The organism is Corallococcus macrosporus (genome assembly GCF_017302985.1).
Taxonomy (GTDB): domain Bacteria; phylum Myxococcota; class Myxococcia; order Myxococcales; family Myxococcaceae; genus Corallococcus; species Corallococcus macrosporus_A.
In genome coordinates this window covers 1-55,967 of record NZ_JAFIMU010000001.1, presented here as the reverse complement: position 1 = coordinate 55,967, position 55,967 = coordinate 1, and the positions used below count along the sequence as shown (strand labels likewise).

Genomic DNA, 55,967 nt, shown 5'->3' with positions numbered 1-55,967 from the left:
GCTTCATCCCCTTCACCGACCGCGAGTTCGACCACATGGCCAAGGAGATGAAGGCCATCGTGCGCCCGGAGCTGCTGCTCATCGCGGAGGTGAAGGGTGAGCCCGTCGCCTTCTCCATGACGCTGCCGGACGCCAACCCGGCGTTCCAGGCGGCCAAGGGGCGGCTCACGACGTTCGGCCTGCCCATTGGCCTGGTGAAGCTGGTGCTGGCGTCGCGCAAGCTCAAGCGGCTGCGCCTGCTCACGCTGGGCATCAAGGAGGGCTACCGGCGCCGCGGCCTGGACGCCATCCTCTACCTGGACACCCTGCGCACCGCGAAGGAGCTGGGGTACACGGGCGGCGAGATTTCGTGGACGCTGGAGGACAACCACCTGGTCAACCGCGCCATCGAGTCCATGGGCGGCCAGCGCTCCAAGACGTACCGCGTGTTCCAGCGGCCGGCGTGACGGCGTCGTCCTGAAACACTTCCGCCCGGGCGCTGTGGCACCCGGGCGGAAGGTAAAGCATGGTTTGTCGGACGCCCTGCCCTACTTGGCCTGCGGCGCCGCGCCCGTGCCGCCGGCGGCGGACTCGTTCACGGAGGCCGCGCTGGTGTTGGCGTTCTCCTTCTCCAGCTGGGCGCGCTTGGACTTCAGCGTCGACAGCAGGCCGTCGAAGCCCTTGGTGGAGAGGATCTTCTTGAACTGGCCGCTGTACGTATCCACGAGCGAGACCTCGTCGGTGACGACGTCGTAGATGCGCCAGTCGGCCTTGGCCGAGGCCTTGTAGAGCTTGTAGTCGACCGGCACCTGGTCCGTCTTCACGGTGAGCTGCGTGTCGACCTTGGCCTCGTCCCCCTGCACGCTCTCCTTGCCGTACTTCACGTCCGCCTTCGCCTGGCCGATGGCCTTCTGGGCGTACGAGGCGCGCAGCAGCCCCGTCATGGTGTCGGTGAACTCCTTCTGCTGGGCGGGGGTGAGGCCCTTCCAGGCCTTCTCACCCAGGGCGCGCCTGGCGAGCTCCTGGAAGTCGACGAAGGACTCCACGACGGTGGCCAGGGACTGCACGGTGGCGCCGGGGGCGTTGGCCGCCTTCTGCACGGCGGCGTTGCCGTTCTTCACCACGTTGAGCGGGCTCACGGGAGCGGCGGCGAGCAGCGTGGCGGCAAGCAGGGAAGCAATCATAGGGATGAAGCTCCGGGTTGAAGGTCAGGTGTGACGACACCTGTGAAGACTGGAAGCCTGAAAGGGTTATTCATCCCCGCCTGGGACGGCACCCGTGACGCGGGCCAGTGAGGCCAGCCCCACTCGCACGTCATGCCAGCTCTTGCCCCGCTCCGCGGAGGCCTGCGCCAGCGCGGTGAAGGCGTCCACCAGCTCGCGGGTGTCGCCGGTGCCCAGGTCGAAGGCGGCGTAGGCGGCGGTGGCCCAGCGCTTCGCGTTCCGCTCCGCCTCCGTGAAGGACTTCGCGCGCGCGTAGGCCGCGGCGAGCTGGCTCTGCACCTGCGTCACCTCCAGCCGGATGCCGGCCTTGAGCGTCAGCTCCTGCGCGTGCATCTTGTCCAGCTCCGCGCGGGCCTGCTCCAACTGCGCGTCCTTGATGGGGATGTCGAAGGTGCCGCGGATGACCAGGCCCAGGCCCGCGGTGCGGTCGTTGAACGGGTCGTACGCGAAGGGGCTGCGCTGGCGCGTGGCGCTGCTCGTCCAGCGCACGTCGTAGTAACCCGCGAGTCCCAGGTCCGGGTAGTAGCTGCGCTCGCGGATGATGACCTCCTGCTCGCGCGCGATGATGCCCGCGGCGATGGCCTTCAGCTCAGGACGGCGCTCGTTGGCCTGCTTCAGCGCGGTCTCCAGGTCGGGCACCGTCACGTCGCCCTGCAGCGGCAGGTCCTCCTCCGCCACCTCCACCTGCTCGTCCGGCGCCGCGTTGGCGAGCAGCCGGATGGCGGTGAGCGCGAACTGCTCGCCCTGCACGGCGGTGGCGCGCTGCGACTCCACCAGCTGACGGAAGTACCCGAGCTTGTACGTGTCCGTCTTGGACACCTGATCCGAGTCCTCCTTGAGGAGCGCGTCGATCTTGTCGCCCGCGTCCTTGAGGCGCTTGGACACGTCCTCCAGCTGCTTCAGGCCGGCCCGCGCCAGCTGGTAGCCGTAGTACGCCTGCGCGGCCTGGAAGCCGGCTTCCGCGCGCGCTCGCTCGCGCAGCGCCGCGCCCACGATGGGGCCCTGCTCGCCGGCCTTCTCCAGGGCGGACAGCTTGCCGAAGGTGTAGAGCGGCAGCACCGCGTTGCCGGTGGAGAACACCGTCACGCCCACCTTGCCGAAGTTCCAGTCGCCCTCCAGCGACGCCTCCGTGGTGGGCGGTCCGCCCAGGCCGTCGTTGCGCGCCTCGGGGACGGGGCCGCCCGCGCCCAGGGTGATCTCGAAGCGGGGGAACCAGGCCCAGCGGGCCTGATCATGGAGCGCCTGGAACTTGCGCAGCTCCGCGGTGGCCTCCGCCACGCGCGCGTCCTGCGTGCGCGCCCGCGCCACCAGCTGGGGCAAGGTGATGGGCCCCTTCAGGGGCTTCGTGGACTGGGCGGTCCCCGGGGCCTGGGCCTCTTCCGGAGCGCCCCGGGGGGTACCGGGGGTGAGGTCGCCCCGAGCGCCGTCCCCCGAGCCGGGGGCGATGGGTGACGTGCCCAGGTCCTGGGCGCCCGGGGTGGCGGACGCCGGCTTGGGCGTGCCGGTGGTGGCGCCCTGGGCGGCGTTGCCCGGCGCGGCGGCCGGACCGGGGTTCACGGCGCTGGGGCCCGGCAGCGGCGCGCGCGTGCCCGGGGTGGGGTTGGCGGCGGACGTCCCGGTGCCGGTCGGCCCGGGAGAAGGAGTGGAGCCGGGCGAGGGCGTGGGGACGGTGCCGGGCGACAGGGTGCCGGGCGTGACGGTCGAGGTTCCCGGAGCCCCCGTGCCTGGGGCGTTCGAAGGCCCCGGCGTGGGCGCGATCTGCGCGCCCGCGGCGCCACCGGTGAGCATCATTGCCACTGCGACGACCCTACCGACTTCTCTGCCCATGCTGTGGTCCGCCTCGTGTGCGAGCGGGCATATCCGGAAGCCCGCGACGGCGCAGCATTTCTGTGCGCCCATGGGCCCGGTCGGATGTCGGCTTCCGTCCAGTCGCTCACGCGGGAAGGCACGTGAGGGCGTGACAGTCGCGGACATTCGGTACAGACAGGGCTTGGTCGGCGCGAGCAAGGACCGCAGAATCCCGCGCCGGTTTCGACGCCTTTCCTTCAAGGAAAACCCCATGGCCTACACCGACCGCGTCAAGCAGATCCTCTCCTGGTACCCCTCCGACAACCCCGGCACGCTGACGAACCTGGCGCGCCTCATGAACCACGGCACGCTCGCCGGCACGGGCAAGCTGGTCATCCTCCCGGTGGATCAGGGCTTCGAGCACGGCCCCGCGCGCTCCTTCGGTCCGAACCCCGCCGGGTATGATCCGGACTACCACGCGCAGCTGGCCATCGAGTCCGGCTGCAACGCGTACGCGGCGCCGCTGGGCTTCCTGGAGGCCGTCGCGGGCAAGCTCGCCGGTGAGATTCCCCTCATCCTCAAGGTGAACAACTCCGACTCGCTGGCCAAGACGGCCGCGCCCATGTCCGCGGTGACGTCGTCCGTGAAGGACGCGGTGCGCCTGGGCTGCGCGGCGGTGGGCTACACCATCTACCCGGGCTCCGCGGCCCGCAACGAGCAGTACCAGGACCTGCGCGACATCATCGCGGAGGCCAAGTCCTACGGCCTGCCCACGGTGCTCTGGGCCTACCCGCGCGGTGCGCTGTCCAAGGAGGGCGAGACGGCCATCGACGTGGTGGCGTACGCCGCGCAGATCTCCGCGCAGATGGGCGCGCACATCATCAAGGTGAAGCCGCCCACGGACTTCCTGGAGCAGGCGGAGGCGAAGAAGGCCTTCGAGAAGGCGAACATCCCCACCAAGACGCTCGCGGACCGCGTGCGCGAGGTGGTGCGCTCCGCGTTCAACGGCAAGCGCATCGTCATCTTCTCCGGCGGCGAGGCGAAGGAGACGGGCGCCCTCATGGAGGACATCCGGCAGATCCACCAGGGTGGCGGCTTCGGCTCCATCATGGGCCGCAACGCCTTCCAGCGTCCGCACGCCGAGTCCATCAAGCTGCTCAAGGACGTGATGAACGTCTTCGCGGGCAAGTAGTCCCCGCACCGTCTCATCCGTGGCGTGGCGCCCTCCCCGGCCCGTCCCTTCGCCGGACGGGCGCCACGCGGCGCGAGCGTTCCGCCGTCAACGCTGGCGGGCGGACAAGCCCAGGGAGGGCCGCCGACCCGCAGTCCTACCCTGGCCTCCATGCCGGGCTTGGATTACGCAACAGGGATGATTCAGGGTTCCAGGACGCCTGGTACTGACGTCGCGGCCACCACCGCGCCCGAGCCGGACGCCACCGACCCCGCGGCCTTGGACTTCCTGGCGGGTGGCGGCGACATGGGCGCCCTGGTGCGGTCCATGGACTGGTCGAAGACGCCGCTGGGTCCGGTGTCCTCCTGGCCGCAGTCCCTGCGCACCATCGCCAGCACCTGCCTCACCTCCGGCTTCCCCATGATGGTGTTCTGGGGGCCGCAGTCGGTGAAGATCTACAACGACGCCTACAGCCGCATCCTGGGCGGCAAGCACCCGGCGGCGATGGGACGGCCGGGCCACGAGGTCTGGGCGGAGGTCTGGGATCAGATCGGCCCGTGGGTGGAGCAGGTCCGCCGCGAGGGCCGCCCCCTCATGACGGAGAACCAGCTCCTCTTCGTCGAGCGCAACGGCTTCCTGGAGGAGACCTACTTCACCTTCGCCTACAGCCCCGTCCGCGACGAGTCCGGGGCCGTCAACGGCGTGCTGGACACGGTGGTGGAGACCACCAGCCAGGTGCTCGACGCGCGCCGCCTGCGGACGCTGCAGGAGGTGGCCGCGCGCGCGGGCGGAAGCCTCCGGGTCCATGACGCGTGCACCCGGGCCATGGAGGCGCTCGCCACCAACCCCGCGGACCTTCCGTTCGCGCTGCTCTACCGCGTGGACGCGGACGGCAACCGGGCCCGCCTGGAGGCGCGCATGGGCCTGGAGGCGGACGGCCCCTTCAGCCCCGGACAGGTGGACCTGACGCCGGGCTCGGCCTCCCCCTGGCCGCTGGCCCAGGTGGTGAGCTCCGGGCAGGCCGAAGAGGTGCGGGAGCTCCAGGCGCGCTTCGGTCGCCTCCCCCTGCGGGACGGCGTGCCGCCTCCCACGACGGCGCTCGTGCTGCCCATGGCCCGCCCTGGCGAGCCGAGCCCCGCGGGCGTGCTGGTGCTGGGCCTGTCACCCCGCGTGCCCGTGGATGCGTCGTACCGCTCGTTCCTGGAGCTGGTCGCCGGGAGCATGGGCGCGGCCATCGCCGGAGCTCGCGCGTACGAGGACGCCCGGCGGCAGGCGGAGGTGCTCGCGGAGCTGGACCGGGCGAAGACGGCCTTCTTCTCCAACGTCAGCCACGAGTTCCGCACGCCGCTGACGCTGATGCTGGGGCCGCTGGGGGACGTGCTCGCGGATCCGGAGCTGCCCCTGCATCCGGGGCACCGGCAGCAGTTGATGCTGGTCCAGCGCAACAGCCAGCGGCTGCTCAAGCTGGTGAACAGCCTGCTCGACTTCAGCCGCCTGGAGGCGGGCCGCATGCGGGCCCACTTCGAGCCCACGGACCTGGGGCCGCTCACCGCGGGGCTCGCGGGCGCGTTCGATTCGCTGGTGACCAAGGCGGGGCTGCGGCTCCAGGTGGAGTGCCCCTCCCTGTCCACCCCCGTCTGGGTGGACCGCGAGCTCTGGGAGAAGGTCGTCCTCAACCTGCTCTCCAACGCCTTCAAGTTCACCTTCCAGGGCGCCATCACCGTCCGCCTGCGCCAGCACGGCGACCGGGTGGAGCTGTCCGTCAGCGACACGGGCATGGGCATCCCCGCGAACGAGCTGCCCCGCGTCTTCGATCGCTTCCACCGGGTGGAGGGCGTGCGGGGCCGCAGCCACGAAGGCAGCGGCATCGGGCTGGCGCTCGTGCGCGAGCTGGTGGACCTGCACGGGGGACGCGTCAGCGTGGAGAGCACGCCGGGCGAGGGCAGCACCTTCACGGTGTCCCTGCCCACCGGCACCGCGCACCTGCCCGCGGGACAGCCGGAGCCCGCCCGGGCGGAGTCCGTGCGCGCTCCAACCCCGGAGGCCTTCGTCCAGGAGGCGGCGCAGTGGGTGTCGGGCATCTGGGACGACGCGCCGGTTTCCTTGCCGGAAGCGCGGACGGGAATCGTGCGGGGCCACGTGCTGGTGGCGGACGACAACACGGACATGCGCGACTACGTGCGGCGGTCCCTGGAGGGGCGCTTCACGGTGACGGCGGTGGCGGACGGCCGGGCCGCGCTGGAAGCGGCGCGGGAGCAGCCACCGGACGTCGTGCTGTCGGACGTGATGATGCCGGGGATGGACGGCTTCGGGCTGCTGCGGGAGCTGAAGGCGGATCCGCGCACGGCCCACGTCCCCGTCATCCTCCTGTCCGCGCGCGCGGGCGAGGAGGCCAAGGTGGAGGGCCTCACCGCCGGCGCGGACGACTACCTGGTGAAGCCCTTCGGTGTGCGGGAGCTGGTGGCCCGCCTGGAGGGGACGGTCAACGCCGCGCGGGCCCGCGCCCAGCGCGAGGAGCTGCTCCAGGCGCTCAAGCTGTCGGAGACGCGCTACCGGCTGGCCACGCGCGCCACGAAGGACGCCGTCTGGGACCTGGACATCCGCACGCAGCAGCTGTCCTGGAGCGAGGGCATCCACACCCTCTTCGGCTACGGGCCGGACGCGGTGCGCCCCGGGCTGGACTGGTGGACGGACGCCGTCCATCCGGAGGACCGCGCGCAGGCCGCCGAAAGCCTCCACGCCATCGCGGAGGCGCCCGGGGGCAGCGACTGGCGCGCCGAGTACCGCTTCCGCCGCGCGGACGGCACCTACGCCCAGGTGGAGGACCGGGGCTGGGTGGTGCGCGACGCCGCCGGCAGGGCCATCCGCATGGTGGGCGCCATGCAGGACGTCACGGAGCGCAAGGCCGCGGAGGACGCCCTGCGCCGCAGCGAGGAGGAGTTCCGCACGCTCGCGGAAGCGCTGCCGGAGGCCGTCTTCGTCACCACCCCGGATGGCGCCATCTCCTACGTGAACGGCGTGCTCCCGGAGGAGACCGGCATGAGCGCGGAGGAGCTGCTGGACCGGGGCTACCGGTGCATCGTCCACCCCGACGACATGGCCTCCACCGGCAGGGCCTGGGCGGAGGGGCTGGCGCGCGGCGACCGCTTCCAGGCCGAGCACCGGGTGCGCTACCGGGACGGCCAGTACCGCTGGCACCTGGTGCGCGCCCTGTCCGTGCGGGACGCGGAGGGCCAGGTGATCAAGTGGGTGGGCACCTCCATGGACATCCATGAGCTGCGCCAGGCCCAGGCCCAGCAGCAGCAGCGCGCGGACTTCGAGCAGCAGCTCATTGGCATCGTAAGCCACGACCTGCGCAACCCCGTGAGCGCCATCCTCCTGGGCGCCGCCAGCCTGATGCGCCGCGAGGAACTGGACGAGCGCAGCACCAAGGCCGTCAGCCGGATCCAGTCCGCCGCGGAGCGGGCCCACCGGATGATCCGCGACCTGCTCGACTTCACCCAGGCGCGCCTGGGCGGCGGGCTGCACATCCAGCGGCGCCCGTCGGACCTGCACGAGATCATCGACGGCGTGCTGGAGGAGATTGAAGCCACGCACCCGGACCGGGAGATCCGCCGGCGCCGGGGCGGCAGCGGCCTGGGGGAGTGGGATCCGGACCGGCTGGGGCAGATGGCCCAGAACCTGGTGACCAACGCGCTGAGGTACAGCCCCCGGGACACCATCGTCCTGGTGGAGACCCACGGCACGGACGACGCCGTGACGCTGTCCATCCACAACGAGGGCGCCCCCATCCCCCCGGAGCGGCTGGACCGGCTCTTCCAGCCGCTGCAGCGCGCCAGCGGCGAGGTGGACCACAGCAGCCGGAGCATCGGGCTGGGGCTCTACATCGTGAAACAACTGGTGGAGGCCCACGGCGGCACCGTCACCGTGACGTCCACCGCCGAGGCGGGCACCACCTTCACCGTGCGGCTGCCCCGCCACGTCCCGGCGGCGCCCGAGCTCCCCGCGAGCCCGTAGCGCGTCGCCCCGGGCCTGGCCTGGCCGGGCGGACCGCGCGCCCCAAAAGCAAAAGGCCCGCGAGATTTCTCTCGCGGGCCTCTCTCACTTCAGTGTGGAGCTAACCGGGATCGAACCGGTGACCTCTTGAATGCCATTCAAGCGCTCTCCCAGCTGAGCTATAGCCCCGTCTTTTCGCTGCGTGCTGCCCGGGCCGCCGTGGGGGGCGGTCCGTGCCGTGAGGCGGCGCGACTTCTACGGCTTCTTCGTCCCAGACGCCACAACTTTTTGCGGCTTCGCGACGGTTTTTACCTTCAAACGGTCCGCCACCTCTTCTCCTTCCCGGAGCAGGTCGGTGAGGGACGCGGCGTGGTCCGCCGCCGCCTTCTCCGCCGCGGCGATGTTCTGCAGCAGCCGGGCGAAGTTCGCGGGCAGCTCCAGCCGGCCTGCCTGGACGGCCTGCCAGACGGCCTCGCCCAGCTCGCGGTGGGTCTGCTCCTTCTTGTCCTTGAGGAAGGCGGCCTTGCCGTTGGCCCGTGCCAGCTCCGTGTTGCGCTCAACGGCCTCCCGCAGCTTGGCCAGCTTGGCCTCGGCCGCCTGGAAGGCCTCGTTGATCTGCCGCATCACTTCGGTCTGCTTCGGATCTGCCGCCACGGCTGTCACCCTCGGGAGAGGAGAAGGTCGTTCGTGCGTAACGTGGCCGCTCGGCGACTGTCAACCCGCCTTGCGGACCAGCCGGGCGGCGAAGAAGCCCCCGCCGGGGACCCGGGGCGGCAGGGCGCGCAGGTACGGGCCGTCCACTCCCACCTGGAGCTCCGCGGGCCACCCCTCCCCCACCGGCTCCAGGGCGAAGCCCGGGTGCTTCTGGAGGAAGCCCTCCACCACCGCGTCGTTCTCCTCCGGCAGGACGGAGCACGTGGCGTAGACGATGCGCGCCCCGGGCTTCACCTGCGCGGCCACCTCCGCGAGCAGCGCGGACTGCGTGGCCTGGAACTCCGTGATGGCCTTGGCGGACAGCTTCCACTTCTGATCCGGCTCGCGCGCCAGGGACCCCGTGCCGCTGCACGGCGCGTCCACCAGCACCACGTCCACCGCGTCCAGCGGCACCGGATGCGGGAACGACACCTGCTTCAGGCCAAACTCGCGCACCCGGTCGCGCGCGTCCGCCAGCCGCCGCTTGGAGCGGTCCCCCGCGAGCACCTTCCCCTTCGCGCCCACGAGGTCCGCGAGCCCCAGCGTCTTGCCGCCGGCCCCCGCGCACACGTCCGCCACGGTGAGCCCCGCCAGGGTCGCCCCGGGCGGCAGGCACGCCAGGACGATGAGCTGGCTGCCCACGTCCTGCACCTGGAGCCGCCGGACCTTCATCGTCCTCGACTCGAAGATGCGGTGGCTGGAGTCCGCGACGCGCAGCGCGTCCGGAGCGCACGGCACGGCCTCCGCCGCCACGCCTTCTTGCGCCAGCGCCGCGAGCACCGCGTCCCGCGTCCCCGGAGGCCGCGCGCGGAAGTGCAGTGAGGGCTCCTCGTCCAGCGACGCCATCAGCCCCGCGAGCGTCCCTTCCGGGTACACCTGCGCCAGCCGCTGCGTGAGCCACCCCGGGAACGAGTACCGGGTGGCCAGCCGCTCGACGACGGCCTCCGCGGACTCCGAGCCCTGGGCCGGGGGAGGCTCCGCGAGGGGCTTCGTGACGAGCCCCTCCAGCACCGCGTCATGCAGCGTGCGCGGCCGCACCGGCCCCGGCAGCTTCACCTCCGGCCCGACGCGCGCCCAGCCCTCGCCGCAGAACAGGCGCCGCCAGAGCGCGTAGCGCACCAGGGCCTGATCCTCCGTGAGGACGTGCTTGCCGGGCGAGTGCCCCAGCGTCCGCGCCGCCAGGTCCAGCAGCCGCGTGTGCCGGGACAGCTCGCGCGCGGCCATGGCCACGAAGCGCCGCTCCTGTCCGCCCAGCCCCTCCGCCTCCCGTAGCGCGGTGGCGAGCGCGGCCTTCAGCGGCTCGCCCTTGAGGACGGCGATGTGCGTTTCAATCGCCGCGGTGGCCGCGCGCCGGGACGGACGCCCCAGGCGTGACGGCTCATGCGGCGTGGGCCAGAGGGGGATGTCCAAGGGTGACCTCGTCGCCTAACCGCGCAGCGGCACGCACACGGCCAGCGCACCGGCCCGCGTCTTCAACTGGGGCGACGCACCGAGAGACAGGAACAGGTAGCACGGAGCGGCGTAGCGCTCCCCGTCCAGCTCCAGGTCGCCCTCCACCAGGAGGACGCCGTGGGCGCACTGGGGGCGGCTCCAGGGGAAGGTGGCGTCCGGAGAGAGCCGCACCCACATCCGGGCGCTGTCCGGCGTGGACCCCGCGCACCGAACCCCGGGCGAGGGCTCCGTCCAGTCGGGCGCGTCCCCGGCGGGAGGGGTCGAGGCCTCGGCGACGGCCTGGCGCTTGAGCTCCAGGAAGCGCTCCACCAGCCCCAGGATGTCATCCACCTGGAAGGGCTTGATCAGCAGCGCGTCCGGCTCCGAGGGGTGCAGGACCTGGGCGACCTCGTCCGGACCGGCGGCGCTGACGATGGCCACCGGGTGGCGCTGGCGGCGCGCGGCCTCCAGGACGCCCCGGCCGTCCGCGTGGCCTCCGGCGATGCGCATGTCGGTCATCACCAGCTCGAAGCGGTCCGCGCGCAGGGCGCTCAGCGCTTCGTCGAGGGTGCCCACCGCCTGCACGTCCGCCATCTCGGAGACCAGCTCCCCCATTCCTTCGCGGAGGCTCGGATCATCCTCGACCAGCAGAACCTTCATCGCGTCTTCCAGCGCGGGGGACAGGGGAGCGCTTTCACGTTCGGGCGGCCCGGAAGGACGGCATGGTGGGCGCCGGGTCTGCGTTTGAAGATGGCCCTCCCCGGACTCGAACCGGGACGCGGGGTCAGCCGCAGCGGATTTTGAGTCCGCCTCGTCTACCAATTTCGACAGAGGGCCCCTTGGGTGTGAGCGAGGCGGCCGAACGTATATCGCGCCTTCGGTTCGTGTGCATCCGAAGATTGCGGCTGTCCACGCACACCGCTAAAGGGGCAGCGCATGTACAACCTCCTCATCTCCCTGGCCATCGGGCTGGCGGTCGGCGTGCTGGTGAAGCTCGCCGGCGGCTTCTCCTGGTGGGCCGGCATCGTGCCCGGCGTCATCGTCTTCTTCGCTGCCTACATCGTGCTCGCCCGCCGGGTCTCCACCCGGGTCCAGGCGCTGATGACGACGGTGCAGAATGATCTCCAGGGCCAGCCCGCCAACCAGAAGGAAGCCCAGGGGCGCGTGGACCGGGCCGTGAAGACGCTGGAGCAGGGCCTGGTCTGGGACAAGTGGCAGTTCCTCATCGGCCCGGAGATCCACGCGCAGATCGGCATGCTGAAGTACATGGTGAAGGACCTGGACGGCGCGAAGCCCCACCTGGAGAAGGCCAGCGGCCGCAACTACATGGCCAAGGCCATGGAGGGCGCCCTGCACTTCCGCCGCAACGACGCGGCCGCCATGAAGACCTCCTTCGAGGCCGCGGTGAAGAGCGGCAAGAAGGAGTCCATCGTCTGGGCGGTGTACGCGTGGTGCCTCCTGCAGCTCAAGGACAAGGACGGCGCCCAGCGCGTGCTCGCGCGCGGCGTGGAGCAGAACCCCTCCGACGAGAAGCTCAAGGGCAGCCTCGCCCAGCTGCAGAACGACAAGCGCCTGAAGATGAAGCCCTACGAGCCGCTCTGGTGGCAGTTCGGCCTGGAGGCGCCGCCGATGATGCCGCCCATGGGTGGCGGGCGCCGCGTGCAGTTCACGAACCGGCGCTGAGGTCCCGCTGGACGTGACGACCGGGCGCCACCGCCATGGCGCCCGGGTCCCGCTTCAAGATCCCGTCGATGGCGCCGCTTCGTGCGCGCGCTTCCGGGGAATTCTCAACGGATCAGCCGCTCCACCCCACCACCGGACAGCGCTCCGGTGCGGCCCTTCGTCCGGCAATTCCTACCGTGCGCGGCGCCCCCACGCTGCAACGTCTTCCGGCTGGCTTGTTGGCTGTCGCGCGGGCCCCCATGCAACCCCCTGAAAAGAGGCCGGCCGCGGCGTGAGTCGCGGGGCACAGGGCTTGCTCTCGGCAAGGGCACGCGGGCGACCGGGGCGGATGGTTCCCAAAGCCCCCGCGGAGGCGGACGGGCTTGGCAGCCGGAGGTCTCGGGTGAAGGTTGGATGGGTGGGTGGGTGCTTGCAAGACGGGGCGGCGGCGGGTGCGCGTGGGGCGCAAGGGCGTGGGGAGCACCTGGAAGGGCGTGGCGCCCGAGACTTTCGGCCTGCCATTTCGGGACAGGCGAGCGGAGCGAACCAGTTCATGGAACGGCACGGCCGCAGCAGTGAGCGCGCGCTCCTGCTCATCATCGAGGACGACACCGCCGTGCGCGAGGGTCTGATGGACCTGCTCGCCCCGCGCTTCGACGTGCTGGCCGCGCCGGACGCGGACGCGGGCGTGGAGCTGGCGCGCGAGCACCGGCCGGACCTGGTGCTGCTGGATCGCTTCCTGCCCTCCGGGGATGGGCTGGCGGTCCTGGAGACGCTCCAGAACGACGTGCGCACGGAGACGGTGCCGGTCATCTTCCTGACGGGGGACGCGGACGAGGCGACCCTGGAGCGATGCCTGGAGATGGGCGCCGTGGACTTCATCCACAAGCCGGCGAGCTCGCGCGAGCTGCTCGCCCGCATCGACCGCGCGGTGCGCCAGAGCGAGCAGCAGCGCAAGCTCCAGGTGCTGGCGCAGACGGACGCGCTCACCGGCCTGGCGAACTTCCGGGCGCTGTCGGTGCGGCTGGAGGACGAGTTCAAGCGCGCCCTGCGCTACGGCTACGCGCTGAGCGTGGTGGTCATCGACCTGGACCACCTGAAGGCCATCAACGACGGCATGGGCCACGACGTGGGCAACCGCGCCATCCTGGCCCTGGCCACGCTGATGCAGGGCAACCTGCGCGAGTCCGACTTCGCGGCGCGCTTCGGCGGTGACGAGTTCGTCGTGCTCTTGCCGCACCAGACGTCCATGGAGGCCGCGGTGTTCGCGGAGCGCCTGCGCTCGGAGCTGCGCGGCGTGAACGTGCAGCGCGGTGACGGGCGCCCGGCGCCCTTCGGGTTGAGCATCAGCGTGGGCGTGGCGGACCACACGGCCGACTCCCCGCGTGAGAGCACGGAGGCCTTGCTGAAGGCGGCGGACGCCGCGCTCTACGAGGCCAAGCGGGAGGGACGTGACCGGGTGGTGGTGTACGGCCAGTCGGTCCACGCCCCCGCGGCGCAGCGGCACTGACGGCGGGAAGGGAACGAGGGCGCGCGATGAGCGGGACCAGCAAGCTTACGAGTGGTTCGAGGGTGGCGATCGTCGGCGGCGGCATCGCCGGTGCGGGGCTCGCGGCGTCGCTGCTCTTCAACGGCCGCGCGCGGGGCGTGGCCCTGGACGTGCGCGTCTACGCGGGGGGCACCGAGGAGCGCACCGCGCCCCCTGCCCTGCTCACGCCGGAGTGCCGCTCGCGGCTGGCCGCGCTGGGCTGCCGGATTCCGCCGGAGTGGCGCGCGCACGAGCTGCGCGGCGTGGAGGTGATTTCCCAGGGCGAGGGCGAGCGCGAGCTCTTGCCGTGCGCCGCGGGCGGCCTCTGGGTCGTGGACGGCTGGCCCAAGGGTGAAGGCGGCCTGGACATGGTGCGCCACGTGCTGTCCACGGCGGCCAGCGCGCAGGGCGCCCGGTTCGTGGACCGTCACGTGGAGCGCGTGGAGCGTCAGGCTCCGGCGCCGGACGCGCCCACGGCGGTGCGCAACGCGGGCCCCCTGGTGGTCCGCGCGCAGGGCAGCGGCGAGCGCTTCCACGCGGTGGCGCTGGCCGCGGGCGCCGGGCCGCTCATGGGGGACAACTTCTTCAAGGGCTTCCGTCCCGCGCCGTCCATGCCGGCGGTGCAGGCGCGGCTCCAGGGCGCGATGACGGGCCGGGACCTGGCGCCGGTGGCGCGCCTGTGGATTTCCCCGCTGCCCGCCGTGGATGCGCTGTTCCTCATCCCGGGCGCGTCGTCCGTGTACGCGCTGGCCTTCGGCGCGGCGGTGACGCCGGCGGACCTGTGCCAGGTGCTGATGATGGCCGCGCGCGACGGCCTGCTGGAGGAGGGCTTCGAGGTCGCGGCGCTGGAGACGACGCGCCTGCCCTTCGGCCCCGGCCGCACGCTGGTGGCGCCCGGGCAGTTGGCGGTGGGCCCCGCGGCCTTCGGCCACCCGCTGCAGGTGGGCCTGTCGGAGACGCTGGCGTCGTGCAGCCGCGCCGCGGTGGCGCTGCTGGATGGCGGGCTGGACGCGCCGTCGCTGGAGCGCCGGTACGTGCGCGACGGGCTGGGCGAGCTGATGGAGGACGCGGCGGCCGGTGCGCGCTCCATCGCCTGGCTGCGCCGCGCGGGCAAGCGGGCCCCGGCGGCGTTCGTCGCGGCACGCGCGAAGCACTCGCAGGGCGGTGTGTATGGCGGCGGCGTGCTGGGCCTGAGCGCCCCCACCCCGCTGGGCCTGCTGGCCGCGGCGCGCTGGTCGGGCGTGCGCGAGGTGGTGGGCTCGTGGCTGCGCACGCCGATGGAGCCCGTGCCGACGTTCGTGCCGGAGGTGGAGCCGGACCTGTACTACGTGGTGGACGACGACGCGGACACGCGCGAGGCGCTCACGCTGCTCCTGGAAAGCACCGGCGCGCGCGTGGTGTCCTTCGCGGACGAGCTGGCGCTGTTCTGCGCCGTGGCCCGCCGCCCGCCCACCGCCATCCTGCTGGACGTGGTGCTGCACTGGGTGGATGGCCTGCGCCTGTGTGAAGGCCTCAAGCAGCACCCGCTCACCCGCGACACGCGCGTGCTGGTGATGAGCGGCCTCAACCGTCCGCACGTGCGCCAGCGCGCGCTCGACGCGGGCGCGGAGGCATTCCTGCCCAAGCCGGTGAACCCGGACCGCCTCCTCTGCCAGCTCACCGGCCGCGTGCCGGATCCGCTCGCCGCCGCCCCGCGTGAAGTCCCGCGGCCCGTCGTGGTGGAGAGCTTCGGCGAGGATCGTTTCGCCTCCTGACACCTGACCGCGCGCAAGTGTTGACCGGGGCCCTGGGCTCCGGGGCCGTGGATTGTGGGCCGCTCCTTCCGTGCACAGGGTGCGCGGCCCATGCTCTCTTCCCGCCTCTTCGCAGGTGCCGTGCTGTGCCTCTCGGTCGCGTGCTCGGACAAGACGACGTCCAACAACGGTGATCAGACCCCGTTGGATGTCGCCATCCCCACGCCCCAGGTGCCTCCAAAGGAGGACGCCGTGCGCGCGGTGTCGGTGCCCAACAACCTGGTGAAGCCCGCGAAGCAGACGTTCGGCGCGGAGCGGCTGGCGCAGCTGCGCGTCCCCGCGGGCTTCCAGGTGGGCGTCTTCGCGCAGGGGCTCACGAACCCTCGCAAGCTCGCGGTGCGCCCCAGCGGCGCCGTCTACGTCACCGAGCGCGAGGCCGGCCGCGTCACCCTGCTGCGCGACACGAACGGCGACGGCGCGGCGGACACGAGCGTCGTCGTGGCGAGCGGGCTGGGCACGAAGAACTCGGGCGTGCACGGGCTGGCGCTCCAGGGCGACCGGCTCTTCATGATCACCGACCGGCAGGTGCTGGTCGCCGCGGTGAACGCGGATGACACGCTGGGGGCCCCTGCCCTCTTCATCGACCGGCTGCCGGACGCGGGGCAGCACCCCAACCGGACGCTCGCGTTCGGGCCGGACGGCAAGCTGTACGTGTCCGTGGGCAGCACCTGCAACGCGTGCGCGGACGCCAACCCGGAGAACGCCACGCTGCTGCGCTTCGAGCCGGACGGCACGGGCCGCACCGTGTTCGCGAAGGGGCTGCGCAACACCATCGGGTTCGCGTGGCACCCGGTGTCCGGGCAGCTCTGGGGCATGGATCACGGCTCGGACTCACGCGGGGACGACTACCCGCCGGAGGAGCTGAACCGCATCCAGCAGGACGCGGACTACGGCTGGCCCTACTGCCTGGGCAAGCAGGAGCCGGACGCGTTCCTCAGCCAGGAGCCGCCGGACATGCAGTCGCGCCCGGAGTACTGCGCGAAGACGCAGCCGCCGGTGCTGGAGTACCAGGCGCACTCGGCGCCCATGAGCCTGAGCTTCTACACGGGCACCCTCTTCCCCGCGGAGTTCCGTGGCAACGCCTTCGTGGCGATGCGCGGCTCGTGGAACCGCAACCCGCCCACGGGCTACAAGGTCGTCCGCGTGCGCTTCGACGCCCAGGGCACGCCGACCGCGTTCGAGGACTTCGCGTCGGGCTGGCTCGGCGCGGACGGCACCACGCAGTTCGCCCGGCTGGCGGACACGGCGGTGGCCGCCGACGGAGCGCTGCTCGTCACGGACGATGCGAACGGCGTCATCTACCGCATCGGCTACTCGGGCTGAGCTTCACTCACTGATATCCCTATTTCACCGCGAGTGAATAGGCGCCAGGGGCATCCTGGCGCTCAAGCCTCCACGTGGCGGATGCCCCGCCGCAGCATGAGCGAGCCGGACATCATGGAGATGCCCCGGAAGAAGACGGCGAGCCCGACGAGGGTCCCCACGAGCCACACGGAGGACTGCGGCCAGCGGGCCATGACGCTGATGCCCAGGACCACGGAGATGGCGCCGTAGGCCAGGTCCCAGCCCCACTGGAAGTAGCGGTCCATGACGGACGTGATGACGTGGAAGAGGCCGCTGGCGAAGAAGTAGCCGGCGATCAGCAGCGTCAGCGAGGCGAGCCCCGCGGCCGGGTACATGACGGTGAGGATGCCGACGACGGTGGTGAGCACGCCGCCGAGCATGAAGGACCAGAAGGCACCCCGGCCCTCGCCGCGTGAACGGACGGCCGCGATGATCTCCAGCACGCCGCCAATCACCAGCATCATGCCGATGAAGAAGACGGTGACGAAGCTGGTGAAGACCGTGGCGCCCAGCAGCACGACGCCCGCGATCGACGTCAGCAGCCCCAGGAGGAAGGGAGCGCCCCACATGGCCGAGGCCCCTCGGGAAAGGCGGTCCGGCCGGGTGTCCGGCGCGCGTTCGACGTTCGGTCTCATGGCGATCTCCACGGTGATGGCTGCCCGCCTCGGGCCCTCGGCCGCCTGTCGGTCCGGGAGTGGACGTGGGGGAAGCGTTTCCTGGTGGAAGATGGGAGCGGAGCCGGGTGCGAACAATCCGCGCCGCCAGGCGAATCAAGTGAAGCGCCGAGCAGGGGCCGGGAAGGCCCGCTCCGCTCAAGGGGTGGGGCGGGCGTACGGGGGCGCGAGGAACACCGCGCCGGGCTCCTTGCGGAACCACGTGAGCTGCCGCTTGGAGTAGCGCCGGGTCTCCTGCGCGGTGTCGGCGATGGCCTCTTCGCGCGTCATCCGGCCCTCCACGACGGCGCGGGCCTGCACGTAGCCGACGCTGCGCATGGGGGCCGCGTCCGCGTAGCCCTGTTCCAGCAGGGCCCGCGTCTCTTCCACGAGTCCGCGTGCGAACAGCGCCTCCGTGCGCGCGTTGATGGCGGCGTAGAGGGCGTCGCGCGGCGGGTCGAGCACGTACAGCTGGAAGGGATAGCGGTCCGGCGCGAAGGCATGCGCGCGGCGGAACTCCGAGGCGGGGACGCCCGTCTGCGCGTGGATCTCCAGCGCGCGGACGACGCGCACCAGGTCCTGGGGCGGCAGCTTCGCGGCGGTCTCCGGATCCACCTCGGACAAGCGGCGGTGCACGGCCTCCCTCCCCTGCTCCGCCGCGAGCGCCTCCAGCTCCGCGCGCAGCGAAGGCAGGGCCCCGGGTGCGTCCACCACGCCGTGCAGCAGGACGCGCAGGTACAGGCCGGTGCCGCCGACGACGAACACGGGCCGGCCGCGGGAGGCGATGTCCGCGATGGCCGCGTCGGCGCGGCGCTGGTATTCGGCGGCGGAGAAGGTCTCCAGCGGATCCACGCAGGAGACCAGGTGGTGCGGCACGGCGGCCAGCTCCTCGGCGGAGGGCTTGGCGGTGCCGATGTCGAACGCGCGGTACACCTGCTGCGAGTCCGCGCTGACAATCTCTCCGCCCGAAGCGCGAGCCCAGGCGATGGCCAGCGCCGTCTTCCCCGACGCCGTGGGCCCAGCGATCACCGTCAAAGGCACCCGCGTCTCAGCCACCGTCATCCGCCTCCCACGCCCGCTGTAACGCAGACGCGAGACAAGCGCGAGCCTCTACAGCCGCGCCCGCACCGCAGCGGCCGCGCTGGCATCGCGCGCGAACACCAGCCGCACGGTCTCCACGGACGACAGCACGCGCCCCGCCGCGCCCACCAGTGCGCCCCGGCCCGCCGCCGTGGGCTCGGGCAGCATCGCGTTGAGCAGCAGCACACGGGCCACGTCCCCCGCGCCCTGCGCCTCCCACCGCGAAGCCGCGTCCCAGCCCAGCGTGCCCACCGCGACGAGCGTCGCCTCGGAGGTCCGGGCCGGGACGTTCCAGGGCGTTCCCGCGGCCCTCCACCCTCCCCCCTCCACGGGCCACACGGCCACCAGCTCGTCCGCGAGCATCGTCCCGCCCGCGTCGCGCCACAGCCCGCCCAGGGTGCTCTTGCCCGCGCCGGAGTGGCCCACGAACAGCGCGGCCCGGCCCTCGTGCACCAGCCCCACGCCGTGGAGCAGCAGCCCGCCGCGCTTCGCCAGCGCGGACGCGAGCATCACCTTGATCACGTTCTCCACCGGGTACCGGCCGGATCCGATGACGTCCGCGTGGCGCCGGTCCGCGGAGAGCACCGCGGAGTACCCGGCGCCCTCCACCCGCAGCGAGCCTGCGTCTCCAGGCTCCAGCCGGGGCAGCTCCTGCACGGTGGGCGGAGCACCCGGGTTGGAGGGCGTCCGCATCACCAGCCGGGCATCGGCGGCCACGGCCTCTGGCGCGAGGAACGCGCCGAACACGCGCTGGAGCGGACCGGCGAGCGCCGCGTCCTCCACCTCCAGCGACACCGTCCACCCGGCCAGGGTGATCCGGAGCATGCCTTCACGGGGACCCGCCGGGGGGTCCCCGCCGTTCACGGCACGCACTCCGATTCGCCGGGGATGGTGCACGTGGACAACTGCGCCAGCGCGACGAAGGGCTGCTCCCACAGGATGGCGGGAGCCACGTACACGGCGGGCGCGGCCGGCGGCTTCGGCACCGGGGCACCCGCTGGAGGCTGTGAAGGTCGTTGGCTCACGTGATGGCCCACCTAGAAGGGCACCGGGAAGGCGCAGATTCGACCATCCGCGGTACCGACATGCAACCGGCTTACGGTGTGGTCGATGGTCGGCGTGCCGATGGCCTGCGCCGGGCCCACCGTCACCTGCCCGGAGTCCACACCCGTGTCCAGCTCCAGCTGGTGCACCTTGCCGTCCGAGCTGCCGACGTAGATGCGCGCCACGCCGTTCTGGTTCAGGGTGAAGGAACCGGCCGGGCCCGCGATGGGCGTCGACCACAACAGCGCCGGCACGTTGGTCGCGTCCATCTCATAGCGCTCCACCTTGCCGTCCGCCGTGCTCACCACGAAGCCCCGGCCCAGGGGCCGCGCGAAGTGGGTGAACGCCCGCGCCGTGGAGGGCCGCACGGTGACCGTCCAGGCCGTCGTGAACGTGGCCGGGTTCACGCCGTACACCCGGCCGTCGTTGGCGGTGACCAGGATCTGGTTGCTCGTGGCGTTGCGGACCACGCCGAACTCCAGGTCGCCCAGCGACAGCCGCGCGACCTCCGCGCCCGTGAGGCTGTTGAGCACGCGCAGCGTGGCGGCGCTCACGCCCGACTTCGTCGCGACGTAGAGCCGGTTCGTCGAGTAGTCCACCTGCATGCCGCCGCTCACCATGCCCAGGTCCCCGGGCCGGTAGCGCCAGATGAGAGCGCCCGTGGCCGCGTTCAGCGCGACCACCTGGTTCTGCGCGGACGCGTTGCGCGTCGCGAAGATCGCCAGGTCCACGTTCGAGAACGTCGTCCGGTACTCCGGGTTCGCGTAGTCCAGCAGCTGCGTCACCGGGAACGAGCTGATGTTCCCCAGGCCCAGCGTCGTGTTGCGCCACAGGAACTCACCCGTGGCCGCGTTGAGCACCGCCGGCACGCCGGCCTGGTCGCCTACGACGAGCCACTGCTGCCCCGGCCGGCCCAGCAGCGGTACCACCGGGAAGCGGCTGCCAATCAGGCCCGTCATCTTCACCGGCCGGAAGCGCTCCGCGCCGTCCTCGGACGGGTTCACCGTGTTCGTGAGCGAGCCCACCACGGAGTCGTTGAAGGAGCTGAAGATGCCCACGCCCAGCTCGGTGACGGGCTGGAGCTGCGAGGACAGGCCCACCGAGTAGCACCACAGCGGGTTGCCCGCCACGCGCGCCCGGGGCGTGGCCAGCAGGCCCACCGAGGTGGGCTGATTGCCCGGGCCGTACCGGAACTGATCATCCGCGTTGAACACCCGGTAGACGTACGTCGTGCCGTTCGTCACCCCCGTGTCCGTGAAGGACGACGCGGAGCTGAACTCATCCGAGTACGCCACCGTCGCGTTGCCCAGCGTGGCCCCCACCGCGTAGCGCACGCCGCTGGTCGGCTCGGTGTTGGGCGTCGCCCCCGGCGCGCGCAGCACCAGGGTGCCGCCATGGTTGAAGGGGTTGTTCCAGGTGAGCGTCACGCTGCCGTCGCGGGCCACGCCGGTGAGGCGCGACACGTCCGGGGACGCGGTCACCGCGAGCAGCGTCATCGTCGCCTCCACGCGGATGCGCGGATCGTTCCAGCCCTGGTTCAGCTCCAGCCGGTGACGGAAGGCCGTGTCCTCGGTGACGGCGGTGAAGCCCGAATACGTGATGCGGAAGGTGGCCTCGCCGCCCACCGGGATGCCGGTCTCCGACTCCCAGATGTAGCCGGCCGCGTCCGTGTAGACGTTCCAGTTCCCGAACGCCTGCGGGCCCGACGCGGCCACCGCGAAGTAGTTCACCGCGGGCTTGAACAGCTTCACCTCGATGATGGGCAGCGCGCCCCGGTTCTGCACCGTGTACGCCACCGTCACGGCCGTGGCCGCGGTGGACATCGTCTCCTGGCTCAGCCGCACGCGGTGCTCCACGATGCGGCCCTTGCGCGCCGTCACCAGGTCCCCCGCCACCGCCGAGCCGTTGAGCGTCGCGTCCACCTGCGCCTGGAACTGGTAGCTGGCGCCGGGCGTGCCCGACACCTGGTAGCGCCACGTGAACTGCGCGGAGGCTCCGGGCGCCAGCTGCGCCAGACTCTCTGGCGTCGGTCCGGACACGAGCGTCGCCGTCGCGTTGCCCAGCCGCACCGGCGCGCGCGGGCGCACCTGAGTGTACGAGTTCGTGGCGGATGCGTTGAACACCGTCATGCGCAGCGTCACCTGGTCGCCGCTGAACGCATCCACGACGTCCATGTCCGCCGTCGCGACCAGGTTGCCCACGTCCGCCATGGGCGAGTCCACGAGCGGCGCGTTGGAGCCACTGTTCGTCGTGCGCGCGCGGACCCGCGCGGCCACGGCACCGGCGGCGGTGGGCCTCAGCGTGACCGCGAAGACGCCCGCGGACTGCAGCGCCACGACCCTGCTGGTGGTGGGGTCCTTGGTTACGGTGGTGAGGGGCACGCTGGTCGTGGAGGTGGGGTTGTCCACCGTCACGGTGGCCGAGCCCGTGCCGCGGTTCTCCACCACGGCGCGAGCCACGGTGGTGGCGTTGACCGCCAGCACGCGCGGCGCCAGCGTCACGTTCGTGGTGAGGATGGCGCGCGTCCACGCGGGCATGTTGCCGACGTTGTAGGTGTAGTTCGTGCCGTCACACTGGTCGCGGGCGTAGGTGCCCGCCGCCAGCCGCTCGGTGGCGCTGTCGGTGGCGCGGTTGGACGGGCCCACCACGCTCAGCACGAAGCGCGCGGTCTGGTTGCGCGCCAGGCCGCGCCCGTTGTCCACGCAGCCCAGCGTGGACTGGAACGTGATGCGCCGCTCGTTGGCGTCGACGTACTCGACCTTCCAGTTCGGGTTCTCCTCCGCCGGCAGGCCGCCCAGCAACTGGTAGCCGGTGGGCAGGACGAAGGACACCTCCGACAGGCGCGCGTCGAGCGAGGCCGCGGCCGTGTTGGTGACTTCCAGGACAAGGTCGGACGCGTCGTCCATCACCACGCGCGCGACCGTCTCTCCGGCGGCGGGGACGGGGCGCACGGTCCAGGTCTGGGAGAAGCCCACCGCGGGCAACAGCAGAGCGGCGAGCGCGAGGATGCGGACGTTCATGGCGTGCCTCACGTCACGGCTCCAGGGTGAAGGACGTGGTGGCCAGCTGCGCCCCGTCCAGGAAGAAGCGCACCTGCCAGGTGCCCGTCATGCGCGTCATGGACACCGGCGTGCCCGCCACCGGCAGCGAGTAGCGCAGCGTGCGCGTCTCCTCCGGCGGTGCCTCCACCGTCGCGCTCCGCTTCTCGTACGGACGCCCGCCCGGCGCGATGAACTCCACGTCCACCAGGCCCTTGTTCCGCACACCGCTCACCACGAAGTCCACGTCCACCTGCTGCACCTCGGACAGGGGCGCGGAGCCCTCGCCCACCACCACCGCGCTCCCGGACGGGGGCGGCAGCGGCGCCGGAGGCGGCTCCTCCTCCACGACCTCCGGAGGCGGCTCCTCGTCCGAGCCCGAAGCCGCGGGCGGCGGACGCGCCACGCCGCCGCCACCGGCCAGCACGTCCGTCGGATCCACGGGAGTGACGGAGCCAGTCCCCTGCCCCGGCTTCACGGCCGACGGCGGCGGCAGGGGGGACACCCCTTCCGAGCACGCCGACAGCATCACCGCACCCGCCAGCACCGCCACGAGCGCCCGCATCATGTGTCCTCCAGAGGCGCGGCACCGGCCGGCGCGCGCACTTCGTCCAACAGCCCCCGCCGCTGCAGCTCCGCCAGGAAGCGCAGCGTGTCGGTCAGCACGGGACCGACGTCCGTCGAAAACTCGGCGGCCACCTGCTCCGCCACCGCCCGGGCCGTGCGCTGTCCGTCGCACAAGGCCCAGATGCGCGCCGCCGTCGGGTTGAGCCCCCGCAGCGTGCGCCCCTCCGCATCCAGCACCAGGAAGTCCGCGCCGAAGCCCTCTCCCGAAGTCCCCGCACGCCGCCGGGGAACGCTGCCTTCCGGAAAGCTCATGCGCGGCCCGTCCTTCCCAGCCACGCGGCCACCTGGCGCTTCACCGTCGCGCGCCAGCGCCCCACGAGGCGCGGCCCCACGTCCCAGCGCTCCACGTCCAGCAGCGCGCCGCCCCGGCGCACCCGCCGGGCCCGGCCCAGGATACGGAAGAGGGGCAGCGGCGGATCTTCCGCGCCACCGTTGTCCCCGCGAAGCGCGCACACGCTGCCGTCACACCAGCGCACCCGGTGCAGCACCAGCGAGGACTCGAAGCGCGCCAGCACCACCTCACCCGGGCGCGGCGCCTCCAGCAGCGGCTCCACCTCCGCCACGTCCCCCGCGCGCAACGACGGCCACATGCTGTCCCCGGCCACGGGGATCCAACGCGGGCCATCGATCACGGAGGCGGGCTGGGGAGCGCTCGACATGGACAAAGGAATGTACCCCAACCTCTCAATGTCCGCGAATCTGCAAGCCTTCAATCCCCCAGCGATTCCCAGGACTTACGATGCTTAACACCTTTACTCCCAGGTTTTCCGGGAAGACAGGCCGCCCCCCTCCCCTCCGGCCAGGCGCGTCATGCCGGAGGGGGTGTTGGATCAGGAAGCGGGGGCCACGGCCGGGGCTTCCGGCTGGGCGCGCACGGTGGCGGCGACGCTGTCCAGGGACACCGGGACGGGCTCGCCGCCCGCCATGGGCTTGAGCTTCGCCTGGCGGCTCTGACGCTCCTGTTCGCCCAGCACCAGGGTGAAGCGGGCGCCGGACTTGTCCGCGCGCTTCATCTGGCTCTTGAGGCTGCCGCCGCGCGTGTCGAAGTCTACCTTCAGCCCTTCGCGGCGCAGGCGGCTGGCCAGCGCCAGGGCCTCGTCCTGCGAGCCCTCGTCCGCCACGGCGATGAACAGGTCCGGCCGCTGGACGAACGTCTTGCCGCCCTCTTTCAGGAGCAGCACCAGCCGGTCCAGGCCCATGGCGTAGCCCACCGCGGGCACATCCGGCCCGCCCAGGCCCTTCATCATCTTGTCGTAGCGCCCGCCGCCGCCCACCGTGCTGGCGGTGCCCAGCGCGGGGTGCGAGGCGATGAACTCGAAGACGGTGCGCGTGTAGTAGTCCAGGCCGCGCACCAGCCGGTGGTTCACCACGTACTTGATGCCCAGCACGCCCAGCTTGCGCTGCAGGTCCGTGAAGTGCGTGCGGCACGGCTCGCACAGGAACTCGAGCACGTTGGGGCCGGCCGCGGCCACCGCCTGGCACTTCTCGTTCTTGCAGTCCAGGACGCGCAGCGGGTTGCGCTCCAGTCGCTGCTGGCAGTCCGCGCACAGCTCTTCCCGGTGCGCGTTGAGGTACTCCACCAGCTTGGCGTGGTACGCGGGCCGGCAGTTGTCGTCGCCCAGCGAGTTGATGTTCAGGGTGACGTCCGTGAGGCCCAGGGCCTCCAGGAACTGCACCACCACGTCCATCAGCTCCGCGTCCTGCGCGGGCTCCTTGGCGCCGTAGGCCTCCGCGCCAATCTGGGAGAACTGGCGGTAGCGGCCCGTCTTCATCCGCTCGTAGCGGAACATGGGCCCCATGTAGAACCAGCGCGACACCGGCTCCTGGTTGTTGACGGAGTGCTCGATGTACGCGCGCGCCGCGGGCGCGGTGCCCTCCGGACGCAGGGACAGGCTGCGGCCGCCCTTGTCCTCGAAGGTGTACATCTCCTTGCCGACGATGTCCGTCTCCTCGCCCACGCTGCGCACGAAGAGCGCGGTGTCCTCCACCATCGGCGTGCGCACCTCGCCGTAGCCGAAGCGGCCGAAGAGCGTGCGCGCGGTGGACTCCACGAACTGCCAGACCTCGATTTCGCCCGGCAGAAGGTCGTTCATCCCCTTCACGCCGTTGATCTTCTGGCTCACGTGATGACTCCGATGCGCTTGCCCATCCGCACCACCGCCTCCGGCTGCATGCTGTCGTCCCAGCGCACGCGCCCGGGCTCGAAGCAGAGGATGACGGTGGAGCCCATCTCGAAGCGGCCCAGCTCGCCGCCCTTCTCCACCGGGATGCCCGCGCCGTAGCGGTGCACCTTGCCCGGCTGGCCGATGTGCGTGGTGATGTCCTCGTAGGACGCCTTGATGCGCGACACGCACGTGGCGCCCACCTTCACCACCGCCACCTTGCCGGCCACGGTGTCCAGGTACGTCACCAGCCGCTCGTTCACACAGAACAGCGACTGCTTGTTCTTCACCGAGGCGGGGTTCACCGGCCAGAACTCACCCGGGATGTACGCGTACCCGGTGATGGTGCCGCCCAGCGGCGAGTGGATGCGGTGGTAGTCGCGCGGCGACAGGTACACCGTCGTCCACGCGCCCCCGTGGAAGGGCTTCGCGGCCTGGGAGTCGCCCAGCAGCTCGTCCACCGTGTACTCGATGCCCTTCGCCTGGAGGCAGCGGCCGTTGTCCGCGTAGCCCACCTGCGACACGCGGCCGTCCACCGGGGACACGACGACCTTCTCACCGGCGTCCACCGGGCGCAGGCCCGGCTTCAGCCCGCGGGTGAAGAACTGCGCGAAGGTCGGGTACTTCTCGAAGGCGTGCTCCGCCTCCTCCATGTCCACGTTGTACGCCTTGGCGAAGGTGCGCATGGCCCAGTGGTGCACCGGCGCGGGCGCGGGCAGGCGCGTGGCCAGGCCCACCACGGAGGACACCGCCGACTTGGGCAGCACGCGCATCAACTTCATGAAGGTCTGTTCGTTCATCGAAGGTCGTCAGCTCGTCAGGAGAAAAAGGGGTTCAACGCCCGGCATCGTTCGCGGGCACCGTGCCGCCGTCCTCATAACGGCGCACGGTCCGCATGGCGCTCTTGGGTAACAGCGCCAGCACGCGGCCGTCTTCAATCACCAGCGACGTGTCCCGGTGGCTGGGGTACTCCAATTGGCAGGACGCCCGGTCGCTCAGCTGCCAGGTGTCCCGCATCCCCCGCCCCTCCACGGTGACGGGCACGGAGCGCGTGAAGCAGCCCCGGAAGCCCGCCACCAGCTCGGAGGCCGGGGTGCCCATCTGGGGCCCGGCAATCACCCCGGCGTCCCCCAGGCCGGCGTCCGCGGGCTCCGCCGCCTCGGGCTCGGGCCGGCGAGGGATGTTCGTCGAGGAGGGGTCCAGCGTGGGCACCGTGCGGGCGTTGGCCACCGCGCGGCGCTTCTCGTCCTGGGCCGCCTGCATGCGCGAGCGCCCCTGCTGGATGCGCTGGAGCAGGGACTGGGACGCGGCGGAGTCCACGCTGTCCGCGGGCACGCGCTGCAGCTGCGCCTCAATCTCCCCGATGGAGGGGTCCAGGTACGCCTCGTCCAGCTTCTGGGCGTAGAGCGCCGTCCACCGGCGGCTGGCCTGCTCGAACTCCGGCGAGGGCGGCGCGGGGGCGCGGCTGCACCCGGAGATGAAGAGGAGGGCTGCGAGGCCAAGGCCCATGAAGGGCCGCTTCGGACGGGGGACCTGGGGGCGCACGGCCCCGGTTTATGCCACCTTCCGTCCAGCCGCGCGCCTTTTCCGCACGGCGCGCGCCCTTCTGCCTACACGCCCAGGAACAGCCGCTTGCCGAAGTTGAGCGCCAGGTCCGCGTCGAAGATCTTCTGCGCGGAGGTCTCGATGTCGTACTCCACGCGCAGGTACTCCACCGTGCGCGCGTCCGTGTCACAGATGACGAAGCAGGCCCGGTTGTCGTAGTCGCGCGGCTGGCCCACGCTGCCCACCGACACGATGTACTTGTAGCCCTTGCGCAGCACGAACTTCTGGGCCACCACGTCGTTCACCTCGCCGTTGCCAATGGCGAACGCGCGGCACAGGTGGCTGTGCCCGATGAAGGTGACTTCCGGCAGCTCCGCCACGTACGGCGTCAGCTCCCGCGCCTGCTCCAGCGCGAAGATGTACTCGTACGCCTTCGGGTCGATGGGCGAGCCGTGGCAGAAGCCCACCTCGCCAATGCGGTACGTGTACGGGAGGCTGCGCAGCCAGGCCAGGTTCTCGTCGGAGATGACGTTGGCGCTCCAGTCGAGCGCGTGCCGGGCGGCGTCGTAGTAGTACGAGTAGTCCATCCGCCCCGCCACCGCGGCGTCGTGGTTGCCCAGCAAGGTGATTTCCGCCACCGAGCGCACCAGGTCGCAGCACGGGTTGGGGGACGCCCCGTACCCGACGATGTCCCCCAGCGACACGAAGCGGTCCACCTTCTGGTGCTCCGCCACCCTCAGCACCTCCGTGAGGGCCTCGATGTTGGAGTGGATGTCGGAGATGACGGCGATGCGCATGGGAACCCTAGTGGTGGGTTTGCTGCTGGGAGATGATGCGCCGCAGACTCGTCAGCGCGTCCGCGTCCAACGCTTCGAATCTCAGGCCCATGCCCGGAGGGCGGCCGGCGGGCTGCTCTTCCTGCCGCAACCAGACGACCGTGGCCTGCGCCTGCAACTGCGTGTCCGTCGCCTGCTGGGTGAGCCGCACCTGCGTCCGCGTCCCCGCCGCCAGCGGGGTGCTCGTCCTGAGGAAGAGGCCTCCCTCGCTCAGGTTGGCGATGCGTGCATACAGGGTCACGTTCTCACCCTCGCACCAGCAGCGCAGGAGGGTGCCGACCCGCGCGTGCTTTCGATTTTCGCTCAACCGGGGGGACCTCCCGACGCGGAACCTTCCCGTCCACGTCGGCGCTGAAAAAGGACGTCCGCACCGGATTTATTCATCCACTGCGTTCGGTCGAGACTAGGGAGGGTGGGTGCGGCCCGTCAAGTTCCACACCGGGCCGCCGCGCCACTCCTGAACTCCCCTACCCGCCGAGCGGGCCCAGGTCGTCGAAGTGGGTGAGCTTCTTGAACTCGGCGAAGCGGGCGTGGATCTCCGGGCGCTGCACCTCGCGCAGGCGCTCCAGGCTGAACTTCTCCACGGTGAAGGAGGCCATCACGCTGCCCATGACCATGGCCTTGCGCAAGAGCTGCTGATCCACCTTGCCGGAGGCGCCGGAGCTGGCCAGGGTGCCCATGAAGCCGCCGGCGAAGGTGTCACCCGCGCCGGTGGGGTCGAACACCTCCGACAGGGGGAACGCCGGGCAGGCGAAGATGTGGTCCTGGTCGAAGAGGAGCGCGCCGTGCTCGCCGCGCTTGATGACCACGCGGGACGGGCCCATGGACAGGATGGCGCGGGCGGCCTTCACCACGTTGTGCTCGCCGGACAGCTGGCGCGCCTCCGCGTCGTTGATGAAGAGCAGGTTCACGCGCTGGAGCGTCTTGAGGAGCGCGGGGCGGCTGCCCTGGATCCAGAAGTTCATCGTGTCCGCGGCCACCAGCTTGGGGGCCTTCACCTGGTCCAGCACGCGCGACTGGAGCTCCGGGTGGATGTTGCCCAGGAAGACGTAGGGCGTCTCGCGGTAGGCGGCGGGCAGGTTGGGCGAGAAGGACTCGAAGACGTTGAGCTGGGTGTCCAGCGTCTGCGCCTCGTTGAGCTCCCAGCCGTACTTGCCCTTCCAGCGGAAGGTGCGGCCGGCCTCGCGGGTAAGCCCCTCCAGGTCGATGCCGCGCCCGCGCAGGAACTGGAGGTGAGACTCCGGAAAGTCCTCGCCAATCACCGCCACCAGCTGCACGGGGCCGAAGAAGGACGCGGTGGTGGAGAAGTAGGTGGCCGAGCCACCCAGCACGTCCTCCTTCTTGCCGAAGGGCGTTTCCAGCGAGTCCAGCGCGATTGAACCGACGACGAGAAGAGACATGGAGGCTTCCTGGGGGGTGACCCGGCGCGGCCTACGGCATCGCGTCAGGGCACGGCGAATTCCAGGGGAAACCCCGTGCCCGTGCCGGGTACGACACCTTCCCGGCAACGTCAAGGACTACACAGCCTACAACGCGGGGACGCCCGTGGTGGCGATGAGGGCCTTCAGGTCGTCGTCGGTGAAGAAGAAGCCCGCGCCGAAGAAGAAGTCGCGGCCGGCGATGAGGCGCTTGGTGGCCGCGTCGCGCTGCTTGGCGTTGAGGATGTCGTCCATGCCCGCCATGACGAACAGGTGGTCGAACGCCTGGGCGCGCAGCGTGGCGCGCAGGCGCGGGTAGCGCAGCTCGTCCGCGGTGAAGTTGAACGCGTCCATCTTCAGGGTGAGCGCGTCGTCGAAGAGGTGCAGGTCCGCGCCCACGCCGCCCGTGGACTCGATGAGGCCCACGCGCAGGGTGGTGAAGTAGTAGCGCTTGGCGAACTGGAGGCTGATCTTGAAGGACTCCTTGGTCACCTTCTGCGTCTGGATGACCGGGTCCCCTTCGGACGGCGGGTTGGTCTGCACCACCTGCGTGCTGACGGAGCCGCGCGGGTCGTCGATGATCTCCAGCAGGTAGTACTTGTCCGGCTTGGGGATGAGCCGCAGCGACAGGCCGTTCTTCGACGCGCCCTGGGACACCAGGTAGCTGCTGAACAGGCCCACCTCCGTCTGGAGGGTGGAGAGGCGGGTGGCGAACTCGCTGACGTCGGTGACGGCCTCGCTGAGGCGCTGGCCCAGCTGCTCGTCGGTGAGCAGCGCGCCCGCGGCGCCCTCGCCGTCCTTCACCTTGCGGGTGATGTCCTCCAGGTTGGCCAGGGTGTTGTCCAGCCGGCCCAGGGTCTGCTTGAGGCTGGAGACGCTCTCCTTGAACTCCCCTTCCCCGCTGCCCACGATGTTCTTGACGGTGCCGAGCACCTCGCGGACGTCCTGGGTGATCTTCTCCACGTTGGTGACGATGCGGGTGACCTCCGCGCCGTTGCCCTGGGTGATGGCGCGCACGTCGGAGGACACGCCCTCCACGTTCGCCATGATGGTGTCCAGGCGGTCCGTGTTGCGGCGCACCGTCGCGTCCACCGAGTCCGACAGGCGGACCAGGTTCTCCACGATGCGCTCCAGGCTGCCCGCGCCCTTCTCGCCGCCCAGCACCTCGCGCAGCGCGCCCGTCACCTGCTGGATGTCGGAGGTGATCTGCGACAGGGACTCGAAGACGGCCTCCATGCCCTGGGTGTCGATGACGCGGCGGATCTGCCCGCCGTTCTCCATCTCCGGGGCCTGCTCCGTGCCGGGGTTCAGGTCCAGGAGGTAGTCACCCAGCAGCGACTCCGAGCGCTTGGTGATGGCGGCGTCCTGGCGGATGTCCACGCCCTTGCGGATCTTCAGCCAGATCTTCGCCCGGGTGCCCTCCAGGCTGATGTCGCTGATCTCCCCCACGGGGATGCCGGCGATCTGCACCCGGCCGCGCACCGCCAGGCCGGACGCGTCCCGGAAGTAGGCCCACACCTGGGTGGAATCACGGTCGCTCAGTCCGCCCTTCTTGGCGAACAGCACGAACGTGATGAGGAAGCCCCCGGCGGCGAGGACCAGCAGGCCAACACGGAAGGGCGTGACGAGCTTCTTCACCTGATGTGACTCCGAGCGCTACCACCGGCCGCGCGCGACTCTAACGATTTGCATGCCGGGTGCCAGCTTTTCATGAAGGGCTGGAATCCTTGGGGGACCGCCTTCCCCTCCCAAGGTCCTAGTTCTTGCCGAACCAGGTCTGCAGGAAGACCTCGACGGCGGGGTGCTTCGACGCCCGGAGCTTCTCCGGGGGGCCGTGCTCCACGATGACGCCCTTGGACAGGAAGGCGATCTGGTTGGCCACGTTGAAGGCGGACGCGATGTCGTGGCTGATGACCACGCTGGTGACGCCCAGTTCCTTCTGCGCGGTGAGGATCATGTCGTCCACGGAGTCCGTGGTGATGGGGTCCAGGCCGGTGGTGGGCTCGTCGTAGAGGACGACCTTGGGGTCCAGCACCACGGCGCGCGCCAGGCCCACGCGCTTGCGCATGCCGCCGGACAGGTCCGCCGGGAAGCGGTCCTCCACCGCCCGCTTGAGGCCCATGAGGTCCAGGCGCTTGCGCACCTGCACGCGGATCTCGTCCTCGGACAGCTTCGTGTGCTGCCGCAGCGGGAAGGCGACGTTCTCGAACACCGTCATGGAGTCGAAGAGCGCGGCGGCCTGGAACACCATGCCGAAGCTGCGGCGGACCTGCTGCAGGGCCTCCACGCTCATGGGGACGATGTCCTGCCCGTCCACGATGACCTGGCCGCTGTCCGGCTTGAGCAGGCCGATCATGTGCTTCATCAGCACCGTCTTGCCGGAGCCGGAGCCGCCCAGGATGACGCAGGTGCTGCCCTGCGGCACGGTGAGGTTGATGCCGGTGAGGACCTTGTTCCCCGCGAACGTCTTGTGCAGGTCCACGATGTCGATCATGGCCCTTGCAGCTCCGGAGGCCGATCCGGGCGGAGTCTGGGAATCCATCAGTGCATCAACATGCCGACGATGAAGTCGAGGATGAAGATGGCCAGCGCGCTCGAGACCATCGCCTCCGTGGTGGCCTGGCCCACGCCCTTGGCGCCGCCGGACGCGTTGAAGCCCTTGTAGCAACAGATGAGGGCCACGGAGAGGCCGAAGATGGCGCCCTTGATGAGCCCCTCGTAGACGTCCGACGGGGCCATCCACTGCTGGGTGCGCGACAGGAACGTGCCGGGGGAGATGCCCAGGCCGAACACGGCGACGACGTAGGCGCCCGTCATGCCCGTGGTGTTGAAGAGCATGGTGAGCGCGGGGACCATGAACAGGCCCGCGAGCACCCGGGGCACCAGCAGGTACTGCACCGGGTTGACGGCCATGGTCTCCAGCGCGTCCACCTGCTCGGTGACGCGCATGGTGCCCAGCTCCGTGCACATGGCGGAGCCGGCGCGCATGGTGACCATCAGCGCGGCGAACACGGAGGCCAGCTCGCGCGTGAGCGTCAGCGCGACGGTGGGGCCCACCAGGCTCTCCGCGTCGAACAGGGCGAAGGCCGTGGACGTCTGGAGGGCGAACACCATGCCGGTGAAGGTGCCGGTGAGCCCCACGATGAAGATGGAGCCCACGCCCACGAAGTCCAGCTGGGTGAAGAGGTTGTTCAACCGGAACGGGCGGCGCACGCTCCAGCGGAAGACGTCCAGGCCCAGGGCGACCACGCCGCCGATGCTGCTGACGACGTCGATGATGCCCTTGCCGAGGCCCTCCACCGACTGAGTGAAGGCGCCGGTGAACCGGTTGGGTTTGCTGGGGGTCTCGGTGGTCATGCGCTCAGGCGGGTGACTCTACGTGCTCCGGACGGCGGCACAAGGGAACTGAAGCGCCGCCCCGCTCCCACCCCTACCTCCATTGGCTGGTCGCCAGGGGGGCTCCCACGCGGCGCGAGGGTGGGATGCGATGGGGCTTCCTCCGCCTGGGGTCGGCCGTTATGTTCCGCGGCCCTCTTTACTTTCCACGCCCGGCGCGCCCCCGTAGGGGAGTTGCCGGGCCAGAGCGACACGACAGCATGGCTACTCTGAAGGTCGGCGGCGAGGTGGATGCCCAGTGCACCCGCTGCAAGATGAATCTGGCGCACACCATCCTCGCAATGGTGGGTCCGAAGATCGTGCGCGTCCGCTGCAACACCTGCGGCGGTGATCACGCGTTCCGGGGCGCCGCGGGCGTCACGGACCGCCCCACCAAGGCCGCCTCGACCCGCGCGCCGCGCGCAGCCTCTTCCAGCACGCCCCGCGCGGAGAAGGTGGTCATCTCCTTCGACGAGCAGTTGGCGGGCAAGGACATCGCGAGCGCGCCCAAGTACAGCCCCAAGGACACCTACAAGGTGGATCAGGTCATCCACCACCCGACGTTCGGGGTGGGCCTGGTGACGGCGGTGCGCGGCGACAAGGTGGACCTCACCTTCCGCTCGGACACCAAGACGCTGGTGCACGGCCGTGGCGGGGCTCCGGCGGACAAGCCCGCCTTCAGCCCACCCACGACCAAGCAGTCGGGTCCCGCGGACAAACCCATGGCCGAGCTGCCTACGGACGCGGAGCTGGATGCGGCCGGTGAGACTTCCCTGCCTTCCGGGGATTGACCCGGAGGCCGGAGCGGCGGTCAACTGGGAGGCTGGGTTTCCCGTATGCGTCCGCCGCTCCACTTCGCTGTCTGCCTGCTGATGCTGGGTGCCGCCGTGGCGCGGGCGGAACCGCCAGAGGTGGAGGCGACGCCCGGGCGCGTGGTGCTCGGGCAGGACACGGCCGTGGAGGTGCGGGTGCGGGTGCCCAAAGGCGCCGGCCCCGTGCGCGCGGCGGCTTCCTCCGGCACCTGGGCGGAAGCGCGGCTGGAGGGCGGCGCCGAGCGCGTCTTCCGCTGGACGCCGCCGCCCGTGCGCTACCCGCTGTGGGCGGTGCTCGCGTTCTGGGTGGAGGACGGCCGCGCGCCGGAGGTCACCACCGTGCGGCTGCCGCTCTTGGGGCGCACCACGCTGGACGTGTCCACCGCGCCGGGCGCGGAGGTGGTGGTCGCGGTGGGCGACGCGCGGTTCGGCCCGGTGAAGGCGGACGGGCATGGACGGGCGCAGGTGCCCGTGGAGGTACCACCGGACGCGACGGAGGCGCGCGTGCTCGCGACCCGGGGCACGCTCACCACGGATCGCAGCGCGCCGCTGGAGGTGCCCTCGCACCGTCCGCTCGTCGCCGCGCTCACGCCGGATCCGCTGCCCGTGGAGGGCGGCGGCTGGCTGATCATCGCGGGCACGGAGGAGCGGATCCCATCGTCGGCACTGGACGTCGAGGCGGAGGGCGCCACGGTGAAGCCGGTGTCCCCGGAGCGGGCGCTCTTCCAGGTGCGGCCCGACGCGAAGGCCACGAACGCGTCCGTCACCGTGCACTGGCGTGAGGCACCGGGCGAGGACGCGGTGCGGATCAACGCCGGGGTGAAGCCCGCCGAGGCCCGGCCGGCGGAGCCGGTGAAGATCATCGCGCCCCCCTCCCCTGCCCCGCCGCACGTGGCCGCTCGCTCGAGCGCGAGCCGGACGTCGATGTTCCTCCTGGGCGGCGCGGCGTTCGCGAGCGGCGCCAACGGAGGGCCGCTGCTGGGGTTGGGCGTGTCCGTGCCGCTGCCGCTGTGGCGCGACCGCGTGGCGGCGGAGGCGGAAGTGGGGCTGCGTCACGCGAGCCTGGATGGACGCCAGGGCACCACGGACGTGCACTCGCGCGTGTGGGGTGTCCCCCTGCTCCTGTCCGCGCGGGTCACCCTTTTTCAACAGGGCTCCTTTCAACTGGACGGCCGTGCAGGCGGGGGCGTGCTGGCGTTGAGTCACCGACTGTCGACTGACGCGGGTGAGACCGGGGACGTCTTTCCTGCCGCCGTGGATGAGCGCAAAGTGCGCGCCATGGGATTCCTGGCCGCGCAAGGCGCTTATCGGATGGGGCGCTGGAGCATCCTCACGGAGGTACGTGGGGCCCTGGCGCCCGTGGAAACGCCGTCGCTTCGCGCCGAGCTGGGTGGCGTGTCCGTGTCCGCGGGCCTGAGGTTCGTTCCATGAAGCGCGCGGGCCTGGGCCTGGTGGGAACGGCGCTGCTCGCCTGGGCCTGCACGGGCGGCCCGGAGTCGCTGCCTCCGCCCACCATCGTCGGCGTGGAGCCCGCGAGCCTGCCGGTGAACGCGAAGGACGAGGACGTCACCGTCCGGTTCGACGCGCGCTACGCCGTGGCGGTGGACTACGGCGCGGAGAAGGTGGATGCGCGCATGGGGTCCGGCCGCGTCTGGGTGGATGATCAGGAAGCGGCGGTGACGCGCTTCGACCCGACCGGCGTCGCCATCGCCACGGTGCCCCGGGGCCTGGGCGCGGGCGCGCACGCGGTGCGGCTGCGGCTGGACGACGGCCGCGAGGCGGTGGCCGAAGGCGCCCTCACCCTGAGTCCTCCGGGGAAGGAGGACGTGGATCCGCCCATCCTCGCGGACGGCGGCGTGCTGATCGCCACGGACGGAGGGCCCATCGAGCAGTGCCGCGATGCCGGGGTCTGCAACGAAGAGGACGGCGGTGAGCCCCAGGACGCGGGACCGGGCCCGGAGGATCCGATGCGCGAGGGCGACATCACGGCCTACGTCTTCGACTCCATCGAAGGCACGCGCGTCAGCAAGGTGGCCTTCGACATCACGGTGCGCGCCCAGGGGCCGCGGGCCGAGCACTTCCAGGGCTCCGTGGAGTTGATCGCCTCACGCGGCACCGTGAAGCCCGCGAAGATCGGCCCCTGCGACGCCGGCGTGTGCGACGCGACCATCGTCATGGACGCGCCCGCCGGCAACGTGCACCTCAACGCCGTGGACAGCTTCGGCGTGGGCGGCGAGTCCAACACGTTCCGCCTGGAGCCCAAGTAGCGCGGACGGGTCACCCCGCCGCGCGCAGCAGCTCCAGCGTGCGCAGCATGTCCGAAGGCAGCGGCGCATCCACGCCGCGCGCCGGAACACCGGGCAGCGCGGGCCACTCCACGCGCGCGGCGTGCAGGGGCGTCCGGGTCAGCACCTCCCGCGTCCCCTCCCCTCCCAGGTCACCTTCCGTGAGCGGGGCCTCGCGGCCGTACTGGTGATCCACGAGCAGCGGGTGCCCCAGCGACAGCAGGTGCACGCGGATCTGATGCGTGCGGCCCGTCAGCGGCTCCGCCTCCACCAGGGACGCGGAGGCGAAGGTCTCCACCGGCCGCACCCGCGTGCGCGACGGCTTGGCGTCCGGCTCCTCCGGCCTGGCCACGCGCATGCGCCCCTTGCGGCCGGCGACGAGCGGCGCGTCCACCATCCGGGGCGCCTCCAGCCGGCCCTCCACCAGGGCGCGGTAGCGCTTGCGCACCTTGCCCGTCTCGAAGGCCTGGGACAGCGCGCGGTGCACGTCCGCGTCCAGCGCGAACACCAGGGCGCCGGAGGTGTCCCGGTCCAGCCGGTGCACCACGTACACCTTGCGGCCCAGGTGCGCCTCCAGCGTGTCGCGCAGGGACGGGCCGCCCTCGCGGCCGGGGATGACGAGCACCCCGGCCGGCTTGTCCACCACCATCACGCCCGCGCCCTCGAAGAGGACGCGGGGAACGTCTCCGCTCATTCGTAGTCCGACGCCGGCACGACGGTGATGGGGCCCAGCCCTTCGAGCAGCGGCTTCACCTCCGACGCCTTGCCCAGCACCACGATGACCGGCCGGTCCGCGAACGCGTACTTCTTCGCCGCGGCGGCCACGTCCCTGGGCGTCACCGCGCGCAGCCGGTCGCGGAACTTCTCCACCCAGTCGTCGCCCAGGCCGTGGATGCGCATGTCCGCGATGACGGAGGCCACGGACTCGTTGGTCTCCGTGCGCAGCGGATAGAGGCCCGCCAGGTAGCTCTGCGCGTCCTTCAGCTCACGCGGCTTCAGGCCCGCGTCGCGCACGCCGTGGATCTCCTTCAGCGCCACGTCGATGATCTCCCGCGTGGACGCCGTCTTCGTGAACGTGGACAGCGCGAAGATGCCGCCCGAGCTCATCGTGTCGAAGTAGGAGCTGACGCCGTACGTGAGGCCCCGGTTGACGCGGATCTCGTTCATCAGCCGCGACGTGAACCCGCCACCCAGCGCGATGTTCATGGCCGTGGCCGGGAAGTAGTCCTCGTGGCCCAGCCAGAAGCCCGGGCCACCCAGGCGCACCTGGGACTGCGTCTGGTCCGGCTTGTCCACCAGCAGCACCGTCCCGGCCTTCGCCAGCGGCTCCTGCTTGCGCGGCAGCATCGGCTCCACGTCGGGGCCGCCCGTCCAGCCGGCGAAGGCGCGCTCGGCCTCCGCGGCCACGGTCTCCGGGGCGATGGCGCCCACCACCGTCAGCAGGGAGATGCGCGGCCCCATGCACTCGGCGTGGAAGCGGACCACGTCGTCGCGGGTGAACGTGGACACGGTGCGCTTGTTGCCGCCCAGGTCGCGCCCGTACGGATGGTCCCCCCACACGGCGCGCGTGAAGGCGCGGTCCGCGATGGAGGACGGATCATCCAGGTCGTTGGCGAACTGCGCCAGCGCGCGATCCCGGGCGTCCACGACCTCCTGCTCCGGGAACGAGGGCTCGCGCACCACCTGCCCCAGCACGTCGAGCATCGCGGAGAAGTGCTCCGCGGGCGTGGTGAGGTAGACGGACAGCACGTCCTCGTTGACGCCCGCGTAGAGGCTGGCGCCCACGAACTCGATGGCCTCGCTGATGCCATCCGCGTCCATGCGCTTCGTGCCCCGGCGCAGCAGCCGCGCGGTGAAGTCCGCCAGGCCGTCCTTGCCCGGCGGGTCGAACACGCCGCCCGCGCGCATCACCAGCCGCACGGACACCAGCGGCAGCGGCCCGCGCTCGGCGGCGATGACCTTCAGGCCCGTGGACGTGGTGCTCTCATGCAGCGCGGGCAGCTTCAGTTCGCCGGTGGCGGCGGACTTCGGTGCGCTCTTGGGCGCGGGCACGGCCTTGAGCAGCTTCTTCGCGCGGGCCGGGACGGCCTTCTTCACCTGCGCGACCTTCTTGCGCGCGGCGGTGGTCTGCTTGCGCACGGCCTTGGCGGCCTTGCGGACGGTGCTCTTCACGGTGGCCAGCTTTCGGGAAGCCATGGGTTACGCCTCCGCCGCTTCGTCACCGGCCTCGTTGGCGCCGGCTTCGGGATGGAGGGTGACCACCGAGCGGCGCTCGGGGGCGAAGTACTTCGCGGCCACGGCCTTCACCTGCTCCGCCGTGACGTTCGCGTAGAAGGTCGGCAGGGACAGGCCCTCGCGCCAGTCGCCCAGCAGGGCCTCGTAGTGGCCCAGGGCGTGGCCCCGGCCGCTGTTGGTGGACAGCTCCCGCAGGTGGTCCGCGCGCAGGTTGTTCTTCGCCTTCTGCAGCTCCTTCTCGGTGACGCCCTCGCGCGCAAGCTTCTCCAGCTCCGCGTACAGCAGGGCCTCCACCTTCGCCGGGTCCGAGTCCGGCTTGAGCTCCAGGTAGAAGAGGATGGTCCCCGGGTCGATGCGCCAGCTCCAGTCGAGCATCACCGACACGGCGGCCTTCTGGTCGTAGACGAGGGACTTCACCAGCCGGCTGCCCTCGCCCTTGGTGAGGATGTACTGGGCCACGTCCAGCACCAGCGTGTCCTCGTCGCTGGCGGCGGGGCCGCGGAAGCCGATCATCACCGACGGCGACTGCGCGGGGTGGCGCACCACGGCGCGGCGCTCGCCCTTCTGCTCCGGCTCCGCGTTGAGCACCGGCGCGGGCGTGGGGCCGCGCGGGATGTTGCCGTAGTACTTGCGCACCAGCGCGAGCGTCTTCTTCGGGTCGATGTCCCCGACGATGTAGAGCACCGCGTTGTTGGGCGCGTAGTACGTGCGGAAGTACTCCTGGCAGTCCTCGCGGGTGATGTTCTCGATGTCCGCCATCCAGCCGATGACGGGCCAGCGGTACGCGTGCGCCTTGTAGACGAGCGTGCCCAGCTCCTCGTCCATCATGCCGGGGATTTCGTTGTCCACGCGGACGCGGCGCTCCTCCATCACGACCTGGCGCTCGCTGGTCAACGTCTCCTGGGAGATGCGCAGCGAGCGCATCCGGTCCGACTCCAGGTCGAGCACCGTCTCCAGCGCGTCCGCGCTGAAGTCGTCGTAGTACACGGTCATGTCGTTGGACGTGTACGCGTTGGAGCGGCCGCCGTTGGACTCCAGCGTCTTGTCGAACATCTTGGGGCCGTACTTCTTCGCCCCGTTGAACATCATGTGCTCGAACAGGTGGCTGATGCCGGTGATGCCGGGCCGCTCGTTGCGGCTGCCCACCTGGAAGAAGGTGTAGAGGCTGACCACCGGGGCCTGGTGGTTCGCCAGCAGGCGGACCTTGAGGCCGTTGGGCAGCGTTGCCTCGTGAACGTCGAAGAGGGCGGCGAGGGTGGGGTCCACAGCGCGCACGGCGGTGGACCGCGGGGATGCCTTGGACATAGGTGCCACACCGTAACCACGGCGCGGCTAGAGATCCACGACACCTTCACGCAGGGCCATCACCACCGCGTCCACGTGCGAGTTGACGCCCATCTTCCGGTAGATATGCGACAGGTGCGTGCGCACCGTCCGGCGCTCCAGCGTCATCACCCGCCCCACCTCCGCGTTGGACAGGCCCTTGGCCACGTAGCGCAGGACGTCCAGCTCCACGGCCGTCAGCCCCCAGGGCAGCTCGGCGGGCTTCTGGGCGGGCTTGGCTTGAACGGACTGGAAGTAGTTCCAGAAGCGCCGCGCGATGATGGGCTCCAGCACGGTGCCGCCGTCCATGACCTCCTGGATGCCGGAGCGGATCTTCTCCGGCCCCACCCGCTTCACCAGGTAGCCGGACGCGCCCGCCTGGATGGCCTCGTAGACCTTCTGCTCGTCCTCGAAGGACGTGAGGATGAGGATCTCCACCTCGGGGACGCGGCGCTTGACCTTCTGGGTCACCTGGATGCCGTTGAGGCCAGGCAGCTCCAGGTCCAGCAGGACGAGCTGCGGCCGCTCGCGGACGATGTCGTCCACGGCCTGCTCACCGTCCTGGGAAGTGCCCACGACCTCCAGCTCCGGGAAGGTGCCCAGCACCTTGACCAGGTTCTTCAGGAGCTGGGGCTGGTCCTCGACGACGAAGATGCGCGTGCGCTCCACGGAACTCACCGCCTGGTGGGGGGAGGCTGGAACTGTTCGTCCAGCTTCTGGTGCTGGCCCCGCGAGAAGCGGAGCTGGAAGTCCTTCTGCTCACCGGTGGAGATGGCCACCACGCGGATCTCACGGGTGCCCACGCGGACCGGGTAGTTCACCAGCGGCGTCGCGCGGCGCACCTTCGCCCCGTCGATGAAGACGTTCGCGGGGAGGTTCGTGCGCAGCGTGAGGAACGCGCGCTGGTTCTTCGGGGGCACGCCCGGCTCCGGCGAGTCCTCCTCCGCGTCCTCGTCCTCCACGTCGCGCGCGGTCGGATCCGGCGGCGGCGCGGGCCTGGGGGGCGTGATGGGCTTGAGCGCGGACGGGTTCGCGGCGGACGGCGGGGGGCCGTTCGCCACGGGCGCGTTCGGGTCGTAGCGGGGCAGCTCCGGTTCCTGCACGGGCTCCAGGCCCAGCCGCCACGTGGCGACCGCGAACATGAACAGGCCCACCCCGGCGATGCCGCCCGCGATGAAGAGCAGGCGCTTGCGGCGGGTCCCCGCGTCCACGCGCGGCGTCTCCACCGTGTCGAAGCGCTGGTGCACGGGCAGGTGCCGGTCCGACGGCGCGGGCTCCGCCATGTCGCTGCGCACGCGGCCCTCCGCCTTGGGAGGGGCCGCGCGGCGCTCCGAGCGGGGCTCGGCGGGAAGGGCCTCGGTGGGCTCGGCGCGGCCCCGGCGTTCCTGGCGGGGCGCGGCCGGCTCGGGGGCCTTGGGCGCCGCGGAGGGCGTGCCTCCGCCCGCGGAGAGGATCGCCGTCTCCTGGCCGGGGCCCCTGCCACCTGCCCCCTGAGCGGGGCGCAGGGCCGGGCGCTTCGTGGAGGGCGGCGGCTCGCCTTCAGCGCCCAGGGGCGGTCCGGGACGCAGGGCCGGACGGCGCCCGGAGGGTGGGACGGGTTCCTCACCGCCCAGGGGCACCCCGGGGCGCATGGCGGCGCGGCGGCCGGTGGGCACGGGCGGTTCGTCGTCGCCCAGCGGAGGGCCGGAGAAGTCCTCCACCACCTTCACGCGAGGGTTGCGCCCGGCGCGCGCGGAGGTCTGTCCCTGCGGGCCCGGCTGACGGTGGGACTTCTGCGCGAGCACCCCGGGTGGCGCGTCCCAGCCCTGCTCCAGCGGGCCCGCGTGCGAAGGGTCCGTGCTCCGCGTGTCGCTCGCGGGCTCGGGCTCCGGTGCGGGCGCGTCGTCCGCGAGGGCGTCCGGCGCGTAGTCCTCCGGACGGAACGCCTCGAAGCCGGGCGCGGCCTCCTGCGTGTCCGCGGAGGCCTCGTGCTCCGTGGGCGCGCGGCTGTACGGGGCGCGCTGGACGATGGACGCCTCGTGCTCCTCGGCGTGCAGGTCCTCCATCTCCGCGCCGGAGACGGGCTCCAACTGGAAGGGCTCCACGAACGGCACGGGCCCGGGGGCCGCGAGGCTCACCTCGTTGGGGAACAGCTCCGACACGAAGCGCCCCACCTCCTCCGCGCCGGGCAGGCCGCCGCCCGCGGAGAGGAAGTTGCGCAGGGCCTGGGCGAACTCTCCGCACGAGCGGAAGCGCCGCTGGGGCGCGGGGTCCAGCGCGCGCATGATGGCCGGATCCAACCGCGAGTTGATCCGCCGATCCAACCGGCTGGGCGGCGGCAGCGTCTCGCGGCGCGTGCTCACGCCGCTGCCGGGCACCACGGGCTCGCGCAGCGTGAGCAGCTCGTAGGCGATGGCGCCCAGCGAGTACACGTCCGACGCCTCCGTGGGCGTCTCCCCGCGAGCGACCTCCGGCGCGCGGTACGCGCTGCGGCCCCGGTGCGCGAACGTGCGCTTGAGCTGGGGCACGGACAGGAGCGCCTGGAGCGCGCCGAAGTCGCAGATGGCCGGGAAGCCGTCACGGGCCAGGAGCACGTTGCCAGGGGTGATGGCCCCGTGGACCACGCCCGCGTCGTGCGCGAGCTGCACGGTCTCCAGGAGCTGGATGACGATGGAGAGCGCCACCGTGGGCGGCAGCAGGACTTCCTTGGTGTTGAGGCGCTGGAGCGCGATGCCCAGCGTGAAGCCCTCCACGTCCTCGCGCACCACGGCGAGCCGCTGCTTCACGAAGCCCACGTCCACGACGTGGAGGAGGCCCGGGTGGCGCACGGGCTGGAGCCGGCGCACCGTCTCCGCCAGCTCGCGGGCATAGCCGGGGTCGGAGGTGCGCGGCAGGAAGAGCTTCACCGCGACGGGGATGGTGGGCAGCAGGACGGCTTCGTACAGCTCCGCCAGGTCCCCTGCCTCCGTGCGGCCGGTGAGCCGGTACGTCCCGCTCATCGGGGCTTCCGGGGCGTCTTGGGCGCGCCCGCGCGGCGGGGCACGGCGGCGAACATGAAGCCGCACCAGACGCACGACTCACCGCGCCGTCCGCGGGGCAGCTCCAGGGTGCAGCCGGGGCAGCGCGGGCGGGGCCGGGCGGAGCGGACGGTGGCGGCGGAGACGCTGGCGCGGGTGCGGACGGGGGGCGGCTTGCGCGCCTCCAGGGCGAGCCGGGCCTCCAGACGGCGCACCCGGTCCTCCAGCGCGGTGATGCGAGCGGCCAGGCGCGCGTGGAGGTCCTCGGCGGAGGCCGGGGATGGACGTGGGGTGCGCATCGTTGGACAGAAGCGTGCCAGCCCCGTGCGAAGCCCGCAAGGACGCGGGCGAAGGGCGAGCGGCGCATGTTATGTCTTGAGGTCCCGTGGCGCCCTACCTCTCCCCTTACCATCCCATCCCTGGCGGACCCTCCGTGGATCCGCTGCACGGGAGCTTCCGCTCCACCATCCACCGCGAGCGCGCCGAGGACGCGGCCCGCCGGGCGAGGGACCTGCTCACCGACGACGTGCTCGGCCGGCTGCTCACGACGCCGCGCGAGCCCACCGCCCAGGTGCCGCACTCGCGGGACGTGTTCGTCAACCGCAACCTGCGCATGGACCACGTCGAGCTCATCGGCTTCGACATGGACTACACGCTGGCCATCTACCACATGCGCCGGCTGGAGCAGCTGTCGTTCGACATGACGCTCGCGAAGCTGATCAGCGAGTACGGCTACCCGCCGTTCGTGGGCGGCCTGATCTACGACCACCACTTCGTGATGCGCGGGCTGGCGGTGGACCGCGTCAACGGCAACGTCCTGAAGATGGACCGCTTCGGTCACGTGGGGCGCGCGTACCACGGCCTGCGACCGCTCAAGCGCGACGCGTGGAAGGAGCTGTACCGCAACAAGCGCGTGCGGCTGCGCAACCCGCAGTTCGCGTGGAACGACACGCTCTTCGCGCTGCCGGAGACGTGCCTGTACTCGGGCATCATCGAGCTGATGGAGTCGCTGGGGCACACCGTGAACTACGGCAAGCTCTACGACGACATCCGCGAGGCCATCGACACGGTGCACCGGGACAACTCCCTCAAGCGGGAGATCCGCAAGGACCTGGCGCGCTACGTGTTCCTGGACCCGGAGCTGGGGCCGGCGCTGCACAAGCTGCGCTCGGGCGGCAAGCGGCTGTTCCTGCTGACGAACTCCGCGTGGGACTACACGAACGCGGTGATGCGCTACCTGCTGGAAGGACAGCTGCCGGAGTACCCCAGCTGGCGCAACTACTTCGACTTCGTGGTGACGGCGGCGGGCAAGCCGGCGTTCTTCACGGAGGCCCGGCCGTTCCTGGAGCTGGACTCGTCCACGGAGGCCGGCACGGTCGTGGGCGAGGCGAAGTCGCTGGAGCGCGGCACGGTGTACTCCGGCGGCAACCTGGCCCAGTTCGAGGAGTTCACGGGCTACCGGGGCGAGCACATCCTCTACGTGGGCGACCACATCTACGGCGACATCCTGAAGTCGAAGAAGTCGTCGCTGTGGCGCACGTGCATGATCGTCCAGGAGATTGAGGACGAGATCACGTACACGGACGCGCGGCGAGAGGAGATCGTCACGCTGTCCGAGGTGGAGCTGACGCGCGCGCGGCTGGACGACGAGGTGAACCACCGCAAGACGGTGTTGAACGCCCTGGAGCGCAGGCTGGAGCGCGAGGAGCTTCCCGCGGCGGAGCGGCAGGAGGTGGAGGAGCTGCGCAAGAAGACGAAGGCGGAGCTGGAGAAGCTGCGCCGGTCGTTGAAGGAGACCAACGGCATCGCGGACACGCTGGAGCGCGACGTCGAGGAGGGCTTCAATCCGTACTGGGGGCTGCTCTTCAAGGAGGGCAACGAGAACAGCCGCTTCGGCTACCAGGTGGAGCAGTACGCGTGTCTCTACACGAGCCGCGTGTCGAACTTCCTGCACCACTCGCCAATGCAGTACTACCGCTCGCCCCGGGACTTGATGGCGCACGAGCAGGCCGGAGCGCTGTCGAGCAAGCTGTCCCCGATGGGCAGCGAAGGCCCGCCGAAGGGATCGTCGGAGAAGGAGTAGACGGTCCGATTCACAGGAATTAAGCGTTAAGACCGCAAGCCACCTATAGCAGTAAGCCTCAGCACCCAAATCGGAGGCATTAAATATGGCCATCGACGAAGAACGCATCAGGCAATTTATTGCCGAACGCCCAATGCGCTCAGCCATTGCAGCCATTGTTCGACGTGCAGGCTTCATAATTGCCTGGGTCGAATCCAATGTTCCAGAACGATGGGGCTTTTACCTAAAGCTCAACTCAAACCTCAAAGAACTATTCGGCACCAATCGCGAAGTGCTGCTCTGGGTAGTTGAGCACAGAGAATTCCAGGCCCGAACTGTCAGCCAAGCAGCCGAAATAATCGAACGTGAACGCCCACGCCTTTGCGAGGACTTCGCCCTAATATTTGCAACAGACAGAAACACAGCTAATCACGTTGCCGAAACATCCGATCGCATGATGACAGCCATGATCGGAATTTCGACCGAAGAGATTCCATGGCTAACGCCGCATGGCAATCTCGACTTCGTGCGGTGGATTCAAAAACAGCTGTTCTCCAAAGACCTCTACTACATCTCAACCGCAATCACCAGCCCAAATGCCTTTTATGGCCGCCGCTCACTGATTACAGAAGTTGTCGAGCAACTCAAACGCGGCAGTGCCCACATTGGTCTCTTCGGATTAAGAAAGATGGGGAAAACATCCTTCCTCTTTCGAGTCGCAGCTGCCCTCCAGCAGAGCCAGGATGTCTTTTGGGCACACACCGACATACAACGTCTGGATGCAATCAACCCGACGGCAGAGTATTTCCTTTGGAGCTTAGGAGAAGCGCTTCTTGACGCCAATTCTCAACTAAGAAGGCTCAAAGGCTTTCGTCTTTTCGGACGTCATGAAGTTTTCGTGGACATAGAGAAGACATCAAGCGTCTGGGAGTATTTCGACCACGACATTCGCCTCATCCTACGTGAGACAAAGAAGAAGATCGTGTTTCTGTTGGATGAAGTCGAGTTGATGTCTCCAACCACGCCAGGCTCTCACTGGGGAAACGCCTTTGTCAGATCCTGGCGCCTCCTTCGCGGCCTTGAGCAACAGAACGCAGGCCGCATTTCATACTTCATTACGGGGACCAATCCGCAGTGCATCGAAACCAACCTACTTGATGGACTGGAAAACCCAGCCTACAACTACTTCTCTAAGCGCTACCTCTCTCAACTGACAACAGAAGAGTGCGCCGATCTGCTCGTAAATATCGGCAGTAGGATGGGGCTGAACTGGTCGAACGAGGCCCAAGAGAGACTAATTCGAAGCGTAGGCGGACATCCATTCTTACTAAGAGCTTACGCTTCTCGAGTACACAAAGCACTATTGCCACGAATAGAGTCGCGCAAGGTCACTCCTGAGATCGTTTCGGCACAACTGGAAGCCTTTATTGCCGACGTCAATTCAACACTCAGCCAAATGATTGAAGTCCTCGCCGATCAATACCACAGCGAGTACTACCTCTTCGAAACACTCGCCATCGGCAACATTGGCGAGTTTCAAGAACTCTCCCAGGCTTTTCCTGATGACATCGCCCACCTGAGAGGCTACGGGCTGGTTGACTCCGATCCCAATAGCGCAAGCATATCTATCGAAGTACTCCAAACATGGATGCAGCGCAGAAATCGGATTCGAAGGCTAGCTCCCATGCTGCATGACGCGGGCAGTCCTCAGCCAGGAGATGAGATTGAGGGCTATAAAATCATTGCAGCGCTAGGGAGACCTGGTGGATTCGCTCAGGTTTTTCAAGCCCAAAAAGGCAACAAAGACAGCGTCGCTCTGAAAATATTCAAATCCGCATCACTGGCTGTTCTGCAGCGCGAAGTCGATGCACTGTCCTACATAAGCCATAAGAACATAGTTAAGATTCTTGATCACGGCAAAACCCCCTCGGGGCTTGTGTACTTGGTAATGGAACATCTGGCCGGAAAGACACTGTTGGCTTGTTGCGAACGTTCCGCCCGACTTGCTCCTTCCGTTGCGATCGAAGTAACCAAGGAATTGCTGGGTGCTTTAATTGAGCTTCATCCAAACGAACGAGATTTGGACGAACTGCGTCAAAAAACCTCACTTGACGCCCAAGAATTTGAACGATTCAACAAGGCACGCCATGGCTACATCCACCGCGACATCAAACCAGAGAATGTAATGCTAGTTCCTGGACGCGGAGCCGTGCTGATTGACTTTAACATCTCCACCAGGGTTGGAACGCCCGTCAAGACAGTTTCATCGACGCCAGGATATCTTCCGCCTGATGGGCTTTCCAATGATTGGACGCCGTCCGTCGACCTCTTCCAATTGGGGCTTACAATGCTCCAAGCCACTGTTGGTCATCAGTACAACGGCGACAATTTGGCCGACCTCAGAGCAATATGCGCGAAGGATGTCCCCAACCCATTACGTGACGTGCTTCTTCGAATGACAGCAGACGTTGCAGGCGGACGATTTTCCTCCGCTTATGCTGCGCTTGTGGCGCTCGGCTCTGGTTCAACACCATTGGCTTGAATTCAAAAATCCTGCTTTATTTTTCAGCCAAAACTCGCCCCCAGATGACGTCTCTGAAGCGCGAGGTGGGCGCCGGTTCGATGCCCAGCTTCTTCAGGTCATCGGTGTGGCGGGCGCCCTTCACGACGACCCATCGGCGGGCGACGCGCCTCCCCTCCTCCACCGCTTCGGGGGTGAGGGGGGCGTGCTCCGCGAAGCGGCGCAGGACGTCGAAGGCGGGCTGGGCCTTCTTGGGTTTGGCGAACATCGGGTCGAAGAAGACGACGTCGAAGGACTTCGCGGGCAGCGTCTTCAGGTACGCATGCGCGTCCGCGTGGAGCACTTCGATGGCGCACGAGTCCGCGCCCCGGTGGTAGCGCTGGAGCCCCTCCGCCGCGACGATGCAAAGAGGCAGGCTCTTCTCCAGGCAGACGACCCGCCCCGTGGGTCCCACGGCGAGCGAAGCCACCAGCGCATCCTGGGCCAGGCCCAGGGTGCAGTCGAGCACGGCGTCACCCGGGACGATTTCGGCGACCTTGAGGAACGCGTCGTCGCGCTGTCCCTGACGAAGGCGCATGCGCCGCAAGTGCGCCATGCCGGCATGGAAGCCAAACGACCCCTGCGGCTCCCACAGCGTCACGCCATCGCCACCGACGACAAGCAGCGCCTCCACCTTCGTGCCCAGCCAGGGCGCGATGCCCTCACTGGAGCGGCGAGAAAGGAACGGAAGGTTCCACCGCGCGGCCACGGCCCGCGCCTCGCGCACCGTGGCCACGTCCGTCTTCGTGCTGGTAGTGACGGCGAGGGGGAGCGGGGTCATCTCGGAACGTATAGCCGGGTATGGTCCTGGACGTGCGGCGAAGGAGCGCCACTGCATCCATGGTCGAAGACCTCGAAGGCGACTGGCATCAACTCCGTGTCCTCGACACGCGCGCTCAACAGGCAGGAACGGTCGCCCTGGATGACGCCCTGCGCACGCTCCTGCGCAGGGCCGGCCCTTCCGTGGCCATGCCCTCCACAGAAGTAGAAGCCTGCCTGCGCACCCCGGAAGCCGCGCTCGCTCTCCTCCACCAGATGCGCCAACGCGTCACGGAGGGCTCCCGGCGCATGAGCGACGCACTCCACCGCATGTACCGTCTTCGCGACCAGGGCGACCTGGACGGCGCGCGCCAGCAGATGCGCGACCTGCTCGCCGTGGAGGTCGTGCCCTACTACCGCGAACTCGCGCAGGGCCAGCTCGCGGACCTGGACTGAGAGGCCCTACTCCGCGACCGCCTGGAGCTTCCGGCCACCCTGCATCTGCGCCACCGTCACGGACTGGTTCCGGCCGTTGCGCTTGGAGTGGTAGAGGCACTGGTCCGCCAGGTCGATCATCTGCTGCTTCTCCATGGCGTTGTCCGGGAACGTCGCGATGCCCAGCGACATCGTGATGCGCAGCGGGCCCATCTCCGTCTGGAACACCTCCGCCATCACCGCCTCGCGGATGCGCTCGGCGATGATCTTCGCGCCCTGCACGTCCGTCTCCGGCATCACCATCACGAACTCCTCGCCGCCGTAGCGAGCGACGACGTCCGTGTCCCGCGCCAGCGTCTTGATGATGCGCGCCACGCCCTTGAGCACCTGGTCGCCCGTCGGGTGCCCGTACGTGTCGTTCACGCTCTTGAAGTGGTCCACGTCCGTCAACATGATGGAGCACTTGCGGTTGTACCGCCGCGCCTGCGCCAGGATCTCGTCCGCGCGCGACTGGAACGTGCGGTGGTTGAGCAGCCCCGTGAGGCCGTCCGTCGTCGCCATCCGCTCCATCTGCTCGTAGAGCTGCGCGCGCAACACCGCCTGCGCCGCCTGGATGGCGATGACTTCAATCATCCGCAGCACGTCCTGCTCGAACGCCGTCTTCTTGCGCGACCCCGCCACCAGCGTGCCCAGGATGCGGTCCCCCGCCACCAGCGGGAAGATCTTCAGCGCGCCCAGGCCGCGCACCTGCGTCTCCTCGTCGAAGATGACCTGGCGGTCCATCGCCTTGATGTCCCGCCCCGGCAGCGGCGCGCCGTAGCGCACCACGTTCGCGACCAGGCCGTTGTTGTCCTGGAACGTGCGCCCCTCCAGCGCCTTGCCCTGCGCCGTGACGCCCGTCATCCGCATCACGCGGTGCACCCGCTTGCCCTCCTGCTCCGACACCAGCGTCACCGCGCAAAAGTCCAGCCCCGCCAGCTGCCGCGTCGCCTCCAGCACCGCCACGAACACCTGGTCCGGGCTGCCCGCGCGGTTCAGCTCCTCGATGGCGCGGAAGAACCGGTCCTTCTCGTCGCGCGTCTTGCGGATGTAGCTCATCACCCGCTCCACCTCGATGGAGCGCAGCACCTCTCCGGCGATGGTGGTGAGCATCTTCTCGTCCTGGTCCGTGAACGGCTCGTTCTTGAGCTTGTCCGCCACCAGCACGCCGCGCACCAGGCCGCTGCCCTCGAGGATGGGCACCGCCAGCAGCGCCTGCACCGTGGGGCCGCCACCCTCGTAGTACGTGACGCCCTTCAAGCCCTGCGGCGAGTTCATCCGCACCGGCGCGCGGCGCTTCAGCACCCCGCCGATGATGCCCTCGCCCGCGTTGAACTTCTCCCGCTGCACCCGCTCGGACGCGGACCGGCAGTCGTACAGCTTCAGGCTCCGGTCGTCGGACGTGAGCAGGAACGCCGCGCAGGTGTCCGTGCGCAGGCCCGTCTCCGCGATCTCGAGCGCCGCGTGCACCGCGCCCTCAATCTCCTTCACCGACGCCACCAGCCACTTCTCGTCGGAGTTCATCCCGCTGAAGCTGTCCTGCGTGCCGGAGGACACCAGCCGGAAGGTGCGCGCGCGCTCCTCCACCTCGCGGATGCGCTTCTGCACCGCGTCCGACTCGGCGCGCTTCGCCACCGCCATCCGCGCGGACAGCACCAGGTGGTACAGCCCCGCGAACAGCGCCAGGAACAGCGTGTGCGTCAGGAAGCCCGTGACGTTCACCACCGGCCCGCCCAGCGTCACGAGGCCGTCGTACACCAGCGCGATGCCCAAGAGCGTCATGCCCGCGTTGCGCGGCAGGAACGCCACCAGGAACGCCATCAGGAGATAGACGATGGGGAACAGCTCCCCGCCGCCGATGGCCACCACGATGAAGGCCGCGGAGATGAGCCCGCCGCCCAGCTCCAGGTCGTCGCGCAGGTCGATGACCGCGCCCACCGAGGAGCGCATCGCCCGGCGCCACGCCGCCATGCCGATGCCGACGAGCAGCCCCACCACCAGCGCCGCTTCCGTCCACCCCAGCGTGTGCAGGCCCCGGAAGCCGCCCTGCGCCAGGTGCACGAAGGTGGCCAGCGCCACCGCCGCGGGGATGGCGCGGAAGAACGCGCGCACGAGCTTCGCGGGCGAGGGCACCACGGACAGCGAGGTCATGGCGACTCCAGATGGAAGACGATTTCGCCCGGCTTCACGTAGCCGAGCTCCTCACGCACCGACTGCTCCAGCGTCGCCGGGTCCTTGCGCAGCGCCGCGATCTCCTTGCGAAGCGCGTCGTTCTGCGCGGCCAGCGAGCGGTTGCGCTCGTCGAGCGCCTCCACGTCCTGCCGCAGGCGCAGGTAACGACGGAAGCCCTTGGCGTCCGCCACCGAAGCGAGGCTCAGGGCCACCGCCACCACCGCCGCCACCATCAGGAGCTTTCGCCGGGACGTCATGAGCGCCGGCGAAGGTACCAGCGGCCCCCCTGCCCGCAAGAATTCCGCTCCAGCCCTGTAGCACTCCCCGGCAGGGGCGAAGCTCAGTCCGCCTTCAGCAGCTTTTCGATGGCCTTCGCCACGTCCGACTGGCCCTCGACGCCCTGCCACGCGGCCACCGCGCGGCCGTGCTTGTCCAGGAGCACCGTGCTGGGCAGCGCCCGGATGCGGCCGAAGGCGCTCTCACCGGCGCGCATCCGCTCGTCCGACAGCAGCACCGGGTACGGAAAGGCGTAGTGGTCCGCGAAGGGACCCAGCACCTTGCCCTCGTCGATGTCCATGCCCACCGCGACGACCTGGAAGCCCTGGGGACCGTACGTCTCCTGCAACTGCTTGAGCGTGGGCAGGTCCGCCAGGCACGGGAAGCACCAGGTGGCCATGAAGGACACCAGCACCACCTTGCCCGGGAGCTGCCGGGGGTCGTAGCGCGCGGGCCCCACCGACGGCAGCCACAGCGCCCGGTAGAACGCGGGCCCGGCGTCCACCGGCCCGCCGTGGGCACAGGCGCCGGTCAGAGCCAGCGCACCCAGCGCCACCGCGCACGCGAGCGCGCGTCGCCGCACCGGACCCACGCGGCTCAGGCCTCCGTCCCCGGAGGGCCACCCCGCAGCTGGCACTCCCGGCACAGGCCGTACAGCTCCATCTTGTGCGACGTCACCGTGAAGCCGTGCTTGCGCGCCACCGCGTCCTGGAGCGTCTCGATGCGGTCGTTCTCGAACTCGACGATGGTGCCGCAGCTGGTGCAGATGAGGTGGTCGTGGTGCTCGCGCCCCGCCGCCGCCTCGTAGCGCGTCTGCCCGTCACCGAAGTTGCGCGCGTGGGCCAGGCCGCACTCGTTGAGCAGCTTCATGGTCCGGTAGACGGTGGCCACGGACACCTTGGTGTCCTGCTCACGCACCTTGTTCCACAGCTCCTCCACGGACAGGTGGCCTCCCACCTCGAAGAACGTGTCGATGATGAGGCTGCGCTGACGAGTGCTCTTCAGGCCGTGCTGGGCCATGTAGCGGGCCAGCACCTCGTCCTTGTCCTTCTCTGAATGGGAGTGGCTGTGGTGATGGGTCGTCATCTGCAATCTCTGGAGCACCCCATGTGTTGAGGTGGGAATGCCTGCTCCCGCAAGACAATTTCGCCAACCGGCCCCGGCAAGCGCCTGCTTCCCCGCTGACTACCACGGACTCGAGCGCCTTCGACTTGCGCCGCGCGTGAGCTGTTTACATTGAGGCCGGACTGGCTCATTGACACCTGTCTGGCCGCGAAGATAGAGGCATCCGCCCTCGTAAACGAGCAATTTTCCGAACCTTTCCATGATCAGTCCCTGGCAGAGAAGACGGCAGCCCGATGACGTACCCACCCCGGTGGCGGTGGCGGTGTCGGACTTCTGCCGACGCGCGAAGGCTCCGGCCCCCGCACAGCAGGTCCGCGAGGCGCTCGCGCTCCTCACCGAGGAGGAGGACTTCCGGGTCCGGGCCCTCACGGACGGTGAACCGGAGACGTCCCCCCTGGGGCCCTTCGCGGTGGTGGACATCCTGCGCGGCGTGACGCCGTCGCTCGCGGCCCAGCGCCAGGAGTGCGGGTACTACGACGTGGTCCAGGAGCTGGCCCAGGTGCGCGAGGAGAAGACGCCGCCCCCCGCGCCCGCTCCCACCACGCCCGTGTTCGCCACCCCCTCCCCGGCCCCCGAGGAGACGGACCCGAAGACGGGCCGCCGCAAGAGCGCCAAGGCGGAGGCCGCCGCCGTCCAGGAGCGCATCGCTCCGAAGAAGCGCACCACCGACGCGGACGACGCCGACGCGGGCACCCCGGCCGCCGCGGCGCCCCAGGCTCCGCAAGCTCCGGACGAAGAGGCCCCGCGCTTCCTCAAGCGCGAGCTGCCCCGCCCCCGCGGCCGCTTCACCCGCGTGGAGGCCCAGCGACTGTCGTTCTTTGAACTGACGCGCGCCGAGGGCAAGGAGACGCTGGAGGCGGCCATCGAGGCCACGGAGCACCGCTACTCGCTGCTGCGCACGCTGGAGCACCGCTACAACGGCCCGCGCGGCGAGCTGACCCAGGTGGACATGGAGAACGTGCTGCGCCAGCACGGCATCATGGAGACGCTGGAGGCCCGCGAGCGCCACAACATCCAGACGGCCTACGCCTCGCAGCGCGGCGCCACCGGCCGCGTGGCCTGGGCGCTGGGCCTGTCCCCCAGCGAGCTGCAGCGGCTGGTGCACGCGCTCAAGCTCGAGGAAGAGGTGGAGGCGCTGCGCGAGCGCTTCCGCAACGAGGTCCTGGCGACGGGCCACCTCACCCACCGGCTGGATCTGCTCGGCCGGGACAAGTACCTGGTGGACCTGGGCATCCAGAAGCGCTTCGCCGACGCGCTCCGCAAGGAGCTGGAGCGGCTGGCGAAGGACGCCCTGCCGGACGCCACGGACCTGCACTCGCTGGCCAACGTCGTGGGGCGCAAGCACGGCGCGCCCGCGGAGCTGGTCACCCGCGCCTTTGAACGCCTGAACCTGACGGAAAGCCTGCGCAAGCAGCTCTCCGCCCAGGCCCAATCCCCTTCGCACTGACTCATCGACACGAGGTACCCACCCCATGCCCATCTACGAGTACGGCTGCTCGGCCTGTGGAAAGACCATCGACGTCCTGCAGAAGATGTCGGACCCGACGCCCCCCGCGTGCACCGCGTGCGGCGCCCAGGGCACGCTGAGCAAGCAGGTCAGCCGCTCCAGCTTCCACCTCAAGGGAGGCGGCTGGTACTCGGACCTGTACGGCTCCACGAAAAAGGACGGCGGCGGCTCGTCATCGTCGTCCTCTTCATCGCCGTCCACGTCCGCCGCGTCGACGACGAGCAGCAGCGCGCCGGCCGCCGCGGCTCCCGCGGCCGCGCCGGCGCCTGCGTCCGGCGACAAGTCGTAGCGCGCCTTCGTCCCACCGCCCCCGGCTGAAAATTCGCTGGGGGCGCGGGGAGGCCGCAGACTTGACGCGTGCCCTTTCCTCCCTCGAAGCGTCCCCCCCGTCACTGCGCGCTGTGCGGCCATCCGGAGCTGACGGATGCGCGGGGGCAGGGGCGATTCCTCCTGGTCGCGGACCCGCATGGCCGTGGCCCCGTGTGTCCTCCGCAGCGCGGCTGCCGCAACGGGAAGCTCGCGGCGACGGACACGCCGGCGCTGACGCAGGCCATCCGCTAGGCTAAGCAGGCACCCTCAGAGCGCGCGCGTTCCTTCCCGCGTGCCTCCAGGTGCCATGCCGCGTTCCTTCCGCTCGCTGTCGTCCCGTCTCCTGGTGCCGCTGCTGGCCGTCGTCGTCGCCTCGGCCGGCTGCGCGTCCGCCACCCGCATGTCCCCCGAGGATCGCGCCTCGCTGGACCGGACCCTCACCGGCCCGGACGCGGACCAGTACCTGCGCGTCTCCGCCTACCTGACGCCCTTCTTCGGGGACGCGTCCAAGCGGCTGCTCACGCCCTACCCGCCGGAGGACGTGCGTCTGGTGGACGACACCCAGGGCAAGCCCATCAACCCCGGCCCCATCCAGGCCACCCTCCCCGCCGGCTCGCGCGTGCGCATCACCAAGGTGGAGTTCCCCACCGCGTGGGTCGTCACCGAGCGCGTCCTCTACTCCCCGCGCACCTGGCCGTGGGTGTACGTGATGGTGGAGGGCGCGCCCGCGGGCGAGCAGGTGGTGCTGGTGCTGCCGCCCAACCTCGACCGGCCGGACGCGTTCCGCGCGGAGCTGGAGAAGACGCTGTCGCCCCACCCGCTGACGGAGCAGCTCAACGGCTTCAGCGCGGCGGTGAAGGAGGCCGTGCGCGCCAAGAAGCTGGTGGCGGACATGCCCGCGGACGCGGTGCGCATGGCCTGGGGGCCTCCGGAGTCCGTGCGCCGCACGCTGGAGGGCACCGCGAAGAACGAGGAGTGGCGCTACGCCGGGGAGCGCCGCAAGGCGTTCCTCACCGACGGAAAGCTGGTGCGCGCGGAGGAGGCGGGCAAGCCCGTCCTTCCGTAACGCGCCTTAGCGCCGGCCGCCGCGGCGGTGCTGCTTCTTGCCGCCGCCGCCCCCGCCCTTTCGCTGGGCCTGGGCCTCTCCCGGCCGGGTGAGGCGGGGCAGCTCGCCGGCCATCACCGGCCAGTAGTCGCCCTTGAGGAGCTCCTCCACCAGCTGCGCCTGGGTGAGCACGTCGCGCTTGAAGAAGGTGGCGCCGCGGCCCATCTCGTCCAGGGAGCCGCGCGCGTCACTGCCGCCCACGCAGGGCAGCTTGAGCGCGTCCGCGGCCTCCACGGCCAGGTCGTTCGCGGTCTGCTTCACCTTGGCGTTGTAGCCCTCCACGGCGCACAGCACGCCCGACAGCGAGCGCACGTAGTCCATGGCGGGGTTGGGCACGTCGCGGTCGAAGGGGCGGGCCGCGACGATGGCCGCGCCCAGGGCCTTCACCTTGGGAAGGCACTCGGCGGCGCTCCAGGGCTTCTCCCGGTTGCTGCCCCACATCTGCACGGGCTCGGGCGCCAGCTCCGGCTTCGGGAAGAAGCACAGGTACTGGCCCTTGTCCGTCACCAGCTCCAGGCCCACGAAGACCTTCACCTTGGACTTCGCGCCGATCTCGAAGAGCTCGTCGCAGCCGTCCTGGGTGTTGGTCTCCGTGAACGCCACCGCGTCCAGGCCGAACATCGCCGCCCGCTCCAGCACGGCGCGCGGCTCCAGTTCGCACCCCTTGGACAGATGGGAATGGGCGTGTAGGTCGATGAGCATGGGCGACGCGTGCCTAACAGGCCTCCCCGGGCCTGTCGAGCCCGCGCGCACGCACCGCTCAGGCGTAGGCGTAGGACTGGAAGTTGCCCTGCTTGGCCTGGCTGTTCTTCTCCTCGTAGGTGCGGATGAGGTAGCCCATCAGCATCAGCGAGGAGGTGTTCTCCAGCACCCGCGACGGGTCCTTGGAGATGAGGTTCGCGCTGTAGTTCAGGAAGAACTGCGCCAGCTCCTCGCCCGCCTCCTTCACGATGAGGGCGTTGAGCGCACTCGGTTCCATGGTGCGGATGGTGTTGATGAAATCGACCGCCAGGTCCTTCTTCGTCTTCATGTCCACGGTCCTGCCCCCTCTTTCCGCCCTGGCCTGGAAGCCGAAAATGGCTCCGGGCCCCCGCCCCAATCCACGAACCGGGTGCGACCGGGTGAACCTATGCATGCCGCCCGACCTGCAAACCCCCACCCCGGCCACGCCCCCCCGCTCCCTCGTGGATCACGACTTTTGGACCGCAGCATTTTTGACACCCTGAAAAGGCGTGTGCGATAACCCCCGGTCAAGCCTTTTCTCACCACCGCACAAGGAGTGGCAGGCGATGTTCACGGGCGTGAAGGTCTTCTCCGCGACGAAGGCCAAGGAGCGGGAAGAGTTGGGTGAGAACGTCACCCGCTGGATCAAGAGCAACGCGGACCTGGAGATCGTGGACCGGGTCGTGTGTCAGTCCTCCGACAACGAGTTCCACTGCTACACCCTGGTGCTCTTCTACAAGCACGCGAAGCCGCCGGCCTGACGGCCGCGCAGCGCCAGGCCGCATCCGGGCCCGACCTCTTCTGGCCACGTTCCGTTCCGGGGCGTGCGGGGAGGCCGGGCCTTTCCATTTCCGTATG

53 protein-coding genes and 2 tRNA genes (1 of these 55 running past the window's edge) are annotated in these 55,967 nt (G+C 70.1%); 18 read left to right on the top strand and 37 right to left on the bottom strand.

Going from position 1 to position 55,967, the window contains the following annotated elements:
• On the top strand, window positions 1-446 hold the end of the coding sequence (locus JYK02_RS00275; RefSeq protein ID WP_207047845.1) for an N-acetyltransferase. The gene continues 739 nt to the left of window position 1, outside the view; only the last 446 of its 1,185 coding nucleotides appear in the window; its start codon lies off the left edge, out of view; the stop codon is at window positions 444-446.
• Window positions 447-527: 81 nt separating this feature from the next.
• Here JYK02_RS00275 and JYK02_RS00270 read toward each other — a convergent pair whose 3' ends face one another.
• The gene (locus tag JYK02_RS00270; protein ID WP_207047844.1) at window positions 528-1,163 is read right to left on the bottom strand and encodes an MlaC/ttg2D family ABC transporter substrate-binding protein; all 636 of its coding nucleotides are present in this window, start codon (window positions 1,161-1,163) and stop codon (window positions 528-530) included.
• A gap of 66 nt (window positions 1,164-1,229) precedes the next feature.
• Window positions 1,230-3,029 (bottom strand): TolC family protein, encoded by a 1,800-nt coding sequence (locus tag JYK02_RS00265; protein ID WP_207047843.1) that lies wholly within the window; start codon window positions 3,027-3,029, stop codon window positions 1,230-1,232.
• 232 nt (window positions 3,030-3,261) lie between these two features.
• Between JYK02_RS00265 and JYK02_RS00260 the strand changes: the two genes are divergently transcribed.
• Together JYK02_RS00260 and JYK02_RS00255 are read left to right on the top strand one after the other, a co-directional pair.
• A complete protein-coding gene (locus tag JYK02_RS00260) occupies window positions 3,262-4,182 on the top strand; it encodes a class I fructose-bisphosphate aldolase (protein ID WP_207047842.1) in 921 nt (306 codons plus the stop codon).
• Between the two features lie 177 nt (window positions 4,183-4,359).
• Window positions 4,360-8,178, top strand: coding sequence for an ATP-binding protein (locus tag JYK02_RS00255; protein ID WP_207047841.1), 3,819 nt, complete (start codon window positions 4,360-4,362; stop codon window positions 8,176-8,178).
• Between the two features lie 95 nt (window positions 8,179-8,273).
• Here JYK02_RS00255 and JYK02_RS00250 read toward each other — a convergent pair.
• The 5 genes from JYK02_RS00250 to JYK02_RS00230 form a co-directional block, all read right to left on the bottom strand.
• Window positions 8,274-8,346, bottom strand: a tRNA-Ala gene (locus JYK02_RS00250).
• Window positions 8,347-8,412: 66 nt separating this feature from the next.
• Window positions 8,413-8,811 (bottom strand): hypothetical protein, encoded by a 399-nt coding sequence (locus JYK02_RS00245; protein WP_207047840.1) that lies wholly within the window; start codon window positions 8,809-8,811, stop codon window positions 8,413-8,415.
• A 60-nt stretch (window positions 8,812-8,871) separates the two neighbouring features.
• Entirely contained in the window at window positions 8,872-10,260 is a 1,389-nt protein-coding gene (locus JYK02_RS00240) for an RsmB/NOP family class I SAM-dependent RNA methyltransferase (protein WP_242588262.1), read from the bottom strand.
• Window positions 10,261-10,275: 15 nt separating this feature from the next.
• Entirely contained in the window at window positions 10,276-10,941 is a 666-nt protein-coding gene (locus JYK02_RS00235) for a response regulator (protein ID WP_207047839.1), read from the bottom strand.
• Between the two features lie 91 nt (window positions 10,942-11,032).
• Window positions 11,033-11,118: transfer RNA gene (locus JYK02_RS00230), tRNA-Leu, on the bottom strand.
• Between the two features lie 99 nt (window positions 11,119-11,217).
• On the opposite strand from JYK02_RS00230, the gene JYK02_RS00225 reads away from it, so the two are divergent.
• The 4 genes from JYK02_RS00225 (at window position 11,218) to JYK02_RS00210 (ending at window position 16,587) form a co-directional block, all read left to right on the top strand.
• A complete protein-coding gene (locus JYK02_RS00225; protein ID WP_207047838.1) occupies window positions 11,218-11,964 on the top strand; it encodes a tetratricopeptide repeat protein in 747 nt (248 codons plus the stop codon).
• 532 nt (window positions 11,965-12,496) lie between these two features.
• On the top strand, window positions 12,497-13,453 hold the full coding sequence (locus tag JYK02_RS00220) for a diguanylate cyclase (RefSeq protein WP_207047837.1): 957 nt from the start codon (window positions 12,497-12,499) through the stop codon (window positions 13,451-13,453).
• A gap of 26 nt (window positions 13,454-13,479) precedes the next feature.
• Entirely contained in the window at window positions 13,480-15,225 is a 1,746-nt protein-coding gene (locus JYK02_RS00215; protein WP_207047836.1) for a response regulator, read from the top strand.
• A 90-nt stretch (window positions 15,226-15,315) separates the two neighbouring features.
• Window positions 15,316-16,587 carry a PQQ-dependent sugar dehydrogenase gene (locus JYK02_RS00210; RefSeq protein WP_207047835.1) on the top strand — a complete coding sequence of 424 codons (1,272 nt, stop codon included), beginning with the start codon at window positions 15,316-15,318 and terminating at the stop codon, window positions 16,585-16,587.
• Between the two features lie 62 nt (window positions 16,588-16,649).
• On the opposite strand, the gene JYK02_RS00205 is transcribed toward JYK02_RS00210, so the two are convergent.
• From JYK02_RS00205 to JYK02_RS00125, 17 genes are all read right to left on the bottom strand, one after another.
• Window positions 16,650-17,243 (bottom strand): HdeD family acid-resistance protein, encoded by a 594-nt coding sequence (locus tag JYK02_RS00205; protein ID WP_242588261.1) that lies wholly within the window; start codon window positions 17,241-17,243, stop codon window positions 16,650-16,652.
• Between the two features lie 177 nt (window positions 17,244-17,420).
• The gene (gene miaA, locus JYK02_RS00200; protein WP_347402396.1) at window positions 17,421-18,302 is read right to left on the bottom strand and encodes a tRNA (adenosine(37)-N6)-dimethylallyltransferase MiaA; all 882 of its coding nucleotides are present in this window, start codon (window positions 18,300-18,302) and stop codon (window positions 17,421-17,423) included.
• A 69-nt stretch (window positions 18,303-18,371) separates the two neighbouring features.
• Complete coding sequence (locus JYK02_RS00195) at window positions 18,372-19,166, bottom strand: hypothetical protein (protein WP_207047833.1); 795 nt, start codon at window positions 19,164-19,166, stop codon at window positions 18,372-18,374.
• Between the two features lie 35 nt (window positions 19,167-19,201).
• Window positions 19,202-19,366, bottom strand: a complete 165-nt coding sequence (locus tag JYK02_RS00190; RefSeq protein ID WP_207047882.1) for a hypothetical protein — start codon at window positions 19,364-19,366, stop codon at window positions 19,202-19,204.
• A gap of 12 nt (window positions 19,367-19,378) precedes the next feature.
• Window positions 19,379-22,405 carry a PQQ-binding-like beta-propeller repeat protein gene (locus JYK02_RS00185; RefSeq protein WP_207047832.1) on the bottom strand — a complete coding sequence of 1,009 codons (3,027 nt, stop codon included), beginning with the start codon at window positions 22,403-22,405 and terminating at the stop codon, window positions 19,379-19,381.
• A gap of 13 nt (window positions 22,406-22,418) precedes the next feature.
• Window positions 22,419-22,991 (bottom strand): hypothetical protein, encoded by a 573-nt coding sequence (locus JYK02_RS00180; RefSeq protein ID WP_207047831.1) that lies wholly within the window; start codon window positions 22,989-22,991, stop codon window positions 22,419-22,421.
• Window positions 22,988-23,302 (bottom strand): PqqD family protein, encoded by a 315-nt coding sequence (locus JYK02_RS00175; RefSeq protein ID WP_207047830.1) that lies wholly within the window; start codon window positions 23,300-23,302, stop codon window positions 22,988-22,990. Before JYK02_RS00175 ends, JYK02_RS00180 begins: the two co-directional genes overlap by 4 nt.
• Window positions 23,299-23,709 carry a S24/S26 family peptidase gene (locus JYK02_RS00170; RefSeq protein ID WP_277991168.1) on the bottom strand — a complete coding sequence of 137 codons (411 nt, stop codon included), beginning with the start codon at window positions 23,707-23,709 and terminating at the stop codon, window positions 23,299-23,301. The genes JYK02_RS00175 and JYK02_RS00170 overlap by 4 nt, the downstream gene beginning before the upstream one ends.
• A gap of 171 nt (window positions 23,710-23,880) precedes the next feature.
• Window positions 23,881-25,143 (bottom strand): histidine--tRNA ligase, encoded by a 1,263-nt coding sequence (gene hisS / locus JYK02_RS00165; RefSeq protein WP_242588268.1) that lies wholly within the window; start codon window positions 25,141-25,143, stop codon window positions 23,881-23,883.
• Between the two features lie 26 nt (window positions 25,144-25,169).
• Window positions 25,170-26,012, bottom strand: coding sequence for an archaetidylserine decarboxylase (asd, locus tag JYK02_RS00160; RefSeq protein WP_207047828.1), 843 nt, complete (start codon window positions 26,010-26,012; stop codon window positions 25,170-25,172).
• A 34-nt stretch (window positions 26,013-26,046) separates the two neighbouring features.
• Window positions 26,047-26,721, bottom strand: a complete 675-nt coding sequence (locus JYK02_RS00155; protein ID WP_207047827.1) for a hypothetical protein — start codon at window positions 26,719-26,721, stop codon at window positions 26,047-26,049.
• A gap of 101 nt (window positions 26,722-26,822) precedes the next feature.
• Complete coding sequence (locus JYK02_RS00150; protein ID WP_120526312.1) at window positions 26,823-27,554, bottom strand: metallophosphoesterase family protein; 732 nt, start codon at window positions 27,552-27,554, stop codon at window positions 26,823-26,825.
• A gap of 7 nt (window positions 27,555-27,561) precedes the next feature.
• Window positions 27,562-27,900, bottom strand: a complete 339-nt coding sequence (locus tag JYK02_RS00145) for a TIGR02266 family protein (RefSeq protein ID WP_207047826.1) — start codon at window positions 27,898-27,900, stop codon at window positions 27,562-27,564.
• 160 nt (window positions 27,901-28,060) lie between these two features.
• Complete coding sequence (locus tag JYK02_RS00140; protein ID WP_207047825.1) at window positions 28,061-28,993, bottom strand: PfkB family carbohydrate kinase; 933 nt, start codon at window positions 28,991-28,993, stop codon at window positions 28,061-28,063.
• A 126-nt stretch (window positions 28,994-29,119) separates the two neighbouring features.
• Entirely contained in the window at window positions 29,120-30,649 is a 1,530-nt protein-coding gene (locus JYK02_RS00135) for an MlaD family protein (protein ID WP_207047824.1), read from the bottom strand.
• 118 nt (window positions 30,650-30,767) lie between these two features.
• Window positions 30,768-31,505, bottom strand: a complete 738-nt coding sequence (locus JYK02_RS00130) for an ABC transporter ATP-binding protein (RefSeq protein ID WP_207047823.1) — start codon at window positions 31,503-31,505, stop codon at window positions 30,768-30,770.
• Between the two features lie 47 nt (window positions 31,506-31,552).
• Window positions 31,553-32,368: an MlaE family ABC transporter permease gene (locus tag JYK02_RS00125; protein ID WP_207047822.1), complete on the bottom strand. Its 816-nt coding sequence runs from the start codon at window positions 32,366-32,368 to the stop codon at window positions 31,553-31,555.
• A gap of 239 nt (window positions 32,369-32,607) precedes the next feature.
• On the opposite strand from JYK02_RS00125, the gene JYK02_RS00120 reads away from it, so the two are divergent.
• The 3 genes from JYK02_RS00120 to JYK02_RS00110 are packed head-to-tail and all read left to right on the top strand — an operon-like array spanning window position 32,608 to window position 35,465.
• Window positions 32,608-33,177, top strand: coding sequence for a hypothetical protein (locus tag JYK02_RS00120; protein WP_207047821.1), 570 nt, complete (start codon window positions 32,608-32,610; stop codon window positions 33,175-33,177).
• A gap of 45 nt (window positions 33,178-33,222) precedes the next feature.
• A complete protein-coding gene (locus tag JYK02_RS00115; RefSeq protein WP_207047820.1) occupies window positions 33,223-34,629 on the top strand; it encodes a hypothetical protein in 1,407 nt (468 codons plus the stop codon).
• Entirely contained in the window at window positions 34,626-35,465 is an 840-nt protein-coding gene (locus JYK02_RS00110) for a hypothetical protein (RefSeq protein ID WP_207047819.1), read from the top strand. Before JYK02_RS00115 ends, JYK02_RS00110 begins: the two co-directional genes overlap by 4 nt.
• A 10-nt stretch (window positions 35,466-35,475) precedes the next feature.
• On the opposite strand, the gene JYK02_RS00105 is transcribed toward JYK02_RS00110, so the two are convergent.
• The 6 genes from JYK02_RS00105 to JYK02_RS00080 are packed head-to-tail and all read right to left on the bottom strand — an operon-like array spanning window position 35,476 to window position 42,336.
• Complete coding sequence (locus JYK02_RS00105) at window positions 35,476-36,177, bottom strand: RluA family pseudouridine synthase (protein WP_207047818.1); 702 nt, start codon at window positions 36,175-36,177, stop codon at window positions 35,476-35,478.
• Window positions 36,174-37,679 carry a M16 family metallopeptidase gene (locus tag JYK02_RS00100; RefSeq protein WP_207047817.1) on the bottom strand — a complete coding sequence of 502 codons (1,506 nt, stop codon included), beginning with the start codon at window positions 37,677-37,679 and terminating at the stop codon, window positions 36,174-36,176. The genes JYK02_RS00105 and JYK02_RS00100 overlap by 4 nt, the downstream gene beginning before the upstream one ends.
• Before the next feature lie 3 nt (window positions 37,680-37,682).
• Entirely contained in the window at window positions 37,683-39,023 is a 1,341-nt protein-coding gene (locus JYK02_RS00095) for a M16 family metallopeptidase (protein WP_207047816.1), read from the bottom strand.
• A 27-nt stretch (window positions 39,024-39,050) separates the two neighbouring features.
• Window positions 39,051-39,710, bottom strand: coding sequence for a response regulator (locus JYK02_RS00090; RefSeq protein ID WP_207047815.1), 660 nt, complete (start codon window positions 39,708-39,710; stop codon window positions 39,051-39,053).
• Between the two features lie 5 nt (window positions 39,711-39,715).
• Complete coding sequence (locus JYK02_RS00085; RefSeq protein ID WP_207047814.1) at window positions 39,716-42,019, bottom strand: serine/threonine protein kinase; 2,304 nt, start codon at window positions 42,017-42,019, stop codon at window positions 39,716-39,718.
• Window positions 42,016-42,336, bottom strand: coding sequence for a hypothetical protein (locus tag JYK02_RS00080; RefSeq protein ID WP_207047813.1), 321 nt, complete (start codon window positions 42,334-42,336; stop codon window positions 42,016-42,018). Before JYK02_RS00080 ends, JYK02_RS00085 begins: the two co-directional genes overlap by 4 nt.
• Before the next feature lie 86 nt (window positions 42,337-42,422).
• On the opposite strand from JYK02_RS00080, the gene JYK02_RS00075 reads away from it, so the two are divergent.
• On the top strand, window positions 42,423-44,120 hold the full coding sequence (locus JYK02_RS00075; RefSeq protein WP_207047812.1) for an HAD-IG family 5'-nucleotidase: 1,698 nt from the start codon (window positions 42,423-42,425) through the stop codon (window positions 44,118-44,120).
• 85 nt (window positions 44,121-44,205) lie between these two features.
• Window positions 44,206-46,641 carry a serine/threonine-protein kinase gene (locus tag JYK02_RS00070; RefSeq protein WP_207047811.1) on the top strand — a complete coding sequence of 812 codons (2,436 nt, stop codon included), beginning with the start codon at window positions 44,206-44,208 and terminating at the stop codon, window positions 46,639-46,641.
• Between the two features lie 16 nt (window positions 46,642-46,657).
• Here JYK02_RS00070 and JYK02_RS00065 read toward each other — a convergent pair whose 3' ends face one another.
• Entirely contained in the window at window positions 46,658-47,440 is a 783-nt protein-coding gene (locus tag JYK02_RS00065) for a class I SAM-dependent methyltransferase (RefSeq protein WP_207047810.1), read from the bottom strand.
• A gap of 20 nt (window positions 47,441-47,460) precedes the next feature.
• Here JYK02_RS00065 and JYK02_RS00060 point away from each other — a divergent pair, with 20 nt between their 5' ends.
• Complete coding sequence (locus JYK02_RS00060; protein WP_347402395.1) at window positions 47,461-47,874, top strand: DUSAM domain-containing protein; 414 nt, start codon at window positions 47,461-47,463, stop codon at window positions 47,872-47,874.
• Window positions 47,875-47,880: 6 nt separating this feature from the next.
• On the opposite strand, the gene JYK02_RS00055 is transcribed toward JYK02_RS00060, so the two are convergent.
• From JYK02_RS00055 to JYK02_RS00040, 4 genes are all read right to left on the bottom strand, one after another.
• On the bottom strand, window positions 47,881-50,043 hold the full coding sequence (locus JYK02_RS00055; RefSeq protein ID WP_207047808.1) for a sensor domain-containing diguanylate cyclase: 2,163 nt from the start codon (window positions 50,041-50,043) through the stop codon (window positions 47,881-47,883).
• A complete protein-coding gene (locus JYK02_RS00050; protein WP_139917371.1) occupies window positions 50,040-50,321 on the bottom strand; it encodes an FtsB family cell division protein in 282 nt (93 codons plus the stop codon). The genes JYK02_RS00055 and JYK02_RS00050 overlap by 4 nt, the downstream gene beginning before the upstream one ends.
• Window positions 50,322-50,404: 83 nt before the next feature.
• The gene (locus JYK02_RS00045; protein WP_207047807.1) at window positions 50,405-50,932 is read right to left on the bottom strand and encodes a redoxin family protein; all 528 of its coding nucleotides are present in this window, start codon (window positions 50,930-50,932) and stop codon (window positions 50,405-50,407) included.
• Between the two features lie 5 nt (window positions 50,933-50,937).
• On the bottom strand, window positions 50,938-51,426 hold the full coding sequence (locus JYK02_RS00040; protein ID WP_207047806.1) for a Fur family transcriptional regulator: 489 nt from the start codon (window positions 51,424-51,426) through the stop codon (window positions 50,938-50,940).
• A gap of 238 nt (window positions 51,427-51,664) precedes the next feature.
• Between JYK02_RS00040 and JYK02_RS00035 the strand changes: the two genes are divergently transcribed.
• From JYK02_RS00035 to JYK02_RS00020, 4 genes are all read left to right on the top strand, one after another.
• Complete coding sequence (locus tag JYK02_RS00035; RefSeq protein WP_207047805.1) at window positions 51,665-52,912, top strand: hypothetical protein; 1,248 nt, start codon at window positions 51,665-51,667, stop codon at window positions 52,910-52,912.
• A 25-nt stretch (window positions 52,913-52,937) separates the two neighbouring features.
• A complete protein-coding gene (locus JYK02_RS00030) occupies window positions 52,938-53,261 on the top strand; it encodes an FmdB family zinc ribbon protein (protein WP_207047804.1) in 324 nt (107 codons plus the stop codon).
• Window positions 53,262-53,329: 68 nt separating this feature from the next.
• Entirely contained in the window at window positions 53,330-53,533 is a 204-nt protein-coding gene (locus tag JYK02_RS00025; protein ID WP_120530714.1) for a hypothetical protein, read from the top strand.
• A gap of 55 nt (window positions 53,534-53,588) precedes the next feature.
• The gene (locus JYK02_RS00020) at window positions 53,589-54,347 is read left to right on the top strand and encodes a hypothetical protein (RefSeq protein WP_207047803.1); all 759 of its coding nucleotides are present in this window, start codon (window positions 53,589-53,591) and stop codon (window positions 54,345-54,347) included.
• 6 nt (window positions 54,348-54,353) lie between these two features.
• Here the strand turns inward: JYK02_RS00020 and JYK02_RS00015 are convergent, their stop codons facing one another.
• Together JYK02_RS00015 and JYK02_RS00010 are read right to left on the bottom strand one after the other, a co-directional pair.
• Window positions 54,354-55,088, bottom strand: a complete 735-nt coding sequence (locus tag JYK02_RS00015) for a PHP-associated domain-containing protein (protein WP_207047802.1) — start codon at window positions 55,086-55,088, stop codon at window positions 54,354-54,356.
• A 58-nt stretch (window positions 55,089-55,146) separates the two neighbouring features.
• Window positions 55,147-55,422, bottom strand: a complete 276-nt coding sequence (locus JYK02_RS00010; protein WP_043321624.1) for a hypothetical protein — start codon at window positions 55,420-55,422, stop codon at window positions 55,147-55,149.
• Window positions 55,423-55,675: 253 nt separating this feature from the next.
• Between JYK02_RS00010 and JYK02_RS00005 the strand changes: the two genes are divergently transcribed.
• The gene (locus JYK02_RS00005; RefSeq protein WP_014397120.1) at window positions 55,676-55,870 is read left to right on the top strand and encodes a hypothetical protein; all 195 of its coding nucleotides are present in this window, start codon (window positions 55,676-55,678) and stop codon (window positions 55,868-55,870) included.
• The last annotated feature ends 97 nt before the right edge of the window (window positions 55,871-55,967 follow it).

Excerpts from the sequence above, each read along its gene's own strand:
- JYK02_RS00175 (WP_207047830.1), bottom strand. The coding sequence starts at position 23,302 with ATGAGCTTTCCGGAAGGCAGCGTTCCCCGGCGGCGTGCGGGGACTTCG.
- JYK02_RS00040 (WP_207047806.1), bottom strand. The coding sequence starts at position 51,426 with ATGACGACCCATCACCACAGCCACTCCCATTCAGAGAAGGACAAGGAC.
- JYK02_RS00125 (WP_207047822.1), bottom strand. The coding sequence starts at position 32,368 with ATGACCACCGAGACCCCCAGCAAACCCAACCGGTTCACCGGCGCCTTC.
- JYK02_RS00265 (WP_207047843.1), bottom strand. The coding sequence starts at position 3,029 with ATGGGCAGAGAAGTCGGTAGGGTCGTCGCAGTGGCAATGATGCTCACC.
- JYK02_RS00115 (WP_207047820.1), top strand. The coding sequence starts at position 33,223 with ATGCGTCCGCCGCTCCACTTCGCTGTCTGCCTGCTGATGCTGGGTGCC.
- JYK02_RS00105 (WP_207047818.1), bottom strand. The coding sequence starts at position 36,177 with ATGAGCGGAGACGTTCCCCGCGTCCTCTTCGAGGGCGCGGGCGTGATG.
- JYK02_RS00185 (WP_207047832.1), bottom strand. The coding sequence starts at position 22,405 with ATGAACGTCCGCATCCTCGCGCTCGCCGCTCTGCTGTTGCCCGCGGTG.
- JYK02_RS00060 (WP_347402395.1), top strand. The coding sequence starts at position 47,461 with ATGGTCCTGGACGTGCGGCGAAGGAGCGCCACTGCATCCATGGTCGAA.
- JYK02_RS00155 (WP_207047827.1), bottom strand. The coding sequence starts at position 26,721 with ATGGGCCTTGGCCTCGCAGCCCTCCTCTTCATCTCCGGGTGCAGCCGC.
- JYK02_RS00205 (WP_242588261.1), bottom strand. The coding sequence starts at position 17,243 with ATGAGACCGAACGTCGAACGCGCGCCGGACACCCGGCCGGACCGCCTT.
- JYK02_RS00055 (WP_207047808.1), bottom strand. The coding sequence starts at position 50,043 with ATGACCTCGCTGTCCGTGGTGCCCTCGCCCGCGAAGCTCGTGCGCGCG.
- JYK02_RS00110 (WP_207047819.1), top strand. The coding sequence starts at position 34,626 with ATGAAGCGCGCGGGCCTGGGCCTGGTGGGAACGGCGCTGCTCGCCTGG.
- JYK02_RS00150 (WP_120526312.1), bottom strand. The coding sequence starts at position 27,554 with ATGCGCATCGCCGTCATCTCCGACATCCACTCCAACATCGAGGCCCTC.
- JYK02_RS00215 (WP_207047836.1), top strand. The coding sequence starts at position 13,480 with ATGAGCGGGACCAGCAAGCTTACGAGTGGTTCGAGGGTGGCGATCGTC.
- JYK02_RS00070 (WP_207047811.1), top strand. The coding sequence starts at position 44,206 with ATGGCCATCGACGAAGAACGCATCAGGCAATTTATTGCCGAACGCCCA.
- JYK02_RS00210 (WP_207047835.1), top strand. The coding sequence starts at position 15,316 with ATGCTCTCTTCCCGCCTCTTCGCAGGTGCCGTGCTGTGCCTCTCGGTC.
- JYK02_RS00080 (WP_207047813.1), bottom strand. The coding sequence starts at position 42,336 with ATGCGCACCCCACGTCCATCCCCGGCCTCCGCCGAGGACCTCCACGCG.
- JYK02_RS00235 (WP_207047839.1), bottom strand. The coding sequence starts at position 10,941 with ATGAAGGTTCTGCTGGTCGAGGATGATCCGAGCCTCCGCGAAGGAATG.
- JYK02_RS00225 (WP_207047838.1), top strand. The coding sequence starts at position 11,218 with ATGTACAACCTCCTCATCTCCCTGGCCATCGGGCTGGCGGTCGGCGTG.
- JYK02_RS00180 (WP_207047831.1), bottom strand. The coding sequence starts at position 22,991 with ATGATGCGGGCGCTCGTGGCGGTGCTGGCGGGTGCGGTGATGCTGTCG.
- JYK02_RS00255 (WP_207047841.1), top strand. The coding sequence starts at position 4,360 with ATGATTCAGGGTTCCAGGACGCCTGGTACTGACGTCGCGGCCACCACC.
- hisS (WP_242588268.1), bottom strand. The coding sequence starts at position 25,143 with ATGAACGACCTTCTGCCGGGCGAAATCGAGGTCTGGCAGTTCGTGGAG.
- JYK02_RS00270 (WP_207047844.1), bottom strand. The coding sequence starts at position 1,163 with ATGATTGCTTCCCTGCTTGCCGCCACGCTGCTCGCCGCCGCTCCCGTG.
- JYK02_RS00100 (WP_207047817.1), bottom strand. The coding sequence starts at position 37,679 with ATGGCTTCCCGAAAGCTGGCCACCGTGAAGAGCACCGTCCGCAAGGCC.
- JYK02_RS00260 (WP_207047842.1), top strand. The coding sequence starts at position 3,262 with ATGGCCTACACCGACCGCGTCAAGCAGATCCTCTCCTGGTACCCCTCC.
- JYK02_RS00140 (WP_207047825.1), bottom strand. The coding sequence starts at position 28,993 with ATGTCTCTTCTCGTCGTCGGTTCAATCGCGCTGGACTCGCTGGAAACG.
- JYK02_RS00120 (WP_207047821.1), top strand. The coding sequence starts at position 32,608 with ATGGCTACTCTGAAGGTCGGCGGCGAGGTGGATGCCCAGTGCACCCGC.
- JYK02_RS00195 (WP_207047833.1), bottom strand. The coding sequence starts at position 19,166 with ATGCTCCGGATCACCCTGGCCGGGTGGACGGTGTCGCTGGAGGTGGAG.
- JYK02_RS00035 (WP_207047805.1), top strand. The coding sequence starts at position 51,665 with ATGATCAGTCCCTGGCAGAGAAGACGGCAGCCCGATGACGTACCCACC.
- JYK02_RS00065 (WP_207047810.1), bottom strand. The coding sequence starts at position 47,440 with ATGACCCCGCTCCCCCTCGCCGTCACTACCAGCACGAAGACGGACGTG.
- asd (WP_207047828.1), bottom strand. The coding sequence starts at position 26,012 with ATGAACGAACAGACCTTCATGAAGTTGATGCGCGTGCTGCCCAAGTCG.
- JYK02_RS00005 (WP_014397120.1), top strand. The coding sequence starts at position 55,676 with ATGTTCACGGGCGTGAAGGTCTTCTCCGCGACGAAGGCCAAGGAGCGG.
- JYK02_RS00030 (WP_207047804.1), top strand. The coding sequence starts at position 52,938 with ATGCCCATCTACGAGTACGGCTGCTCGGCCTGTGGAAAGACCATCGAC.
- JYK02_RS00050 (WP_139917371.1), bottom strand. The coding sequence starts at position 50,321 with ATGACGTCCCGGCGAAAGCTCCTGATGGTGGCGGCGGTGGTGGCGGTG.
- JYK02_RS00020 (WP_207047803.1), top strand. The coding sequence starts at position 53,589 with ATGCCGCGTTCCTTCCGCTCGCTGTCGTCCCGTCTCCTGGTGCCGCTG.
- JYK02_RS00130 (WP_207047823.1), bottom strand. The coding sequence starts at position 31,505 with ATGATCGACATCGTGGACCTGCACAAGACGTTCGCGGGGAACAAGGTC.
- JYK02_RS00095 (WP_207047816.1), bottom strand. The coding sequence starts at position 39,023 with ATGTCCAAGGCATCCCCGCGGTCCACCGCCGTGCGCGCTGTGGACCCC.
- JYK02_RS00015 (WP_207047802.1), bottom strand. The coding sequence starts at position 55,088 with ATGCTCATCGACCTACACGCCCATTCCCATCTGTCCAAGGGGTGCGAA.
- JYK02_RS00220 (WP_207047837.1), top strand. The coding sequence starts at position 12,497 with ATGGAACGGCACGGCCGCAGCAGTGAGCGCGCGCTCCTGCTCATCATC.
- JYK02_RS00085 (WP_207047814.1), bottom strand. The coding sequence starts at position 42,019 with ATGAGCGGGACGTACCGGCTCACCGGCCGCACGGAGGCAGGGGACCTG.
- JYK02_RS00170 (WP_277991168.1), bottom strand. The coding sequence starts at position 23,709 with ATGTCGAGCGCTCCCCAGCCCGCCTCCGTGATCGATGGCCCGCGTTGG.